This window comes from Streptosporangium sp. NPDC049644 (assembly GCF_040675205.1).
GTDB lineage: Bacteria > Actinomycetota > Actinomycetes > Streptosporangiales > Streptosporangiaceae > Streptosporangium > Streptosporangium fukuiense.
This window is the reverse complement of the sequence record NZ_JBFAOJ010000017.1, coordinates 55,007-111,173: the sequence shown is the minus strand read 5'-3', so window position 1 is coordinate 111,173 and position 56,167 is coordinate 55,007. Positions and strand designations below refer to the sequence as shown.

The 56,167-nt window shown below is 71.3% G+C and carries 52 protein-coding genes (2 of these 52 cut by a window edge); 34 read left to right on the top strand and 18 right to left on the bottom strand.

Going from position 1 to position 56,167, the window contains the following annotated elements; genetic code table 11:
* The 8 genes from AB0J58_RS13245 to AB0J58_RS13210 form a co-directional block, all read left to right on the top strand.
* Positions 1–617 carry the 3' portion of an ABC transporter permease gene (locus AB0J58_RS13245; protein ID WP_364214366.1) on the top strand. Its footprint begins 235 nt before the window's first position, so only the last 617 of its 852 coding nucleotides appear in the window; its start codon lies beyond the left edge, outside the window; the stop codon is at positions 615–617.
* A gap of 31 nt (positions 618–648) precedes the next feature.
* Positions 649–1,839 (top strand): cytochrome P450, encoded by a 1,191-nt coding sequence (locus tag AB0J58_RS13240; RefSeq protein ID WP_364214363.1) that lies wholly within the window; start codon positions 649–651, stop codon positions 1,837–1,839.
* Positions 1,829–3,031, top strand: a complete 1,203-nt coding sequence (locus tag AB0J58_RS13235; protein WP_364214360.1) for an FAD-dependent oxidoreductase — start codon at positions 1,829–1,831, stop codon at positions 3,029–3,031. The genes AB0J58_RS13240 and AB0J58_RS13235 overlap by 11 nt, the downstream gene beginning before the upstream one ends.
* Positions 3,031–3,936 (top strand): Rieske 2Fe-2S domain-containing protein, encoded by a 906-nt coding sequence (locus tag AB0J58_RS13230; protein WP_364214357.1) that lies wholly within the window; start codon positions 3,031–3,033, stop codon positions 3,934–3,936. The genes AB0J58_RS13235 and AB0J58_RS13230 overlap by 1 nt, the downstream gene beginning before the upstream one ends.
* Positions 3,933–4,727 (top strand): alpha/beta hydrolase, encoded by a 795-nt coding sequence (locus AB0J58_RS13225; RefSeq protein WP_364214354.1) that lies wholly within the window; start codon positions 3,933–3,935, stop codon positions 4,725–4,727. Before AB0J58_RS13230 ends, AB0J58_RS13225 begins: the two co-directional genes overlap by 4 nt.
* Positions 4,728–4,802: 75 nt before the next feature.
* Positions 4,803–5,651 (top strand): hypothetical protein, encoded by an 849-nt coding sequence (locus tag AB0J58_RS13220; protein WP_364214351.1) that lies wholly within the window; start codon positions 4,803–4,805, stop codon positions 5,649–5,651.
* Positions 5,585–6,274: a VOC family protein gene (locus AB0J58_RS13215; RefSeq protein ID WP_364214349.1), complete on the top strand. Its 690-nt coding sequence runs from the start codon at positions 5,585–5,587 to the stop codon at positions 6,272–6,274. Before AB0J58_RS13220 ends, AB0J58_RS13215 begins: the two co-directional genes overlap by 67 nt.
* Positions 6,275–6,365: 91 nt before the next feature.
* Complete coding sequence (locus AB0J58_RS13210; RefSeq protein WP_364214346.1) at positions 6,366–7,763, top strand: NAD(P)/FAD-dependent oxidoreductase; 1,398 nt, start codon at positions 6,366–6,368, stop codon at positions 7,761–7,763.
* Positions 7,764–7,785: 22 nt separating this feature from the next.
* On the opposite strand, the gene AB0J58_RS13205 is transcribed toward AB0J58_RS13210, so the two are convergent.
* Positions 7,786–10,227: an AAA family ATPase gene (locus tag AB0J58_RS13205; RefSeq protein WP_364214343.1), complete on the bottom strand. Its 2,442-nt coding sequence runs from the start codon at positions 10,225–10,227 to the stop codon at positions 7,786–7,788.
* Positions 10,228–10,479: 252 nt separating this feature from the next.
* Here AB0J58_RS13205 and AB0J58_RS13200 point away from each other — a divergent pair, with 252 nt between their 5' ends.
* Genes AB0J58_RS13200 through AB0J58_RS13180 form a run of 5 tightly spaced genes read left to right on the top strand, consistent with a single transcriptional unit; the run spans position 10,480 to position 20,054 of the window.
* A complete protein-coding gene (locus AB0J58_RS13200; protein ID WP_364214340.1) occupies positions 10,480–12,729 on the top strand; it encodes a TOMM precursor leader peptide-binding protein in 2,250 nt (749 codons plus the stop codon).
* Between the two features lie 15 nt (positions 12,730–12,744).
* Positions 12,745–14,106: a SagB family peptide dehydrogenase gene (locus AB0J58_RS13195; protein ID WP_364214337.1), complete on the top strand. Its 1,362-nt coding sequence runs from the start codon at positions 12,745–12,747 to the stop codon at positions 14,104–14,106.
* Between the two features lie 6 nt (positions 14,107–14,112).
* Positions 14,113–14,925 carry an HlyD family efflux transporter periplasmic adaptor subunit gene (locus AB0J58_RS13190; RefSeq protein WP_343962782.1) on the top strand — a complete coding sequence of 271 codons (813 nt, stop codon included), beginning with the start codon at positions 14,113–14,115 and terminating at the stop codon, positions 14,923–14,925.
* Between the two features lie 15 nt (positions 14,926–14,940).
* A complete protein-coding gene (locus tag AB0J58_RS13185; RefSeq protein ID WP_343962784.1) occupies positions 14,941–17,175 on the top strand; it encodes an NHLP family bacteriocin export ABC transporter peptidase/permease/ATPase subunit in 2,235 nt (744 codons plus the stop codon).
* Positions 17,172–20,054 (top strand): NHLP bacteriocin export ABC transporter permease/ATPase subunit, encoded by a 2,883-nt coding sequence (locus tag AB0J58_RS13180; protein WP_364214334.1) that lies wholly within the window; start codon positions 17,172–17,174, stop codon positions 20,052–20,054. The genes AB0J58_RS13185 and AB0J58_RS13180 overlap by 4 nt, the downstream gene beginning before the upstream one ends.
* A gap of 100 nt (positions 20,055–20,154) precedes the next feature.
* Here AB0J58_RS13180 and AB0J58_RS13175 read toward each other — a convergent pair whose 3' ends face one another.
* Both AB0J58_RS13175 and AB0J58_RS13170 read right to left on the bottom strand, forming a co-directional pair.
* Entirely contained in the window at positions 20,155–22,584 is a 2,430-nt protein-coding gene (locus tag AB0J58_RS13175; RefSeq protein ID WP_364214331.1) for a DUF4132 domain-containing protein, read from the bottom strand.
* A 3-nt stretch (positions 22,585–22,587) separates the two neighbouring features.
* Complete coding sequence (locus AB0J58_RS13170; protein WP_364214328.1) at positions 22,588–22,980, bottom strand: hypothetical protein; 393 nt, start codon at positions 22,978–22,980, stop codon at positions 22,588–22,590.
* A gap of 342 nt (positions 22,981–23,322) precedes the next feature.
* Here AB0J58_RS13170 and AB0J58_RS13165 point away from each other — a divergent pair, with 342 nt between their 5' ends.
* Positions 23,323–24,468, top strand: coding sequence for a damage-control phosphatase ARMT1 family protein (locus AB0J58_RS13165; protein ID WP_364214325.1), 1,146 nt, complete (start codon positions 23,323–23,325; stop codon positions 24,466–24,468).
* A gap of 100 nt (positions 24,469–24,568) precedes the next feature.
* Here the strand turns inward: AB0J58_RS13165 and AB0J58_RS13160 are convergent, their stop codons facing one another.
* Positions 24,569–25,171, bottom strand: coding sequence for a TetR/AcrR family transcriptional regulator (locus AB0J58_RS13160; protein ID WP_364214322.1), 603 nt, complete (start codon positions 25,169–25,171; stop codon positions 24,569–24,571).
* Positions 25,172–25,340: 169 nt separating this feature from the next.
* On the opposite strand from AB0J58_RS13160, the gene AB0J58_RS13155 reads away from it, so the two are divergent.
* Together AB0J58_RS13155 and AB0J58_RS13150 are read left to right on the top strand one after the other, a co-directional pair.
* Positions 25,341–25,496, top strand: a complete 156-nt coding sequence (locus AB0J58_RS13155; RefSeq protein ID WP_364214447.1) for a hypothetical protein — start codon at positions 25,341–25,343, stop codon at positions 25,494–25,496.
* The gene (locus tag AB0J58_RS13150; RefSeq protein ID WP_364214319.1) at positions 25,490–26,320 is read left to right on the top strand and encodes a virginiamycin B lyase; all 831 of its coding nucleotides are present in this window, start codon (positions 25,490–25,492) and stop codon (positions 26,318–26,320) included. Before AB0J58_RS13155 ends, AB0J58_RS13150 begins: the two co-directional genes overlap by 7 nt.
* A gap of 33 nt (positions 26,321–26,353) precedes the next feature.
* On the opposite strand, the gene AB0J58_RS13145 is transcribed toward AB0J58_RS13150, so the two are convergent.
* The 7 genes from AB0J58_RS13145 to AB0J58_RS13115 form a co-directional block, all read right to left on the bottom strand.
* Positions 26,354–27,598, bottom strand: coding sequence for an MFS transporter (locus AB0J58_RS13145; RefSeq protein WP_364214317.1), 1,245 nt, complete (start codon positions 27,596–27,598; stop codon positions 26,354–26,356).
* Positions 27,595–28,005 (bottom strand): DUF2237 domain-containing protein, encoded by a 411-nt coding sequence (locus AB0J58_RS13140; protein WP_364214314.1) that lies wholly within the window; start codon positions 28,003–28,005, stop codon positions 27,595–27,597. Before AB0J58_RS13140 ends, AB0J58_RS13145 begins: the two co-directional genes overlap by 4 nt.
* The gene (locus AB0J58_RS13135) at positions 28,002–29,555 is read right to left on the bottom strand and encodes an amidase family protein (RefSeq protein WP_364214444.1); all 1,554 of its coding nucleotides are present in this window, start codon (positions 29,553–29,555) and stop codon (positions 28,002–28,004) included. Before AB0J58_RS13135 ends, AB0J58_RS13140 begins: the two co-directional genes overlap by 4 nt.
* Positions 29,556–29,560: 5 nt before the next feature.
* Positions 29,561–30,829, bottom strand: a complete 1,269-nt coding sequence (locus AB0J58_RS13130) for a DUF1116 domain-containing protein (RefSeq protein WP_364214311.1) — start codon at positions 30,827–30,829, stop codon at positions 29,561–29,563.
* 132 nt (positions 30,830–30,961) lie between these two features.
* Positions 30,962–31,657 (bottom strand): GntR family transcriptional regulator, encoded by a 696-nt coding sequence (locus AB0J58_RS13125; protein ID WP_343962803.1) that lies wholly within the window; start codon positions 31,655–31,657, stop codon positions 30,962–30,964.
* On the bottom strand, positions 31,654–32,601 hold the full coding sequence (locus AB0J58_RS13120; RefSeq protein WP_364214308.1) for a polysaccharide deacetylase: 948 nt from the start codon (positions 32,599–32,601) through the stop codon (positions 31,654–31,656). The genes AB0J58_RS13125 and AB0J58_RS13120 overlap by 4 nt, the downstream gene beginning before the upstream one ends.
* Positions 32,602–32,609: 8 nt before the next feature.
* Positions 32,610–33,329, bottom strand: a complete 720-nt coding sequence (locus AB0J58_RS13115; RefSeq protein ID WP_364214305.1) for an aspartate/glutamate racemase family protein — start codon at positions 33,327–33,329, stop codon at positions 32,610–32,612.
* A 419-nt stretch (positions 33,330–33,748) separates the two neighbouring features.
* Between AB0J58_RS13115 and AB0J58_RS13110 the strand changes: the two genes are divergently transcribed.
* The 6 genes from AB0J58_RS13110 to AB0J58_RS13085 all read left to right on the top strand — a co-directional run bounded on the left by AB0J58_RS13110 (position 33,749) and on the right by AB0J58_RS13085 (position 39,121).
* Positions 33,749–35,044 carry a nucleobase:cation symporter-2 family protein gene (locus AB0J58_RS13110; RefSeq protein ID WP_364214303.1) on the top strand — a complete coding sequence of 432 codons (1,296 nt, stop codon included), beginning with the start codon at positions 33,749–33,751 and terminating at the stop codon, positions 35,042–35,044.
* Positions 35,045–35,105: 61 nt separating this feature from the next.
* Positions 35,106–36,323, top strand: coding sequence for an aromatic ring-hydroxylating dioxygenase subunit alpha (locus AB0J58_RS13105; protein ID WP_364214301.1), 1,218 nt, complete (start codon positions 35,106–35,108; stop codon positions 36,321–36,323).
* A 21-nt stretch (positions 36,324–36,344) separates the two neighbouring features.
* Complete coding sequence (locus tag AB0J58_RS13100; protein ID WP_364214299.1) at positions 36,345–36,539, top strand: ferredoxin; 195 nt, start codon at positions 36,345–36,347, stop codon at positions 36,537–36,539.
* Positions 36,540–36,545: 6 nt separating this feature from the next.
* A complete protein-coding gene (locus AB0J58_RS13095; RefSeq protein WP_364214297.1) occupies positions 36,546–37,793 on the top strand; it encodes an FAD-dependent oxidoreductase in 1,248 nt (415 codons plus the stop codon).
* The gene (locus AB0J58_RS13090; protein ID WP_364214294.1) at positions 37,790–38,323 is read left to right on the top strand and encodes a hypothetical protein; all 534 of its coding nucleotides are present in this window, start codon (positions 37,790–37,792) and stop codon (positions 38,321–38,323) included. Before AB0J58_RS13095 ends, AB0J58_RS13090 begins: the two co-directional genes overlap by 4 nt.
* 39 nt (positions 38,324–38,362) lie before the next feature.
* Positions 38,363–39,121 (top strand): enoyl-CoA hydratase-related protein, encoded by a 759-nt coding sequence (locus AB0J58_RS13085; RefSeq protein WP_364214291.1) that lies wholly within the window; start codon positions 38,363–38,365, stop codon positions 39,119–39,121.
* Between the two features lie 69 nt (positions 39,122–39,190).
* Here AB0J58_RS13085 and AB0J58_RS13080 read toward each other — a convergent pair whose 3' ends face one another.
* On the bottom strand, positions 39,191–40,078 hold the full coding sequence (locus tag AB0J58_RS13080; protein ID WP_364214288.1) for an alpha/beta hydrolase: 888 nt from the start codon (positions 40,076–40,078) through the stop codon (positions 39,191–39,193).
* 212 nt (positions 40,079–40,290) lie between these two features.
* Here AB0J58_RS13080 and AB0J58_RS13075 point away from each other — a divergent pair, with 212 nt between their 5' ends.
* The 4 genes from AB0J58_RS13075 (at position 40,291) to AB0J58_RS13060 (ending at position 43,073) form a co-directional block, all read left to right on the top strand.
* A complete protein-coding gene (locus AB0J58_RS13075) occupies positions 40,291–40,713 on the top strand; it encodes an Rrf2 family transcriptional regulator (protein ID WP_364214285.1) in 423 nt (140 codons plus the stop codon).
* Positions 40,714–40,778: 65 nt separating this feature from the next.
* Entirely contained in the window at positions 40,779–41,495 is a 717-nt protein-coding gene (locus tag AB0J58_RS13070; RefSeq protein ID WP_364214282.1) for an NIPSNAP family protein, read from the top strand.
* A 128-nt stretch (positions 41,496–41,623) separates the two neighbouring features.
* A complete protein-coding gene (locus tag AB0J58_RS13065) occupies positions 41,624–42,316 on the top strand; it encodes an SUMF1/EgtB/PvdO family nonheme iron enzyme (protein ID WP_364214279.1) in 693 nt (230 codons plus the stop codon).
* Between the two features lie 337 nt (positions 42,317–42,653).
* Positions 42,654–43,073 carry a PPOX class F420-dependent oxidoreductase gene (locus AB0J58_RS13060; protein ID WP_364214277.1) on the top strand — a complete coding sequence of 140 codons (420 nt, stop codon included), beginning with the start codon at positions 42,654–42,656 and terminating at the stop codon, positions 43,071–43,073.
* Between the two features lie 227 nt (positions 43,074–43,300).
* On the opposite strand, the gene AB0J58_RS13055 is transcribed toward AB0J58_RS13060, so the two are convergent.
* A complete protein-coding gene (locus tag AB0J58_RS13055; RefSeq protein ID WP_364214274.1) occupies positions 43,301–44,899 on the bottom strand; it encodes a TROVE domain-containing protein in 1,599 nt (532 codons plus the stop codon).
* Positions 44,900–45,635: 736 nt separating this feature from the next.
* On the opposite strand from AB0J58_RS13055, the gene AB0J58_RS13050 reads away from it, so the two are divergent.
* Entirely contained in the window at positions 45,636–47,633 is a 1,998-nt protein-coding gene (locus AB0J58_RS13050; protein WP_364214271.1) for a hypothetical protein, read from the top strand.
* Positions 47,634–47,641: 8 nt separating this feature from the next.
* Here the strand turns inward: AB0J58_RS13050 and AB0J58_RS13045 are convergent, their stop codons facing one another.
* On the bottom strand, positions 47,642–48,631 hold the full coding sequence (locus tag AB0J58_RS13045) for a helix-turn-helix domain-containing protein (RefSeq protein WP_364214268.1): 990 nt from the start codon (positions 48,629–48,631) through the stop codon (positions 47,642–47,644).
* Between the two features lie 52 nt (positions 48,632–48,683).
* On the opposite strand from AB0J58_RS13045, the gene AB0J58_RS13040 reads away from it, so the two are divergent.
* Positions 48,684–49,079, top strand: a complete 396-nt coding sequence (locus AB0J58_RS13040) for a cupin domain-containing protein (protein ID WP_364214265.1) — start codon at positions 48,684–48,686, stop codon at positions 49,077–49,079.
* 24 nt (positions 49,080–49,103) lie between these two features.
* Here the strand turns inward: AB0J58_RS13040 and AB0J58_RS13035 are convergent, their stop codons facing one another.
* Positions 49,104–49,739 carry a class I SAM-dependent methyltransferase gene (locus tag AB0J58_RS13035; RefSeq protein WP_364214262.1) on the bottom strand — a complete coding sequence of 212 codons (636 nt, stop codon included), beginning with the start codon at positions 49,737–49,739 and terminating at the stop codon, positions 49,104–49,106.
* A gap of 280 nt (positions 49,740–50,019) precedes the next feature.
* Here AB0J58_RS13035 and AB0J58_RS13030 point away from each other — a divergent pair, with 280 nt between their 5' ends.
* Positions 50,020–51,417, top strand: coding sequence for a S41 family peptidase (locus AB0J58_RS13030; protein WP_364214259.1), 1,398 nt, complete (start codon positions 50,020–50,022; stop codon positions 51,415–51,417).
* Positions 51,418–51,428: 11 nt separating this feature from the next.
* On the opposite strand, the gene AB0J58_RS13025 is transcribed toward AB0J58_RS13030, so the two are convergent.
* Together AB0J58_RS13025 and AB0J58_RS13020 are read right to left on the bottom strand one after the other, a co-directional pair.
* Entirely contained in the window at positions 51,429–52,634 is a 1,206-nt protein-coding gene (locus tag AB0J58_RS13025) for a HAMP domain-containing sensor histidine kinase (RefSeq protein WP_364214256.1), read from the bottom strand.
* A gap of 73 nt (positions 52,635–52,707) precedes the next feature.
* Complete coding sequence (locus tag AB0J58_RS13020) at positions 52,708–53,361, bottom strand: response regulator transcription factor (protein ID WP_364214253.1); 654 nt, start codon at positions 53,359–53,361, stop codon at positions 52,708–52,710.
* A 130-nt stretch (positions 53,362–53,491) separates the two neighbouring features.
* Between AB0J58_RS13020 and fdxA the strand changes: the two genes are divergently transcribed.
* From fdxA to AB0J58_RS13000, 4 genes are all read left to right on the top strand, one after another.
* Entirely contained in the window at positions 53,492–53,836 is a 345-nt protein-coding gene (gene fdxA / locus AB0J58_RS13015) for a ferredoxin (protein ID WP_343962852.1), read from the top strand.
* Between the two features lie 133 nt (positions 53,837–53,969).
* Positions 53,970–54,614, top strand: coding sequence for a helix-turn-helix domain-containing protein (locus AB0J58_RS13010; RefSeq protein WP_364214441.1), 645 nt, complete (start codon positions 53,970–53,972; stop codon positions 54,612–54,614).
* Positions 54,615–54,648: 34 nt separating this feature from the next.
* Positions 54,649–55,074 (top strand): hypothetical protein, encoded by a 426-nt coding sequence (locus AB0J58_RS13005; protein ID WP_364214250.1) that lies wholly within the window; start codon positions 54,649–54,651, stop codon positions 55,072–55,074.
* Positions 55,075–55,100: 26 nt separating this feature from the next.
* On the top strand, positions 55,101–55,472 hold the full coding sequence (locus AB0J58_RS13000) for a cupin domain-containing protein (RefSeq protein WP_364214247.1): 372 nt from the start codon (positions 55,101–55,103) through the stop codon (positions 55,470–55,472).
* A 67-nt stretch (positions 55,473–55,539) separates the two neighbouring features.
* On the opposite strand, the gene AB0J58_RS12995 is transcribed toward AB0J58_RS13000, so the two are convergent.
* A complete protein-coding gene (locus AB0J58_RS12995; protein ID WP_364214245.1) occupies positions 55,540–55,932 on the bottom strand; it encodes a VOC family protein in 393 nt (130 codons plus the stop codon).
* Positions 55,933–56,015: 83 nt separating this feature from the next.
* On the opposite strand from AB0J58_RS12995, the gene AB0J58_RS12990 reads away from it, so the two are divergent.
* Positions 56,016–56,167, top strand: partial view of a helix-turn-helix domain-containing protein gene (locus AB0J58_RS12990; RefSeq protein WP_364214242.1) — the start only. 487 nt of this gene lie beyond the right edge of the window; 152 of the gene's 639 nt are visible here — the first part of the coding sequence; the start codon lies at positions 56,016–56,018; its stop codon lies beyond the right edge, outside the window.

Sequence of the window (56,167 nt, the reverse complement as noted above, 5' to 3'; positions counted from 1 at the left end):
CGGGCATCGTGGCCGCCGGTGTGATGAGCACCGCCTTCTCCGGGCTGGCCATCAACATCGCCATCGAGCGGGACACCGGCCTCATCAGCAGGCTGGCCATGACGCCGATGCCCAAGCCCGCCTACTTCATCGGCAAGCTGGTCAAGGTCGTGGTGACCACCGTGGTGGAGACGGTGCTGCTGCTCGGCATCGCGGTGACCGCGTTCGGGTTGCCCTGGCCGAGCACCGCGCACCGCTGGTTCACCCTCGCCTGGGTGCTGACGCTGGGTACCGTCACCTGCGCGCTGGCCGGGATCGCCTACAGCGCGGCCATCCCGAACAGCCGGTCCGCCGCGGCGATCGTGACGCCGGTGTTCATGGTGCTGCAGTTCATCTCCGGGGTTTTCTACCCCTTTCACCAGCTTCCCGAGTGGATGCAGAACACGGCCGCGCTCTTCCCGGTGAAGTGGATGGCGCAGGGGTTCCGTTCGGTGTTCCTGCCGGACGCTTTCACCGTCGTGGAACCGGCGGGCGGGTGGGAGCTCGGCCGCATCGCGCTGGTCCTCGGACTGTGGGCGGTCGGCGGCCTGCTGCTGACCGCGCTGACGTTCGGCTGGCGCAACGCGCGTGTGCGCTGATCAGGTAAGAGATCGCAAGGGAGACTGACGCGTGACGGTAGGCACCCAGATCCGCTTTCCTGCCCACCTGGCTCACCCCTTCTCCCCCGCGGGACGGGCCGATCCCTATCCGGCCTACGACTGGCTGCGGGCCCGCGCTCCGGTCCACCACGACGCGGCGTCGCGGCTCTGGCTGGTGACCGGGCACGCCGACTGCGCCGCCGTACTGCGTGACCAGGGTTTCTCGGCGAGTGCCGGGCAGCAGGGGCGGGCGCGCGACGAGGAGTTGCCGCCGTCGATGCTCACCACGGACCCCCCCGATCACACCCGGTTGCGCGCCCCGGGGCTGCTGCTGCTCGGACCCGCGGCGATCGGGTCGGTGGCCGAGGCGATCGCCGCCGACGTGGACGGGCTTCTCGACCGGCTGGCGGAGCGGTCCGTGGTCGACGCGGTCGCGGAGATCGGCGGCCCGCTGGCCACCTCGGTCTTCCTGCGGCTGTTCGGGCTGGCGGAGAGCGACCGGAAGGTCTTCGCGCAGCTCGCCCAGGCGGCCTCGATCAATCTGGACCCGCTGGCCGGGCCGCAGGTGGCGGCGCTGGGCAGGTCGGCCATGGGAGAGCTGACCCGGTTCCTGGACGCGCACTGCGCGTCCGCGCCGCCCAGCCCGCTGGCCCGGCTGGCCGCCGACGACCGGCTGAGCAGGCCGGAGATGCTGGGAGTGCTCGGGCTGGCCGTGGTGGGCGGGTGGCAGCCGCTGGCCGAGGCGATCGGCAACGCGCTGTACTGGCTGCTGCCCCGGCCCGAGGCGCTGGCCGCGCTGCGCGAGGGCGGCCGGGAGCCGGCGCGCGTCGCGATGGACGAGTTGCTGCGGCTGGAGGCGCCGATTCCGTTCACCGCCAGGGTCGCGACCCGGAACGTGGCACTGCCCGGGGGGCAGGTGCCCCAGGGGGCCAGGGTGCTGGCGATCGTGGCCGCCGCCAACCGGGACCCGGCCGTTTTCGAAAGGGCCGGGGAGCTGGTGCTCGACCGGACGCCCAACCCGCACCTGGCCTTTGGCGGAGGGCCGCACTTCTGCCTGGCGGCGCAGCTCGTCCGGCAGACCGGGGCGGTGCTGCTGGCCCGGCTGGCCGAGCGGTTCCCCGCCGCGTCGCTGGCCGATCCGGAGCCGGCCTGGGCCGGCACGTTGATCCCCCGGCGGCTGCGCGCCCTCCCGGTGCGGCTGGGAGGCGGGGATGCGTACTGAGGTCCTCGTGATCGGCGCCGGCGTCAGCGGGCTGACCTGTGCCGACCACCTGGCCAGGGCCGGGGTGCGCACCGTGGTCGTCGAGGCCAGGTCACGGGTCGGCGGGCGGATAAGGACCTTCCGGCCCGCGGACGGCGGGCCCCCGCTGGAGCTGGGCGCGCAGGTCGTGCACGGCGACCGCAACCCCGTCCACGGGCTCGTGGAGACCGGGCCGGCGCCGCGACCGACCGCGGCCCGGGTGATCAGCGGGCGGGTGGGCCGTCCCATGGGGGCGCTGGCCCGCACCCCGCATCCGCCCTGGCTGCTGGAGGCCAGGCTGAACGCGGAGGGCGCCGGGGCCGGCGGGTCGGTGAACGGCTGGCTCGGCGACGTCGGCGGGCCCTACCCGGTGGCGAGCGAGTGGTTCCGGCAGATCTGGGCCGCGGACCCGGAGCGGCTCAGCGCCGCCGGGGTGGCCGCGGCCCGGCGGGGGGACGAAGGCGGGCCGGGAGAGTACGTCGTGTCCGGCGGGTTCGACCTGCTGCCGCGCCGGCTGGCGGCGGGGCTGGAGGTGCACACCGGGCGCCCGGTCCAGGTGCTCGGCTGGTCGCCGGGGCGGGTCGCCGCGCTGACGCAGGCCGGGACCGTGGAGGCGGAGCGGGTGGTGGTGACCGTGCCGCCCGCCGTGGTGACCCACGGCACGCTCACCATCAAGGATCTGCCCGAGCACAAGATCGAGGCTGCCCGGGAGCTGGCGGCGGGTGACGGCTGCTGCGTGGTCGCGACCCTGTCGGTGCCCGCGCCGGAGACCGCGTCGGTGTTCGACGCGGACGGCGTCAGCGGCTTCGTGAGCTGCCGCGAGGGGCGCCCCGAGGCGTTGATCGTGGCCAAGGACGCGGCGGCCGCCTGTGTGCGGGCCGCCACCGGCCCCGATCTGTCGGCCATGCTCACGGTGGCGCTGCCCTGGGCGGCGGGGGCCCGGGTGCTGGAGCGGCGGATCGCCGACTGGGGGGCCGACCCGTGGAGCCGGGGCGCGTTCACCGCGCCGCTGCTCGGCGCCGAGCGGGCTCCCGCGCGCTGGGCCGAGCCGGTCGCCGACACACTCTTCTTCGCGGGCGAGGCCACGGTCTCGGGAACGCGACTGCCGTGGGTTCAGGGGGCGATCGCCAGCGGGGTGCTCGCCGCCGACCGGCTCCTGGAGGCGATGGGCTGATGACACCGCAGTTGGAGAAACCGCATTCCGGCTGGTACCTACCGGCCTTCACCTCCGAGCTGACAGCCGAGGTGACCCCCCTGGAGATCGGGACCCGGCGGCTGGTGGCCGTGCGGGACGAGACGGGGATCCGGGTCTTCGACGCCGACTGCCCGCATCGGGGCGCGCATCTCGGCTACGGGGGACGGCTCTCGGGCGACTGCCTGGTCTGCCCGTTCCACGGCCGCCGGATCGCGCTGGGCGACACCACCAGGCGGTGGTCGGTACGCGAGCACCACGTGATCGTCTCCGGCGAGGCCGTGTTCGTCCGGCTCGCGGATACCCCCGACGACGACCGGGGGCTCGCCCGGGCGCTCAAGGAGCTGGGCGGGACCCATCCGCTCACCGCGGCCGTGATCAAGCCGGTGGACGTCGATCCGGCGATGATCGTGGAGAACGCCTTCGACGTCGACCACTTCACCGAGGTGCACAAGGTGCCGCGGCTCCGCGGGATGGCGCACCGGGACGGGGACGAGGGCGAACTGGTCATCGAGGGCGAGTTCGTCATGGGGGCCAAGCCGGGGAGCGCCTCCGGTCCTTCGGTCACCCGGGCGCGCTTCCTGGCGTGCGCCTACAGCCCCGGCGTGGTCGTCACCCGGTTCGGGCCGCCGGGGTGGGAGCAGGTCATCGTCACCGCCGCCGTGCCCCGGGAGGGCGGCGGGTGCGTGGCGCGGGTGGCGATCGGCGTCCGCCCCGAGCAGCGGGGCGAACTGCCGCTGCTCATCAGCGGCAGCGAGCGGGCGCTGGCCGAGGACGCGGTGGTCTGGGAACGGTTGAATCCGCGGGTGGTGCCCCGCTTCGACGGCGGGGACGCGGCCGTGGTGGCCTACCGGAGGTTCTGCGCGGGCTTTCGGGAGCCGGCGTGAACGGGCTGCGCGTGGTCGAGTCGGGGACGGGTCCGGCGGTGCTGTGGGTGCACGGCTACACCATGGACCTCACCCTGTGGGAACCGCTGTGGGGGCTGCTGCCCGGCTGGCGGCACATCGGTGTGGATCTCCCCGGTCACGGCGGCTCCGAGCCGCTGCGGCCCGGTGTGACGCTGCCCGCCCTGGCGGTCCGGCTGGCCGAGATCGCCTCGGCCGAGCGGGCGGACCGGGTCGTGGGACTCTCCTTCGGCTCCTGCGTCGCGCTGCAGATGGCCCTGGAGGCGCCCGAGGTGGTACGTCACCTGGTGCTCGCGGCGCCGACGCTCGGCGGTGCGCCCCCCGACCCCGCGGCCAGGCGGCGTTACCTGGAGCTCATGATGTTGCGCAGGGCGGGCGGCGCGCGGGAGCAGATGGCCGAGCTGTGGATGAGCTCCCCGCCGGACATCTTCCGCGGCACCGAGGCCCATCCGGAACTGCGTGCCCGGCTACGCGAGGTGATCGGCAGGCACTCCTGGGCCGAGCTGGACAGCGGGGCGATGGCGGGTCTCACCGCGCATCGGCACTCGGCCGAGGATCTGGTCCGGATCAGGGCCAGGACCACGGTGATCATCGGAGATTCGGATATGCCTGTCTTCGTGGACAATGCCAAAATGCTAGGAAAAATGGTGGCACAATGCGACATCCGTACGATTCATAACTCCGGACACCTTCCCCTGCTTGAATGTCCGGAGATGTCGGCTAAAGCAGTATTTGCGGGGCTGGCGTTATCTGAGAGAGTAGACACTGCTTGACCTGGTTGTAGAAATGCCTATATTAGGACAACCGTAAGGGGGGGATAGTTGCCCCTGTTATTGAGTTTCTTCGGTATGACCGTCATGGTGCTGACCAAACTCGACCCCACCGACCTGGCGTTCCTGTTCGGCCCCCATCTGGTGGAGGCCGGCGAACCACAACTGGTCGTGAAGCTTCTCACCAACAAGTCCTCAGAGGGAGAACTGCTGGTCCAGCGTCCCGACGGGATGTTGCTACAGCGTCGCGTGTTCCGAGGATGGAGCACCATGCCACCACCGCTCCCTCCGTTCGCCGTACTCGACCATCTCTACCTGGTGATGCGTGCCGTCGTCATGGCCAAGGACGACATGACGGTCGCGCTGATCGGCAGCGCCTGCTCGCCCGGCGCCGGCGTGGCGGCCGCACTGGCCGGCCGGTCCTGGCGGCCGGTGTCGGGGCAGCTCCTCGTGGTCGACCGGACCACCGGGCACACCCTTCCCTTCCACATCCCGCTGGACCTGCGCGGCGGCGCCCTGGAGTCGGCGAGAAGCGGCGGGTTGATCGGCCAGGAGCCGGACCCGGCGATCTGGCGGCAGGCTCATCCCGCACTGGCCGGGGAGTCCGTCCTGGTCCGCCCCGAGCGGCTGGGCCCGCCCGTCCCGATCACCGCCAGGCTGGCCCCGCCCACGCTGGTCAGGCTCTGCCAGGGGGACGACGACCGCTGCAGGCTCGAACCCTGGTCGTTCCAGCCGCACATCTGGCCGCCGGCCGCCACGGAACTGGCCGACGCGCCCCGCTACCGGCTGCTCATGCCGGAGTTCGGCGGCGCGGAGGAGGCCGCGGCACTCATCGACGACAGGATCCAGAAGGAGCCCCCATGCCCCGGCGGACCGCGTACGGCCCGGGAACACCGTGCTGGGTTGATCACATCACTGTCGACCTGACCGGCGCGAAACAGTTCTACGGTGACCTCTTCGGCTGGGAGTTCACCAGGGAGAACAGCCGCGGCTACCACCTGATCACCCTGCGCGGAGAGATCATCGGTGGCCTCGGTCCCAGCCCGATGGGCCCGGCCTTCGGCTCGTCCTGGAACGTCTACCTGGCCGCCAAGGACCTCGGCCACACCCGGACGGAGGTCGGGCGCCTGGGCGGCCGGATCGTGATGGGCCCGGTGCCCGCGGGGGAGAACGGCCGGCTCTGCCTGGCGGTCGACCCCTCGGGTGCGGCGGTCGGCTTCTGGGAGGGCGGCAGGGACGAGGGCGTGGTCCTGGTGGACGAGCCCGGCGCCCTGTGCGCCTGCGAGCTGCACACCTCCGGCCGGGAGACGGCGACGGAGTTCTACCGGGGCCTGTACGGCGACGCGCCCCTGGTGATCCGCCCCTCCGCCAGGACCGGCTGGGTGCCGTTCTTCGGTGCCGGTGCCGGTGCCGGTGACGGCGACGGCGACGGCGACGGCGACGCCGCCGGTGCCGTCGCGGCGGCTCTGGCGGCCGGGGCCCGCCCGCTGGAAGGCGCACTGCTCGCCGACCCGCTGGGCGCGGTCTTCGGCCTCACCACCCTGAATTAATCCATAAATGCGTATAAATACGTATTAACAATATTCACCGCACCTTGCGAGGATTAAACGGTTAGCAGTTTTCCTGCGGGAGGAGTATTCCATGGCGCCTGACGTGGTGGTCATCGGCGGCGGCCCGGCGGGAGCGATCTCCTCGGCGCTGCTGGCCCGAGCCGGCGCCCGGGTGCGCCTGCTGGAACGGGACTTCTTCCCCCGGTACCACATCGGCGAGTCGATCTCCTCTTCCTGCCGGGCCATCATCGACCTGGTCGGCGCGCGGGAGAAGGTCGAGGCCCGCGGCTACCAGGTCAAGGAGGGCCTGCTGCTCCGCTGGGGCGCGGAGCGCGACTGGACGATCAACTGGCCGGACCTCTTCGGCGACCAGGTGCGATCCTGGCAGGTGGACCGCGCCGACTTCGACGACGTCCTGCTCAAGCACGCCGCCGAACAGGGCGTGGAGGTGGTCCACGGGGCCCGCGTGAAGAAGGTCGGCTTCGACGACGGCCGCGCCGTGGGCGTGGAATGGGTACACCAGGGGCATCGCCAGGAGACCGCGGCCGACTTCGTGGTGGACGCCTCCGGCCGCGCCGGCGTGCTCTCCGCGCAGCACTTCCGCGACCGGCGGCCGCACGACGTCTTCCGCAACGTCGCCATCTGGGGCTACTACCGGGGCGGCGCCCTGCTGGCCGGCACTCCCAGGGGCGGCATCAACGTGATCTCCTCCCCCAACGGCTGGTACTGGGTCATCCCGCTCAGCGGCGACGTCTACAGCGTGGGCTTCGTCACCCACAAGGACCAGTTCCTGGCCCGCAGGTCCGCCTTCTCCTCGCCGGACGAGATGTTCCTGACCCTGGTCGCGGAGTCGGAGACGGTGGCGGAACTGGTGGCGGGCGGCGACTTCCAGGGCCAGGTCCGCGTCGAGCAGGACTTCTCCTACTCGGCTGACAGCTTCTGCGGCCCCGGCTACTTCCTGGCGGGCGACTCCGCCTGCTTCCTGGACCCGCTGCTCTCCACCGGCGTGCACCTGGCCATGTACAGCGGCATGCTGGCGGCCGCGACCATCCTGTCCGCGCACGCGGGGGAGGTCACCGAGCGCGAGGCGCTGGGATTCTACGAGTCCCACTACCGCAACGCCTACGGCCGGATGTTCTCCATGGTCGCCGGCTTCTACGAGCAGTACCGGGGGAAGAACAGCTACTTCTGGCTGGCGCAGCGCCTGGCCAGGGGCCAGTATCCGGAGCTGATGAAGAAACGCGTCCGCGGCGCCCAGGCGCCCACCGACGGCGCCTTCGCCTCGATCACCGCGGGCCTGACCGACCTGGACGACGCCACCCGCGTCGGCGGTGCGGTGCCGCTGGACGCGATGGTGCTGGCAGGCGAGCTGACCGCGGGCCAGGACCGCGAGAACACCGCCGATGGCGCCGACACCGCCGGGCTGTACCTGGTCACCGAGCCGAGGCTGGGCATCGGACGGGCCACCGAGCCGGTGTCACCGCACTGATCAGGGGCCGATCAGGGACCGGTCACGGGCCGAGGGCGGCGGCCAGCTGGTGCCGCCCTCGGATACCGAGCTTGCGGTAGATGCGACCCAGGTGAGTGTCGATGGTGCGCTTGCTCAGGCAGAGCCGCTCGGCGACCTCCATGCTGCTCATGCCCTGCCGTACCAGCTCGACGACCCGCTGCTCGGCGGGGGTGAGCAGGATCTGGGCCTGCGCCGGCCGCGCGTCCGGCGCGTGCTCCGGGCTCGCCGGCGGTTCGGCGGCGATCGTCCGGGCCGCGGTGTGCTCGCCCAGCGCGTTGTACGCCTTGGCGGCGTGCGCGCGCCAGGGCAGGCAGGCGGGATTGGTGATGCCGCGGGCGGAGAGCCGGTGCCCGCAGTCGAGGAACAGGCTCAGCGCGGTGACGTGGTCGCCCGCCGCCGCCGCGATCAGTCCCTGGACCTCCAGGATCAGGCTCTTGATCAGGGGATGGGCGTCCGCGGGCATCGTCATCTCACGTACCAGCTCCGCGGCGTCCCGGGTGCGGCCCATCCGGATCAGGGCCCGCGCGCCACAGGCGCGCGCCGCCGTGGTCAGCACCCGCGCGCCGATCCGCTCGGCCCCCTCCCGCGCGTCGAGCGCGTCCCGCAGGCTGTCGTCCGAGTCGCCCCGCCGGTGGCCGATGTCGGCCCGCAGCAGCAGCCCGAGCGCGTGCAGATCCGGCTGGTCCCAGGTGCGGGCGTCCTGCAGGATCCTGCCGCACACGGCCAGCGCCTCCTCCGGACGCCCCGTCCAGCCGAACGCCAGCGCGGCGCCCACCAGCCCGGTCCCCGCGGGCCGATCCCGGCGGGAGCGCTCCCGGCAGGCCCGCGCCGCCAGCCGCCTGGCGGTGCCCGGATGTCGTCCGCTCGCCGCGACCATCGCCGCCAGCGCGCCGGCCAGCTCCTTGGCGGCCGAGTCCGGCATGCCCGACGAGGCCATCCGCACCGACCTGCGCAGCCCGGCGCGGTACCCGGACAGCACTCCCTGCGCGGTCAGCCGGAGCAGCGGCTCCCTCGGCGGGTCCGCCATGCCCGCCAGCTCGTGGGCCACGGTGACGAACGGCCGGACCCCCACCGTGCTGGCGACCAGCGCGGGGCTGGCCAGGTTCAGCAGCGACCTGGCCCGCCTGACGGGGTCGGGCGCGGTGCTGACCAGCGTCTCCGCGTGCCGGACGCAGGCGTCCAGGTCGTGGCGGAGCTCGACCGTGCCGAGCTGCAGGGTCAGCTCGTGAATGGTGGCCGGATCGTCGGAGCAGGCCAGCGCGCGGCGCAGGTAACGGGTCGCGTCGTCGTACTCGCGGGCCGCGACCGCCTCGGTGGCCGCCCTGCGCAGCACCGGAACGCCCCAGTCGGAATCGGTGAGCATCAGGTGCTCGGCGGTCTGGGCGGCCGGCGCGCCCAGCCTGGCCAGCAGCGCGGCCCCGCGTTCGTGCAGGCCGAGCCGGGTCTGGTTGTCGATGCGCGACAGTACGGCCGTGCGGATCAGGGGGTTGTGGAACCGCACGGGCGGCCCCGCCGTGATCAGCCCCGCCTGGGCGAGGGCCCGGCGGGCCTGCCGGATCTGCGGCTCGCCCTGACTCAGCAGGATCGCCGCCACGGTGACGTCGGTGTCCGGGCCCATGACGGCGAGCTGGGTGAGCAGTTCGTAGGCCACCGGGTCGTGGTCGTGCAGCCATTCGAGCACGGTGGCGGACAAGGCCGCCGTGCCGACCTCCAGCACCTGGTCGGGGTCGGGCTCGCCCGGGCTGATCCTGGCCTGCCGCATCCGGCTGGTCAGCTGGCGCAGCACCAGCGGGTTCCCCTGCGAGAGCGTGTGGCAGAGCGCGGCCAGCTCCACATCGGGCGGCGCCCCCAGCGCCTCGGCGACGAAGTCGGCCGTACAGGTGGCACAGAACGGTCTGAGCTGGACGAACCGCGCGTACGGCAGCTTGGCCAGATCCGTGCCCAGCCCGGCCGGGGGGCTGCCGGGCAGCGTGGCGATCATCATCACCGGCAGGTCGTCCAGGCGGCGCGCGATGTAGGAGAACCAGCGCAGCGACGGCGTGTCGGCGAAGGACAGGTCGTCGATCGCGATGACCACCGGCTGCTCCGCGACCAGGTCGCGGGTCATGTGGAACAGGCTGATCAGCAGGTCCTGGGTGGCGGCGCCGTCATCGTCGGCGGCGGCGTGGTCGAACCGCCCGCGGGGCCGCTCGCCGGCGGACATCACCGGGTCGAAGAGCTGGCGGACCATGCCGTAGGCGAAATGGCTCTCGCTCGGGTGACAGCGCGCCCGCAGCACCAGACTGCGCGGGGGAAGCATTTCGGTCATGGCTCCGAGCAGGGAACTCTTGCCCATTCCGTTTCCGCCCAGGATCGCCGCGACGGTAGGGCGGCCGGCCCGTAGTTCGTCGAGAGCCTCTCGGAAGACAGCCAGTTCTCTGTCTCTGTGAAGAAGCGGTGCCATGCCTCATCGTCCCATTCTCCCGATACGGATCTCAACGGGTTCGGTGCCCGTCTTTCTCGGCGATACCGGTTCAGGACCGGGCCACCGGCGCCGATCCCGGGCGTCCAATGCGGTGATACCGAGGCGAATACGTCGGCGCCCTAAGTATCGGCCGCGCGATGCGTACGATTTTTTGCGCATTCACCATCCGGGTCCCTCCGTGTTTAAATCCGCACTGAAGAGGGTTGTCGAGAGCTTGATATAAAAAGGCGGATGCTGATGGAGAGTCCACGACTAAAAGCCCATTTCCATGTCGAGGTCGTGGACGGATCCCGGGTCTTCCTGTTCGCCGAGGGGAAGGACTTCCTGGTGCCGGGGAAGGCCGCCGCGGCGGTGCTCCCCTACCTGGACGGCCGCAGGACGGTGAGCGAGATCGTCCAGGAGCTGGCCGGGAGCGTTCCATTCACCACGGTGCTGACCACGCTGCGCCGCTACGAGGCGGCGGGGCACCTCGCGGAGGGCAGGCCGGACCTGCCGGAGAAGGTGCTGGCCTACTGGGACGCGCTGGGCATCGACCCGGCGGCCGTCACGAAGGGCACGCCGGTCACCGTCGCGGCCGCCGAGGGGGTGGACGCCGCCCCGGTCACGGCCGCCCTGACCGAGCTGGGGCTGAAGGTGCTCACCGGCGCGATCGACGAGGTGCCCGCCGAGGGGGTCTCGGTCGTGCTCGTGGACGACTACCTCGACCCGGCCCTGGAGCGGCGCAACGCCTCGCAGCTGGCGTCCGGGCTCCCCTGGCTGCTGGCCAAGCCGGGCGGCGTCAGCCCGTGGCTCGGCCCCTTCCTCGATCCCGACCACACCGGCTGCTGGTCGTGCCTGGCGCAGCGGCTCAGCGGCAACCGCCAGCTGGAGCGCTACCTGGCGGGGAAGCGGGGCGAGCGGACGCCGTTCCACCCGGTGCGCGCGCAGATCCCGGCCGGACCGCTGGCGCTGGCCGGGATGCTGGCGGCCGAGGTCGCCAGGATCGTGGCGACCGGCGAGCCGGGCGCGCTCTGCGGCCAGATGGTCGCCCTCGACCTGGCGACCATGGAGACCAGCAGGCACATACTGATCCGCCAGCCGCAGTGCCCCTCGTGCGGCACGCCACCCGACGGCGACCCCAAGATCGTGCTCGCCCCGCGGCAGGCCAACCACGTCACCGACGGCGGTTACCGGGTCGACCAGCCGCAGGACACGTTCGCGCGGCTGGAGCGGCACATCAGCCCGCACCTGGGCGCGATCACCAAGCTGGTCTCGATCGGTACCGACCCCAGCGGCCTGACCTACAGCTACGCCGCCGGCCACAACTTCGCCATGGTCAACGACAGCATGGACCTGCTCCGCCGCAACCTGCGCGGGCAGAGCGGCGGCAAGGGGCGCTCGGAGATCCAGGCGAAGGTCAGCGCGGTCTGCGAGGCGATCGAACGGTACTCGGGGGTCTGGCGGGGGGACGAGCCCGTCATCCGGGCCGCCTACGCCGACCTGGATCCGGCGACGGCGGTGCACCCGGACCGGTTGCTGCTCTTCTCCGACGAGCAGCGGGCCGGGCGCAAGGAGTGGAACGCCGACCCGGCGCACCGGCTGCAGCAGGTGCCCGACCCGTTCAAGGAGGACGTGCCGTTCGACTGGTCGCGGGCCTGGTCGCTGACCCACGACGAGGAACGGCTGGTCCCCGCCGCCTACGGCTGGTACGGCCACCCCGACCTCTACCAGCACTTCTTCTGCATCGCCGACTCCAACGGCAGCGCGGCGGGCAACACCCTGGAGGAGGCCATCCTGCAGGGCATCTGCGAGCTGGTCGAGCGCGACTCCGTGGCGCTGTGGTGGTACAACCGGCTGCGCCGCCCCGCCTTCGACCTCGACTCGCTGGACGACCCCTACGTGGGCGAGCTGCGGGACTTCTACGGGGCCATGGACCGGGACCTGTGGATGCTCGACCTCACCACCGACGTGGGCATCCCGGTGTACGCCGCGGTCTCCCGGCGCCGCCACGAGGTGGAGGACGTCATGGTCGGCTTCGGCTGCCACCCCGACCCGCGCATCGCGGCGTTCCGCGCGCTCACCGAGCTCAACCAGTTCCTGCCGACCGTGGACCGGCGTGACGAGCAGGGCAACACGCTCTACCGGGTGGACGACCCGGAGATGCTGGCCTGGTGCAAGGAGGCCAAGGTCGAGCGGGAGCCCTGGCTGCTGCCGGATCCCGGTCTCCCGCCGGTCACCGTCGGCCCGCCCGCCCCCACCGACCTGGCCGTGTGCGTGCGCCGGTGCGTGGACTCGATCGAGGCGGCCGGATCCGAAGTGATCGTCCTCGACCAGACCCGTCCCGACCTGGAGCTGAACGTCGTCAAGGTGATGGCGCCCGGCCTGCGGCACTTCTGGCGCCGCCTGGCACCCGGCCGCCTCTACGACGCGCCGGTACGGCTCGGCTGGCTCGACCGGCCGACCCCCCAGGACGAGATCAACTCCTGGAACGTGTTCTTCTAAGCGAACGGTCCTCCCATGAACCCCATCATCGTCTCCCGGCTGCGCCGGGACGCGTCGTTCTCCGGTGAGCGCATCCAACTGACCACCACGGCTCTCGAACTGAGGAACCTGTCGCCGGGACAGGGCACGGCCCTGAAACTGCTGGCCGAGGGCGACCACGATGACGCCGCCCTGGCGGGCGCGGTCACCACGGCGGACGGCGAGGCGGGGCTGCTCCGCTGGCACGTGCTGTTCCGCGGGCTGAACACCTCCGGGCTGCTCGAACACGCCGCGGCGGTGGACGGCACCGCGGTGGCCAGGCTCTTCTCCGTCGGCCGGGGTCCGACGCTGCTGGCGGCGGCCCCCGCCGGCCCGGTACGGCTGTCGCGCTTCGCCGAGGCGCGGGTGGTGGACGGCACGCTGACCCTGCAGACCCCCGGCCGCCACCTGGCCGTCGAACTGATGCCGCAGGCCGCCGGGCTGCTCGGCGAGCTGGCGACCTGGAGCACCTCCGTACCCGCCCCGGTGCTGCGGCTGCTGGCCACGGCCGGCCTGCTGGCGCCGGGCGGTCCCGATGGGGACGTGGAGGTGGCCGAGCGCCCCTACGCGCAGTGGCACCCCGCCGACCTGGCCTTCCACTCCCGTACCCGCTTCCCCGCCTCGGTCGGCGGATACGGCGGGACCTATCCCATCAGGGACCGCTTCGCACCGGAGCCGGTCTCCCCGCCGCCCGCCGGCACCCGGACCGTCGCGCTGCCGGTGCCCGACCTGGACGAGATCGCGGCCGGGGACCCGTCGCTCACCGAGGTGCTCGAACGGCGCCGCTCGATCCGCGCCCACGACCAGGAGAGACCGATCACCCTCGCCCAGCTCGGCGAGCTGCTCTACCGGAGCCTGCGCAGACGGGGCACCATGACCGGCGGCGACGGCCAGGAACTGGCCGACCGGCCGTACCCGAGCGGCGGTGCCGTACACGAGCTGGAGGTCTACCCGCTGGTGACGGCGTGCGAGGGACTGGCACCCGGGCTGTGGCACTACGCGACCGACCGGCACGAGCTGGAACTCGTCGCCGAGCCGGGCAAGGCCACCGAGGCGCTGGTCGGCCAGGCTCGGGGCGCCGCCATGCTGGAGGCGGATCCACAGGTGGTGCTGCTGGTGGCGGCCCGGTTCGGCCGGGTGATGTGGAAGTACGAGACCGTCGCCTACCCGCTGGTCCTCAAGCACGTGGGCGTGCTCTACCAGACCCTCTACCTGGTGGCCACCGCGATGGACCTGGCCGTGTGCGGCCTGGGCGGCGGGGACGCCGCGGCCTTCGCCACCGCCTCGGGACGCGACCCGCTCCTTGAGGGCACGGTCGGGGAACTCGTACTCGGCTCCCGGCCCCGGACGGAGGAGTAGACCGCGATGAGATTCCGCTACCAGGCGCTGCAACGGATGCGCGAGCCCGACGAGCTGGACTCCCCCACCCTGCTGGCCACCCCCCGGGGCTGGATCGCGGTCTTCGTCGTGATGATCGTGATGGCGGGCGGGCTGGTCTGGGCGTTCGTCGGCGAGTTGCGCATCTCGGTCGCCGCCCCGGGCGTGCTCACCCACCCGGGCGGTACGGCCCGCATCCAGAGTCACTACTCGGGGCTGGCCCGCCGCGTGCTGGTCCGGCCGGGCGACCGGGTGATCGTCGGTCAGTCCGTCGCCGAGCTGCAGGACGCCGACGGCAAGACCCAGGAGGTGGCCAGCCCGTTCACCGGCCAGGTGGTCGGCACCACGGTCAGCGACGGCCAGGTGGTCGCCGTCGGCACCACGGTCGCCACGGTCGAGCGGACCGACCTGCCCGACGACCGCCTGGTCGCCATGGTGTTCGTACCCGCCGACCGGGCGGCCTGGATCGCCCCCGGCCGCCCGGTCGACCTGGAGGTGTCCACCGCGCCCGCCGCGGCCTTCGGGCTGCTGCGCGGCCGGGTCACCTCGGTCAGCCGCTACCCCCTGACCGGTGAGGCGCTGGCCGGGCTGGTGGGCGGCGAGCTGGCCGCCAAGAGATACGCGGCGGTCCAGGCCCCCCTGATGATCATCGTGGACCTGATCCCCGACCAGGACTCGCATTCGGGATACACCTGGTCGACCGCGCAGGGACCGCCCGTGCAGCTCGACTCCCAGGTGACCGTGTCGGCCTCCATCCACCTGGGCGAGCAGACGCCGTTCAACCTGGTGCTCGGGCGCTGAGCGGAGGAGGCACCGATGACGAACACGACATTGAAACCCGCGAAACCCGCGCCCAGGAAGCAGCCGCAGCCCCCGCGTCCCCGCAGGAAGAACCGCCACCAGGTGCCGACCGTGATCCAGATGGAGTCGGTCGAGTGCGGCGCGGCCGCGCTGGCGATGGTCCTGGGCCACTACGGCAAGCACGTGCCGCTTGAGGAACTGCGGGGCCGGTGCGGGGTGTCCAGGGACGGGTCCAAGGCGTCCTCGATGCTCGCCGCGGCCCGCTCCTACGGAATGATCGCCAAAGGATTCCAGGTCGAGGCCGAACTGCTCCGCGACCAGAGCGGGCCGGTGATCATTTTCTGGGCGTTCCAGCACTTCATCGTGGTCGAGGGACTGGTGACCCGGTTCGGCCGCACCATGGTCGCGATCAACGACCCGTCGTCGGGTCCGCGGCTGATGGAGTGGTCGGAGTTCGACTCCGGCTTCACCGGGATCATGCTGACCTTCGAACCCGGCCCCGATTTCAAGCCGGGTGGGGAGCGCGCCAAGCTCAGCAAGGCGCTGCTCCAGTGGCGGCTGCCGTCCGGACGCGCCCTGCCGCTGGTGCTGCTGGCCAGCGCGCTGCTGCTGCTGCCCGGCATCGCCGGGCCCGCCTACTACCGGGTGTTCATCGACCGGGTGCTGAGCGGCAACTCCCCTGACATCCTGCCGCCGCTGCTGATCGTCATGGTCTTCACCGCGGCGGCCATCTTCGTGCTGACCTCGGTGCAGCAGTACTACCTCCTGCGGCTGGAGATCAGGGTCGGGCTGGTCGGCTCCGCCCGCTTCTTCCGTCACCTGCTCCGGCTGCCCATCGAGTTCTTCCTGCAACGCCGGCCGGCCGAGGTCGCCAAGCGGATCTCCACCAACGACACGGTGGCCGAGATCCTCTCCCGCGACCTCGCGCTGACAGTGATCAACATGGTCCTGGTGACGTTCTACGCCGCCCTGCTGGTCCGCTACGACGTGCTGCTCGGCGTCATCGGCGTCGGCATGGCGGCGCTGAACATCCTGGTGCTGCGCTGGGTCGCCCGGGCCCGCAAGGACGCGGTCACCGCACTGCGCACCGACCGCGGCAACCTCACCGGCACCACCTTCGCCACGCTCAGCATGATCGAGACGGTCAAGGCCACCGGCTCGGAGCCCGACGCCTTCACCCGCTGGGCGGGTTTCCTGGCCAAGGTCGTCTCCGCCCAGCAGCGGCTCGGCGTGCCCACCGCGGTGCTGGTCGTCGTCCCGCCCCTGCTGGCCACGGTGAACACCGGCCTGATGCTGCTGATCGGCGGGCTGCGGGTGGTGGAAGGCGTGCTCAGCATCGGCATCCTGATCTCCTTCCAGACCCTGCTGGCCGCGCTGAGCAGGCCGGTCACCCAGCTCACCAACCTCGGCGGCCGCCTGCAGGACCTCAGCGCCGACGCCAAGCGCATCCACGACGTGGAACGGCACCCGATCGCCCGCTGCTTCGAGCGCACCGGCGGCGAGACGGAACTCGGCGCCCGCCTGGAGGGCCGCCTGGAGTTGCGGGAGGTCACCTTCGGGTACGGCCCGCTGAGCGATCCGGTCATCAAGAACCTCTCGCTGAGCATGACACCGGGCAGCCGGGTCGCGATCGTGGGCGGTTCCGGCAGCGGAAAGTCCACCCTGGGCCGCCTGCTGACCGGCCTGTACGAGCCCCGCGCCGGCCAGATCCTGCTCGACGGCCACCCGCTGGACGAGATCCCGCGCACCGTGCTCGCCGGCTCGATGGCCTACGTCGACCAGGACATCGTGCTGTTCGCCGGGACCGTACGCGACAACCTGACCCTGTGGGACGAGGCGGTCCCCGACGAGGTGGTGCTCGACGCGCTCCGCGACGCCGCCGTCTACGACGCCGTGCTGGCCCGTCCCGGCGGGATCAACTCGTTCGTCCGCGAGGACGGCCGCAACTTCAGCGGCGGCCAGCGGCAGCGACTCGAACTGGCCCGCGCCCTGGCCGCCGAGCCGACCCTGCTGATCCTCGACGAGGCCACCAGCGCCCTGGACCCAGAGACGGAGCACGTCATCATGGACAACCTGCGCCGCCGCGGCTGCGCCTGCCTGCTGATGGCCCATCGGCTGTCCACCATCCGCGACGCCGACGAGATCATCGTCCTGGACCGCGGCGAGGTCGCCGAGCGCGGCATCCACGAGGAGCTGCTCGCCGCCGACGGCATCTACACGCGGCTGTTCAACACCGGAGGGGGACTGTGAGCCCCGCCGCTCTCGCCGGGGTCGCCATCCCGCTGGACCTCGGCACCGAGCGGTTCATGATCCTCGACAACCCCGGGCGGATGCTGCTGGTCGAGTCGGGCCTGGTGGACCTGTTCGCGGTCCGGACCGCCGACGGCGAGCTGGACGGCCGCTGGAACTTCCTGGGCCGGGCCGAGGCGGGCACGGTGCTGGCCTGCGGGGTGCGGTCGGGTCCGCGCCACGTGATCGTGGCCCGCCCGGTGCCCGGCGCCGTACTCGCCGACGTCCCGGTCGCGGTTCTGCACGAGCTGCCCGCCGAGGCCGCCGCCTGGCTGGTGAAGGGACTCAGCGGCGGCATCGAACTGCTGTCCCGGGCGCTGCCCGCTCCCCTGCCGCCCCGCCAGTTCGTCCCACTGCCCGTCAACGGGACGGCCGAGCTGGACGCGGGCCGCGCCGTGCGATCGGTCGACGGCGTGCGCTGCGTGCGCGTCGAGGCGGGTGACGTGGAGGTCGGCGACGGCAACGATCTGGTGCTCGGCGCGGGCAGCGACATCTGCCTGACCGAAAGGGACTGGCTGGTCGCCCGCACCAGGACCCGGCTGCGGACCCGCTCGCTGCACTCGGTCTTCGACGAGGGCCTGCTCTGCGAGTTCCTCGCCGCCCATGCCGCCCGCCTGCTGGCCACCGTCGACGAACGCATCGAACGGCGACGCGAGGAGGAGCGCGCCGCCCTGGCCGGCCTGCGTGAACGCGAGAGCACCGTGCTGACGCAGGCCGTACGGAGCTTCGACGCCGTGCTGCGGGACACCGAGGTCCAGGTGAAACTGGCCGACGTGGCCAACGATCCGCCCGCGCTGGCCGCGGCCCGGCTGGTGGCGGCGCACCAGGGGTTCGAGGTCCGGCCGCCGGTGCGGCGCGGCAGCCAGGACCGCCCGGTGGGCGACCTGCAGGCGATAGCGCTGGCCTCCGGCGTCAGGACCCGGCTCGTACGGCTGGACGGCCCGTGGTGGACGCAGGACCTGGGGCCCATGGTGGGCAGCAACTCCGCGGGCCGTCCGGTGGCGCTGCTGACCATGGGCCGCGGCTACGTCATGGTGGACGACGGCGTGCTCACCCCGGTCACCGCGGCCGTCGCCCGCGGTCTGGAGAAGCGGGCGCACGTGCTGTACCGGCCGCTGCCCGCCTCGATCAAGTCCGTCGGCGCGCTGCTGCGCCTGGGGTTCCTGGACAGCGGCAACTACCGTGACCTGCTGCGGTTCGCCGCCATGGGGGTGCTGGTCGCGCTGCTCGGGCTGCTCGTCCCGATCATGACGGGCAAGGTGCTCGGCGTGTTCACGGTCCGGGCCGAACTCGACCTCATCGTGCAGGGCTCCCTGGTGGTGATCGGCTCCGGGTTCGTGGTCGCGGCCCTGTCGGTGGTGCAGAACATCGCGGTGCTGCGGGTCGAGAGCCGCACCACCTCGGCCCTGCAGTCGGGCCTGTGGACCCGGCTGCTCTCGCTGCCCGCCGGGTTCTTCGCCCGCTACTCCACCGGTGAGCTGGGCACCACGGTGCTGGGCATCAGCTCGGCGCAGGAGATGCTCTCCGGGATGCTGACCACGGCCACGCTGGGGCTGCTCACCGGGTCGGCCAATCTGGTCCTGGTCTACTTCTACGACGTGCGCCTGGCCCTGGTCGCCACCGGGCTCATGCTGTTCGGGCTCGGGTTCGCCATCATCGCGGGGCGGATGCAGCTCCGCTGGCAGCGGCAGTCCTACGAGCACGAGCGGACCATGTCGGCCCGGGTCTTCCAGATGCTCACCGCGATGCCGAAGCTGCGGGCCGCCGCCGCCGAGGAACGGGCGTTCGCCGAGTGGACCCGCGAGGCCACCAGGGGCCGTTCGCTGACCGCCTCGGCCCGTCGCATCCAGAACGCGGTGACCACGTTCAACGCCGGATTCCCGCTGGTCTGCACCGGGGTCGTGTTCGCGGTGGTGGCGGGACCGATGGCGGGCCAGATCTCGGTCGCCACCTTCCTGCCGTTCTTCACCGCGCTCAGCCTGCTGCTGGCCTCCAGCCTCCAGTTCACCGCCGCCGCCGTCAGCGCGATGGGCGTCGTGCCGATGATGGAGAACATCAAGCCGATCCTGGAGGCCCGGCCGGAGACCGACGGCACCAAGGCCGACCCCGGCGACCTGTCCGGGCGGCTCGCGCTCAGCCAGGTGTCGTTCCGCTACGGCCAGGACGGTCCGCTGACCCTGGACGGGGTCGCCCTGTCGATCGAACCCGGCGAGTTCGTGGCCCTGGTCGGCCCCTCGGGCAGCGGCAAGTCCACGGTGCTGCGGCTGCTGCTCGGCTTCGAGATCCCACTGTCGGGCACCGTGCTCTACGACGGCCAGGACCTCGCCGAACTCGACGTCTCCGCCGTCCGCCGCCAGTGCGGGGTGGTGCTCCAGAACGGCGCGCTGCAGGCGGGCAGCATCCAGGCCAACATCGTCGGCAGCAGCATCCACACGGTGGACGACGCCTGGGCGGCGGCCGAGATGGCCGGGCTCGCCGACGACATCAGGGCCATGCCGATGGGCATGCACACCGTGCTCTCCGAGGGCACCAGCACGCTGTCGGGCGGCCAGCGGCAGCGCCTCATGATCGCTCGGGCGCTGGTCGCCCGGCCCCGCATCGTCTTCTTCGACGAGGCCACCAGCGCGCTGGACAACCCCTCCCAGAGCCGGGTCGCCGAGAGCACCCGCCGGCTCAACGCCACCCGGGTGGTGATCGCCCACCGGCTCTCCACGGTGGTGGCCGCCGACCGCATCGTGGTCATGGACGAGGGACGGATCGTCCAGCAGGGCACCTACGAGGAACTACTGGCCGTGAAGGACGGCCTGTTCGCCCAGCTGGCCACCCGCCAGCTCTCCTGAGTGCGACTCGGCGAGCCGCCGTGATCTCACCGATGGGTGGCCGGATCCTCCCCCGGCGCGGTCGTCCGCGTCCGGGGGCGTCTCGTCCTCCGGGCGACTCTCAGGTGCCGAGCTGGCGGGTGATCGACGGGTCGGTGATGGCCGTGTCGTCGGCGAGCAGGAACGCCTTGGACAGGATGACCGACAGCATGCCGCCGTTCTCCTCGAAGGGCAGGAAGACGGAGGCGGCGTCGCGGTCGTGGCCGGGGACGATGCACAGGTAGGCGTCGTTGGGTTCCATCAGGATGTTGCCCGAACCCAGGTGGATCCGGTAGGTCCGCCGGTCTCCGCGTACCCGCAGGAACCGGTCGGTCAGCTCCGTCCGGTCGGCGATCCTCAACCGGGGCAGCAGCCGGGCGAGCGCGTCGCGCCGGGTGCCGGCGGTCTCGGTGAGTTCGCCGAACCCGTAGGAGTTCCAGTACTCCTCGTGCCCGGCGACGGCCTGCCGGTCGAGGCCGATCGAGGTGACCCCCACCGCCAGGTCGGCGTCGCGGAGCACCTCCGACAGCACCAGCGGCGGCACCTCGGTCAGCGGGACCCCCTCGTCGCCGCCGGGGCCGCCGGGGCCGTCGGCCCGGTGGAAGCGGATCCGCTCACTGGCGCAGAAGGACGCGGTCCCCCACCCGTCGGCCTCCGCGTCCCCCGTCACGTGCATGCCCCAGCGGGCCCGCCAGCCGGACAGCTCCTTGACGGCCTCACCCTGGTCGCCGCCGCACTCGTAGTCCCAGTGGCCGATCGCCAGGCCGGTCCAGCCCCGCTGGTTCAGCAACGCCTTGGCCTGGCCGTAGCGGAGCGTGTGCCCGGCGAACCGGTTGGAGTACGTGCGGGTCCGTTCCTCGGCCGGGGTCAGCAGGTAGACCTCGCGGAACGCCTGCTTGTACGGCTGGCGGACGCCGTGCTCCAGCAGGTGGTCGCGCCATGCCCGCACCTCCTCGGCCGCCTCGCGGATCGGGTGCCAGAGCTGGAGCGGAGTGTCCGGCTCCGGCTGGATCCGGCGGCCTCGCGGATCGGTGAGTTCCCAGCCGGTGTCGGTTCCTACCGGGAGCCCGGCCGGGCCCTGGAGGACCTGCCAGATGAGATTCCTGGCGTACAGGCCGGTGAGAGGGTGGTCCAGGAAGAGCTCCGTCACCTCCTTCCAGCGCCAGAGCCGTTCCTCGATCAGCGCCCGCTCCAGCCGGAACCGCTCGGCGGGCAGCGCCTGCTTGAGGTCCTTCAGGGTGGTCTTGAGTGCGGCCAGTTCGGGGGCCTGGCGGATCGCCTGCGGCGCCGACTTGACCGTTTTCCCGGCCGCGTTGACGAACTGGAGGACGGGACCGTCCGCGCGGAGCCGCACCAGGCAGTCGCCGATCCTCTCCTCCCGCACCCCGTCCGGGCCGAGCCCGAAGGCCGGCACGGTGCGGTCCAGCAACTGCTCGCGGCCCAGCCCCGCCTCGGCGGCCACCGCGTCCAGGGTGCGTGCCACGTTGCCCAGCACGCTCTTCTTGCGGACCTTGACCTGGACCCTGGCCAGGGCCGCGACCACCTCCAGCCCGCCCCGGCGGGCCAGCGTGTTCACCGCGGCGTTGGCGAGCAGCTCGCTGCGGCAGTTGGCGCCCGACCCGCCGATCCCGGTCCCGCAGGTCAGCGCGACGTCGCCGAGGAGCGAGGCCACCCACGGCTCGTCGATCAGCTCGCACGTCCACACCATGCCGCGGACCGGCACGGCGGTGCGCTCGTGCAGGAAGACGGTCTCCCGCCACTCGTGAACGTCCTCCTCCGGCCTCTCCCGGTGAGCCGCCACCAGGGCGAGGAGCTCGCGGACGAGGCCGGCGGCTTCGGGAGTCAGCAGCGCTTTCGCGGTCCTGAGCCATCTCTCACTCGGCGTGGAGGACCGCGCGGTGTTCCAGTGCAGAAGCAGAGGCAGAACCTCGGGGGCGGCCAGGCGCGAGCCGTACTCCTCGGCCAGCCTGCGCGCGACGACGTCGCAGTCCCAGATGACGTTCCGCACCACACCGGCCGGGCCGTGCTCGGCGGGCTCGGTCAGCAGAACCTCCATCTGGTCGTGCAGGGCGTCCCAGACCGGCCGGTGGTACTTCCGGAACCACCCCAGCGTCCCCTCCAGGATCTGGCGGCGTCCCCGGTAGTCCAGCCGCCGGATCGCGGCGAGCGGGAGCCGGTACAGCTCCGGGTAGTCGGTGTGCCTCCAGGTCATCAAAGCGTTGGCGGCCATCCAGAGAAAACGGACGTCCTCGAAGGTCCACGGGGTGTCGCCGTCGGCGGCCGACCGGGTCACGCGCAGCACGCGCTCGTCGTAGTGGTCGACCCCGTGGTGCCCGTTACCGAGCCGCAACTGCGCCCAGCGACCGAACATCCTCGGGTCGCCCTCCGCGCCGGGCGGTTCCAGCCCCGCCTCGAAGGCCGCGTCGAAGCGGGCGAGGGCGTCGCGGGCCGGCGCGTCCAGGTGGCGCAGGACATAGTCGTGAGAGCTGGGGAAGTCGTCGATGACGCCCACTCCTCAGCCTCCGACCAGCGGGACGAGCTTGATGAAGGACACCACCGGATCGACGGTCAGGTCGATCAGCTCGGACAGGTCGTCGATCTGACGCTCCCCGACGAGCAGCAGGAACCCGTTGCGGCCGAACGCCCGCTCGGCGGCGTCCGCCTGGCGTTCCCAGTCGATCCGCCGCTTCGCGCCCATCCGGTAGCCGTTCAGCTCCACCTCGGCGTCCTCGGGACGGACCAGGCCGTTGAACCGGGCGGCGGGGGCCGCGTTGTACCGGGCGACCTCCTCCCGGACCCGGAGCCGGACCAGTTCCCGCGCCGAGATGCTCTCCGGCAGGTCGGGGAGGGTGAACTCCTCTATCGGCTTTCCCGCCGCGGTCTCATCCCTGAAGGTGACCGTCGCCATCTGGCAGCTCCACAAGTCATCGGAATCACTGTGATCGCAATCAGTAGCATTTCGATCCGACAGAAACCGATGTCGCCGAATCACCGAGCCTCCCCGGAGAATCCCGGCGGGCCGCCCGGTCGGCCGCGTCCAGCCTGAGCACCTCGTGGATGTCGCGCGTGTCATTCGCCGCGCAAAGCGGCAGAGATCTAAAATTCAGCGCGGATAACGGGTGACCGAAAAACCGGAGCTCGGCGTGCCGATGGGACAGGGGAAAGGCCACGGGTGGTGGTCGGATTTCGCGACCTCGACGCGTACGGTTGTCATACGGACGCCCGCCGACAAGGAGCGAGAGAAATTCCGGTGAATGACGAGCCACCGCCCGAGTTGCTGAACAGCGATCCGAAGGGCTACGCCTGGCAGGTCTGGCACGACCGCACTCCGAAACTGGTAGCGAAGATCAAGGACGTGAATTCGTACGGTCCGAAAGAATGCGACGCGCTGGACGCCCTGCTCGCCGAGATCTTCTCCGGGGTGATGGAGCCACTCGGCACGCACGCCCATGATCGGGAGGCGTGGGCGGGCTGGGGAGCGGACCACTTCGGAAAACCCTGGCTGGACGCCCCGTTCCTCTGGTCGGAGTCGTACTTCTACCGGCGGGTGCTTGACGCGGTCGCGTTCTTCGAGCCGGGGCGGTGGCGGGGAGTGGACCCGTTCGCCCCTCTCAAGCGGGCCGAACTGTCGCCCCCCGACGACCTTGAGCCGTCGGCGGCCGGCGCGTCCGGCCAGGCGAAGCTGCTGGCCGCGCTCTGGGGCAACCACGCCGACCTGAGTTTCAGGATGGGCACCCTCGTCGAGTCGTCGAGTACCGAGCTGGTCTGCGACGACAGCGCGAAGGTGTGGGACGCGCTCTCCCCCGGGGCCGAGGTCGTGGTGGTGGCCGACAACGCCGGGCGCGAACTGCTCGCGGACCTGATCCTCATCGACCATCTCCTGGAGCACGGGCACGCCTCCTCGGTCGCCCTCCATCTGAAGCCGTACCCCTACTACGTCTCCGACGCGACCACCGCCGACCTCGCCGACACGCTGGACCACCTGGCCGAAACCGACGGCACGTCCTGCCGCCGACTCCGGAAGGCGATCGCGGACGGGAGGCTCTCACCGTACGTCCACGACTTCTACTGCGCGCCCTGGTCCTTCCGTCGTCTCCCCACCGACCTCACGGTCCTGTTCGAGCGGGCGTCGCTGACCGTCATGAAGGGCGATCTCAACTACCGGCGGCTGGTGGGCGACCGGGCCTGGCCGGCCACCACCCCGTTCGCCGACACGGTCGCGTACTTCCCCGGCCCGGTCGCCGCGCTCCGCACCCTCAAGTCCGACGTGGCCGTCGGCATCCCCCCGGCGACCCTGAAAACCCTCGACGCGGACACCCCGGACTGGCGGGTCAGCGGCGGCTACGGGCTCCTCCAGGCCGACCTCCGGGAAAGGGCGCCCGGGAGCGGTTCCTGAGGTGGTTCCGGGCCGCTGGGGTACCGCAGGAGCGGGCATTCGCCACCAAGCCCGTGCCCGGGGCGGCCATTACCGGCGACAGGCCGTTCACGAGACATGATCAGGGTCTACGGCCGGAGCACTGGACGACGCCCGCGCGGGCGGCGGCGGCAGCGGCGTCGGCCGCGCGTACCGCGTCGCGTTCGGTGACCGGCTCGTGGGTGACGAACAGCCGGTAGTAGACCGGGGCGACGGCCATCCTGATCACGTCGGCGCCGTCCGTGTCCGCCGGCACCTCGCCCCGCTCGACGGCTCGCCGCACCACTTCGGCCGCCTGCTCGTGGCGGGCCATGAAGAAGTCGTGCAGAGATCGCGCGGCGTCGCCGTTCTGTACGGCCGCCGTCACGAACGCGGCGGAGATCGGCCCGGCGACGGGATCGGCGAACCCGCCCTGCACCAGCCGGACGATCTCCCTCAGATCATCCTGGAAGGAGCCGGTGTCGGGTATCGGCCACGGCTCCTCACGCGCGAGCTCCAGCGCGTCCGCGATCAGCCCCTCCACGCTCCCCCAGCGGCGATACACGGTCGTCTTGTGGACGCCTGAGCGGATCGCCACGTTCTCCACCGTCAGTCCGCTGTAGCCGTGTTCGGCCAGTTCGGTGAGGGTCGCCTGCCGTACGGCGTCGCGCACGCGAGCGCTGCGACCACCGGGACGCTGCTCCAAAGTCTACTCCAGTTGCGTTAAGCCTCGTGTTCCATTAGCTTAATGCTACAAAAGTTGCGATTGGAGCTCTTTTCTGACCACACAGCTCTCCCTCGGGGGAGTCTCGAAGTCGTACGGCGAGCTGCTCACCGCGTTCGAGGCCAGGGGCGGATACGAGGCCGGCGCCCGCGTGGACAGGGCGATGCACGGGCTGGGCCTGGTCGAGGAACCCGAAGAGGCGTTCGACGGCTACGGCGGCGCGCTCGTGGTGGTCACGCACGACCGGGCGCCGCGGCGCCGTTTCACTGGCACGGAGATCTCACTTTCCGGGGGCTACATATGTTGATCAATGGTTCTCCTTACGGCGTCGTCACCGGTTCCGACGGCGCGCTGTGGTTCACGCTCGTCCACCAGGGACAGATCGGGCGGGTCGTGCCGGGCGAGGACCCCACGATCTTCCAGCTCGATCCTGCCGACGGCCGACCCACGGTGATCACCGTGGGACACGACGGATCGCTGTGGTACACGGAGTTCGTCGGTGACCGGATCGGGCGGATCACCCTGGACGGCACGATCACCGCCTTCGAGGTGAAGTCGTCGTACGGCATCGTCGCCGGTCCCGACGGGGCCATGTGGTTCACCCAGCTCCAGGGTGACCGGATCGGACGCATCACCGCGGCGGGCGAGGTCACCCTCCACCCGCTGCCCACCGAAGGCGCGATGCCGTCGGCGATCGCGGCAGGGCCTGACGGCGCGCTCTGGTTCACCCTCAACCAGGGCAACGCGATCGGCCGCATCACCGTCGACGGCGAGGCGACGCAGTACGCGCTGCCCACGCCGGGCGCCGCTCCGGTGGGCATCTGCGCCGGGCCGGATGAGGCGCTGTGGTTCGTGGAGATCGGCGCGGGCCAGGTGGGCCGGATCGACACCTCCGGTGCGATCAGCGAGTTCCCGCTGCCTGACCGCGCCGCCAGGCCGCACGCCATCGTGACCGGCCCGGACGGCGCCCTCTGGTTCACCGAGTGGGGCATCGGCAGGCTGGGCCGCATCACCACCGAGGGCGAGATCGAGGAGTATCCGCTGGAGGGCGCCGAACCCCACGGGCTCACGGTCGGACCCGACGGCGCGATCTGGGTCGCGATGGAGTCCGGGGCCCTGGTGCGAAGCTAGGCGGTCGACCTGGCCGCTGATGGGCGGCGTGTGCTACGTCGAAGGGAGTCCGGGGCGCAGCGCTGCCAGGTGGCGCCGGCCGAGGGTGCTGGCCGTGGCGCCGACGCCGGCCGCGGAGAGCGCGATCAGGAAGGCGGCGAGCGGGCCGTAGCGGTCGGCGAGGGTGCCCGACAGCAGCGCGCCGACGGCGTAGCCGACGACGACGGAGGAGGTGAGCAGGGTCATGACCCACGAGATCCTCTCCACCGGGACCGTCATCTCCCCCTGGGTGTAGGCGGTGACGAGAATCGGTGCGATGGTGACACCGGGCAGCACGATCAGCAGGCCCAGTGGCCAGAGGCCGCCGATCTGCAGCCCGCCGACGATCGCGAGGGGCAGGGTGAGAACGGCCAGCAGGACGAAGCCGGTCTGGAGCCGGCGGGCCGGTGTGAAGGACGCGGGCAGCATCGGGACGAGCACGCCGGCGAGGGCACTGCTCAGCCCGAGTACCGCGTAGATCAGCCCAGCCGCCCCGTCGGCGCCGGCGTCGACCGCGCGCCAGGTGACGCCGGCCTGCACCGAGCCGAAGTAGCAGCCGAGGCCGGTCAGCCCGGTGGCGAGGAGGAACACGGGGCCGCGCAGCACCGGGGCCGCGGTGCCCCCGTCCCGGCGCTCGTCCCTGGTGACCGCGGCGGCCGTGGGGTGCAGGGCGAACGCCACGCACATCGTAGCGGTGAGCCCGGCCGCCACGAGCACCGCCGTAGGGGGCGAGGTCGCCGTCGCGATGACACCGACCAGTGCGGGCCCGAGGACGAACGCGAACTCGTCGCCCGTTCCCTCGAAGCTCATCGCCGCGGGGAAGCGATTCATGGGCAGCCGTCCCCGGTGGGCCAGCGCGGTCCAGCGGGCCCGGGACAGCGGGCCGACCTGCGGCACCGAGAAGCCCGCGACCACCGACGACACCAGCGCCGCCCACGTGGGCATGCCCCGCACCACGCACACCACCAGCAGGACGAGGGCCGCCGTGTGCAGCAGCGCCGCCGCCAGCCCGGCCGGCCGGTGCCCGTACCGGTCCGCGGCCCGCCCGACGAGCGGCCCGCCGGCCGCCTGCCCCGCGGCGAAGGCGGAGGCCGTGACGCCGCCGAGCGCGAGGGAGCCCGTGGCCCCGCTGACCAGCAGCAGCGAGCCCAACTGCCCCATGGTCGCGGGGATACGACCGATCAGCGTGACCGCCAGGAACCAGGATCCGGTGGTGGCGGGCAGGGCGGTGTAGGCGCGCAGCGCGTTCCAGCGGCTCACGGTGAGGTGTCCCGGCCGCCGTCCGGGGCCGTGGTGCGCGGGTCCACCCCGTACTCCAGCAGCGCCGCACGCGGAATCACCTCCAGTGCCCGGATGTTGGTCGCCGCGAGGTTCACCGGGCAGGCGCAGCCGGCCAGATACGCCTCGTACCACTTCGACGCGATGACACACCAGTGGTCACCCGGCTTCAGCCCGGGGAAGGCGAGGTCGGGCCGGGGAGTCGCGATGTCGTTGTCGACCGTGGTCTGGAAAGCGATGAAGCGTTCGTCGACGATCGCGCAGACGGTGTGCCCCTTGGGGTTGTCGGGACCGGTGTAGCAGTAGCCGTCGCGGCGGTACCCGGTGATCGGGTCGAAGCCGCAGGATTCGAGGGGCTCGCCGAAGAAGTTCAGCGCCGGCTCGGTCATCGTCCGCTCCTCGCGGTAGGAAGGCCCGCGTCCTGGGTGTGACGCGGGGGTGGGGGGCAGCGGAAGACGCGCTCCTCGAACTCGGCCGCGACGCGGGCCAGCCGCGCGTCCGTACCGGGTCGTCCGACGAGGAGCATGCCGACCGGCAGTCCGTCCACGAATCCGCACGGGACGCTGAGCGCCGGGTGCCCGGTGAGGTTGAACACGCAGTTGTTGTCGTGCATCTCGAAGGGGAGGTCGGTGCCGATCACCGCCTCGCGCGGGTCGGCCGGGAGCGGGTGGGGCGGCATCGGGACGCTCGGCAGGACGAGCAGGTCCACCTCGCGCAGCGCGCGATCGACCTGTTCGCGCAGCCGCACCCGCAGTTGCTGCGCGTACGCCATGACCTTGCCGTGGGTGGCGTCCCGCAGCAGCGTGGCGCCGACGAGCGCCAGCACTCCTCCGACCGGTATGTCCTCGGGGCGGCGGGCGACCGCCTCGCCGAAGGTCTCCCCGAAGTTCGGGTGGTAGGGCCCGAAGTGGTTGTTGCCCTGGAGACGGGACTCGAAGACGGTGGTGAGCCCGCCCTCGATCGAGATGGGCAGATGGATGTCCCTGCCGTACCGGTGCAGCGGCACCGACACCTCCGACACGGTCAGCCCCAGCCGTTCCAGCGCCCGCGCGGACTCGCGGACCTGGTCGTCGAGACGCGGGTCGGAGCGGCCGGGCCAGCCGAATCCCTCGGCGAGGATTCCGGCGCGCAGCCCGGTGATCTCGCGGGCGTACCGGCCGGCGTACGACTCGTGCGCCCCGCCCGGGTGCGGCGCCGCGGTCGCCTCCAGGAAGGCGACCAGGTCGGCGGCGTTCCGGGTGAGCACGCCGATGTGGTCCAGCGTGCGCTCGGTCGGCATCGCGCCGTCGTACTCGACGATCCCGTACGTCGGTTTGAGGCCGAAGACGCCGCACCAGGCGGCGGGGTTGCGGACCGAGCCGCCGTGGTCGGTGCCGATGCCGTAGTCGGCCTGCCCGGTCGCCACCAGGACCGCGGCGCCGCTGGAGGAGCCGCCGGCCGAGCGGCGCGGATCCCAGGGGTTGCCGACGGGGCCGTGCGTGCTGGTGAAGCTCGACCCGGAGTAGCACAGGTCCTCACAGACCGACGTGCCGACGATGATCCCTCCGGCGTCCCGCACCCGGCCGACGACCGCCGAGTCGGACCCTGGGACGAAGCCGGCCATCAGGCGGCTGCCCAGGGTCATCGGCACTCCGCGTACCGCGATCGACTCCTTGACGGTCACCGTCCGCCCGGCGAGCGGCCCGTTTCCCGTCCGCCCGGGGTCGTCGATCCGGTAGAGCCAGGCGCCGTACGGATCCTCCGGGCCGCGCGGGACCCGGGTGACCGCGATGGGCGGCGGCTCGGGGGGACGTCCCTCGGCGGCCAGTTCCCGCACGCGACCGTAGGTGTCGCGCATCCGGTCGATCGCGGGGCCGAGCCGGTCCACCAGGCCGGGGTCGAGGCCCCATCGGCCGGCGACGGCGGCGAGATCGGCGGGGGTGAAGGCGGGAATGCTCATATCGCTCACGCGTGGCGCCCCGGTTCGCCCGCCGCGCCGACCCGTTCGGGAGCGGTCTCCTCCAGCGCCCGGCTCGCCGCGGCGAACGGCTCCACCGGAACAGGGGTGATCCCGGCGCCGACCCGCCCGCGTCCCGGCTCCCGGTGCGCGAGCCCGTTGTTGATGACGGGCTCGATGCCGGTGGCGCGCACCCTGTGCACGTCGATGCCGAGCGGCGTTCCCCGGAAGTCCTCGGCGGGGATGAGGAAACGCCCGCTGGTCCCGGCGCACACGTCCCGCATGCTCCGGGTGATCTCCTGAGCCCTGGCCGTGTCGCCGCCGACGAAGGACATGATCGCCGGCGCCGCGGTCATCGCGAAGGCGCCGAAGCCCGCGGTCTCGGAGATCATCGAGTCGCCCATGGTCGGGGTGACGTCGTCGAGGGTCGCCCCCTCCAGCAGGACCGGGTCGCCGATCGGGGCGGGCACGGTGAACCAGCGGTCGCCGAGCCCGCTGACGCGGATGCCGAACTCCCGTCCGTTGCTCGCCATGGCCGTCACGATCGGGCTGCCGGGAATCCCGCCGGCGGCCAGCGTGACCGCCTTGGCGGCGGAGATCGCGAAGGGCAGCGCGAAGTGCCCGTTGCCGGCGATGAACGAGACCACCTTCGCGATGTCCTCGCGGCCGAAGGGGGCGTGCAGCAGTCCCGGGGTGAGCGTCACCAGCAGGGCCGCGCTGGTCGCGACCAGCCGGTTGTGGCAGTCGTCGCCGCGCCGCAGCCCTTCGGCCACCAGGGCGAGCAGGTCGAGGGGGTCGGAGCGCCGGAGGGCCGCGTCGAGGGCCGGGGCGAGCACGTCGCCGAGCCACCGCAGCCGTGCCAGGGTCACCTCGTCGTACGACCCGTAGCGCATGGCCCCGCCGACGCCCTCGTTCAGGGGGGAGAACGTTCTGATGCCACCCGTGGTCTCGGCCACCACGACGGGGGTGTTCGGCGTGATGATCCCGGCCATCGCCCCGACGGCGTTCGCGTCGTGGCAGGGGCTGATGCTCACCTCGCCGCAATCGATGATCGCCTCGGCCTCGGCGGCCGACCCGGCCTCCCGTTCCAGCAGCAGGCCCGCGATGATCGCGCCCCGCATGGGCCCGGGTATGTCGGCGAGTTCGATCGGCGGCCCGGCGTGCAGGAATCGCCTCGGCCCGACCTGGTCGGTGGCGTCGCGTGCCTTGCAGACGTGACGTAGCCGGACGTCGGTGCCGTTCAGGGCGTCGAGGGTCGCCCGCGTGGGATCGGACATGGTGCTGCTCCTGGTCGGTGGGAATGCGAAAAAGAGATCACGGCATCGCGGAGCGACGTGTGGGGTGAGGGCGCGACGAGGATCCGCGCTACGCGGCGAGGCCCAGGTGGCGCCGCGGAAGTCGTGGGGGCTTCAGGCCGACGGAGCCTGGTGCTGCCGCTCGGCCAGGAGCGTCCGTACGATCTCGCGGTTCAGCCGGGCGTGCCTGCGCGCATGCTCGGCGGCGAGATCGGCCGAGCCCGAGGCGATCGCCTCGAACCACGCGGAATGCTCCTCGAACAGGTCGTGCGGGTCGCCGGTCTGCCGCAGCAGCCAGTGCAGGCGCCCCTGCAAGGGCTCCAGCACGGTCTGGAGCAGGCTGTTGTGCGACAGTTTCAGGATCTCGTCGTGAAACGCCTCGTTGGCCTTGCCGAGCGCGACCCGGTCCCCGGCGTCGAGCGCCTTGCGGCCACGGGCGAGTATGCCCCTTACCCGCCGCAGCTCGGCCTTGGTGGCCTGGGTCGCGGCCTGCTGGCTGGCCAGGACCTCCAGTGCCTCGCGCACGTCGAACAACTCCTCGACGTCCTGCGCCGAAAGCTCCACGACGACCGCGCCGCGGCGGGGAATCGTCCTGACGAACCCTTCGCTTTCCAGCGCCCGGATCGCCTCGCGCACCGGCAGCCGGGAGACCCCGAGCTGGGCCGCGATCTCGGTCTCGACGAGCCGCGTGCCGGCCGGGTACACGTCGTCGATGATGCGCTGGCGCAGCTCGTCGCGGACGCGGTCCCTGAGCGGCTTGTAGTCGGCGTCGATGTCGAACGAGCCCGACGCGTCCGCCTGCCTGCTCACAGGGCCGTCCCCCCGGTCTTCCGTCTCGGTCCCGGACCACCGCCGACCGGTGCCGGCCGCTCGGTGCCCTGGAAAGGATAGCGTCGCCGGAAGTCGTCGGCCGCCGCGTCGAAGGTGGTGAACTCGACCCCGGGCAGGTCGAGCCAGCTCTCGAAGAGCCGTTCCAGCATCAGCAACACCTGGGGCCGCCCGGACACGTCGGGGTGCAGCGTCACGGGGAACACCCCGTAGTCGAACTCGCGGTAGACCCAGTCGAACTGGTCGCGCCACAGCTGTTCGACATCGCGGGGGCTGACGAAGCCGTGGCTGTTGGGGGACTTCTTGACGAACATCATCGGCGGCAGGTCGTCGACGTACCAGTTGCCGCAGAACTCCACGAGGTCCACCTCGGTGCCGTGCTGGAGGGGCTTCATCCAGTCCGCTGCCCGGCGGCTGTAGTCGATCTTCGTCCATTCGTCGCCCACCCGGGCGTAGAAGGGGTGGAAGTCGTTGTAGTTCTGCGAGTGACCGTAGGAGAAGCCGTACTCCTTGAGGAGAGCCGGGGTGTCGCGGCTCATCTCCCACCAGGGGGCGACGTAACCGCGCGGCGGGCGTCCCCACAGGCGCCGGATCAGCTCGACGCAGCGGCCGAGCACGTCCCGTTCCTGCTCCGGGGACATGTCGATGGGGTTCTCGTGGGAGTAGCCGTGCGCCCCGATCTCGTGTCCCGCGTCGGCGACGGCCGCCATCTCGACGGGGAAGGTCTCGATGGAGTGGCCCGGGATGAACCAGGTCGTCCGCAGGTCGTACCGCTCGAAGAGCTGGAGCAGACGCGGGGTGCCGACCTCGCCGGCGAACACCCCGCGCTGGATGTCGTTCGGCGAGTCCTCGCCGCCGTAGGAGCCGAGCCAGCCGGCGACGGCGTCGACGTCGACCCCGATAAGGATCTTGATTTCCTTGGCCATGGCGTTCCTCATCTCTGCCTGGAGGCTGCGGGCGGGCCGGCGAGCAGCCGGCCGTACCCGGTGATCGGTGTCGTGTCCCCGGCCAGTCCGAGGGTCTGCCACAGCGTCGCCGCGACACTGTCGACCACCAGGACGCCGGTCCGGTTCTCCCAGCCCGCGGCGAGGTGGGCGGCGCGCAGGTTGGTGCACACCACCGCGACGGCGTCACAGTCCGCGGCGGCGAGTTCGTCGAAGGCTCCGTCCAGTTCCGCGCTCGTGGTCAGCGCGAAGTCGTAGTTGGTGGTGCGGCCGAAGTGGCGGGCCGCGTGCACGGGGAAGCCGTGGTCCGCGTAGTGCGCGGCGATGGCGTCGCCGACGTCCCGGGTGTACGGCGTGAGCAGGCCCACGCGCCGGACCTCGAAGGTCCGCAGCGCCTCCAGGACGGCCAGCGTCGAGGTCGTCGCGGGAGTGTCCGTGACCTGCTCCATGGCCCGGCACAGGTGTTCGTCCCGGTCGGGGCCGAGCCACGAGCCCGAGGTGCCGTTCCAGGCGACGACGTCGACGCGGGCGTCGCCGAGGAGGCGTGAGGCGTCGGTGAAGGAGTCCTGGCCGAACTGGCCGGTGTCGGCGGGATCGAGGCTGATGCTCGTCACCCGGAGCCGGGTGAAGTGGACCGAGACGTCCTGCCGAGAGGTCAGCAGTTCGCCGGTCACGGGCTCCACAACGGTGTTGGAAGACGGGGTGATCATGCCTATCCGCCGGGCGGTCGGCTGCACTATGTCTCCGCTCAGAGGATCGAATTGGGGATACGGTATACAGGATCCTAAGAAACGGTTCGCAGGAAAACAAGTCGTTGACAGTGATATGGGTCGCCCTTAATCTCCATATACCGCACTACCGGATACCCACTGAACCGGCTCTTCGACGGGTGACCTCGATCGTCGGAGCAGCGAGGATTCCTGCTCATGCAGGTATTGCACACGCCTGCCCATAGCTCCGGATCTTGGCCTTGTCGACGCCGCCGGAGGGACCAGGGCTCGTTCCACTCAGTGCCCAGGAGACCGCCGTGTCACCTACCGTCCGCGCACCCCAGCCAGCGGCTTCGAATCGCCACCCGGTAGACGAAGTCCTGCCCGTCCCCCAGCTGTTCTTCTTCGGCCTGCAACACATGTTGATCATGTACGCGGGCTGCGTGGCCGTTCCGCTCGTACTCGGCGCGGTGCTGAAACTCGACACGCACACCATCGCATTGATCGTCAACGCCGACCTGCTGGTGGCCGGAATCGCCACCATCATCCAAAGCGTCGGCCTGACCCGCTTCTTCGGCATCCGGATGCCGGTGGTCGCGGGCGCCTCGTTCACCTTCCTCACCCCGATGATCCTGATCGGCTCCGAGTACGGCCTGCCGACCATGTACGGCTCGATGATCGTGGCAGGCGTCTTCGGGATCCTGGTCGCCCGGCCGTTCTCCAAGGTGCTGAGGTTCTTCCCGAGCCTGGTCACCGGCTGTGTGATCACGATCATCGGACTCTCGTTGATCAAGGTCAGCGCCGATCTGATCATCGGCTCCGATCCGGCCGCGGCGGACTACGCGAGCGTGCGGTACATCCTGCTGGCCTTCACCGTCGTGGTGATCATCGTGCTGGTGAACCGTCTGTTCAAGGGGTTCGCCCGCAACGTCTCGGTGCTCTTCGGCCTCGTCATCGGGGCGGTGATCGCCTGGCTCATGGGCCTCGGCGACTTCTCGTCCGTGGCCGGCGCCAAGTGGTTCGGCTTCTCCACGCCACTGCATTTCGGCGCACCGGAATTCCGGGTCGTCCCGATCATCGCGATGTGCGTGGCCATGATCGTGGTCTTCAGCGAGATGACCGCGTGCGTTCTCGCCATCGGCGACGCCGTCGGCAAGAAGGTCACCGACAGGGACATGGCCCGGGGCCTGGCCACCGACGGCCTCGCCGCGGTGCTCGCCGGATTCATGAACTCCGTACCGGACTCCACGTTCGGGCAGAACGTCGGGCTGATCAGCCTGACCAAGGTCAAAAGCCGTTACGTCATCACGGTCACCGGCATTCTGCTGCTGATCATGGGAGCCATTCCCAAACTCGGTGAGGTCGTCGCCAGCCTGCCCGGGCCCGTGATCGGCGGCGCCGGCCTGGTGATGTTCGCGATGACCGCGGCCGTGGGCATCCAGATGCTGCAGAAGGTCGACTTCGAGGGGAACCAGAACCTGCTCATCGTCGCCGTCGCCCTCGGCGTCGGCATGCTGCCGGTCGTGGTGCCCGCCATCTACCAGAACTTCCACCAGGACGCGCAGTTCATCCTCGGCAGCGCCATCACGGCCACCGTGCTGGTGGCGCTGCTGCTCAACCTGCTCTTCAACCACCTGCTGGTCCGCGGGAGCGCACCGGCCACCGACGCCACCGAAAGCCCCGGCGCCCAGGAGAGCACCAACAACACGGTGTGACTCCCACGCCCCCGGCGTCATCTCACACCTATCGCAGAAAGCCCTAAGGAGCACCATCATCATGGGTCAGGCGCCCGTTTCAACACACCTCCGGCGGATCCTCAAGGTCATCGAAGAGGGCTCCCGCGACATGGCCACCGGATGGAACCTTCCCCGCGAGTGCTATGTCGATCCGGAGTTCTACGCCTTCGAGCAGGAGGCCATCTTCATGCGGCAGTGGCTGTGCCTCGGCCGCGTCGACGAGATCCCGAAGCCCGGCGACTTCGTGCGCGTCGACATGGGCGACGAACCCCTGATGATGGTCCGCGGCAAGAACATGGAGATCCGGGTGCTCAGTCCGATCTGCGCGCACCGGGCCCACCTGGTGTGCGAGGGGTCGGGGAACACCGGCAAACTCTTCCGCTGCCCCTTCCACGCCTGGACCTACGGGCTGGACGGCAACCTCATCGCGGCGCCGTCCATGAACGACACCATCGGCCTCAAGAACCTGAAGGGAGAGGCCTACCTGCCCTCGCACCGGGTCGAGATCTGGAACGGCTTCGTCTTCACCAACCTCGACCCGGACGCGAAGCCGCTCGCGCCCACGCTCACCAAGCTGACCGCCGAGCTGGAGAACTACCACATCGGCGAGATGGTGAGCATGCCGGTGGCCGAACTGCGCGGCAACAACTGGAACTGGAAGTCCCAACTGGAGAACGGCATCGAGCCGTACCACAGCGCCTACCTCCACGGCATGCTGCACGACTTCGCGCACGTCAGGCTGACCAGCTTCGTCGACATCAGCCCCGACGAGGGCGCGATCTACCACCCGACCGGCTTCTACCACGCCGACGCCGGCTTCAACCCGACCACCAAGGCCCTGCTCCCGGTGATCCCGACACTCACCGAGAAGGAACGCAACCAGGTCATGTTCGCCTCGATCCCGCCGAACCTGGGTTTCGGGGCGGTGCCGGAGGGCCTGTTCTACTACCTCGTCCTGCCGGACGGGCCCGAGCACATGAACCTGCGCATCGGCCACCTGTATCCGGAGGAGTCCACCAAACACCCCCGCTTCGAGCAGCTCTACAAGATCGCCCAGGATGGTCTCGTCCTCTTCCACCAGCAGGACGCCAGCTCGGACGCCTCCCTGCAGAAGGGCATGCGCTCCCGCTTCCGCCGCCCCGGCCGCTACTCCTACCAGGAGGAGTCGCTCCTCCAGTTCAACCAGTGGCTGCTGAAGCGCTACCAGGACTACGTGGACCTGGCCGACAGCGCCCTCAACCCCTCGGCCGCCTCCTGAACGCCTGTACGAGGACACGATATGAAACTCACTGTTGACCGCAACCTGTGCGACGGCAACGGCGTGTGCATGGGCATCGCCCCCGAGGTCTTCGACATCGACGACGACCTGACCTTGCACATCGCGGACGAGATCCCCGACGACCCGGCCGTCCACGCCCGGGTCCGGCAGTCGATCACCTCCTGCCCGGTCCTCGCCCTGACCCTGGAGGAATGAGCGACCGTGGTGGGCAACACCTCGAAGACCATCGTGGTGGCCGGCGGCTCGCTCGCCGGCCACACCGTGGTCACCGAACTCGACCGGCGCGGCTTCACCGGCGAAGTCGTCTGGGTACGGGGCCCCGAAGGTACGGCCCCGTACTCCAGGCCCGCCCTGTCCAAGGAACTCATCCAGGGCAAGGTCACCCTCGACGAGATCCGCCTGCCGGCCCCCAAGGAGTACGGCCTGCGGCTGCGGATCGCGGACCGCGCGGTGTGCGCGCGGCTCGACCCGGACGCGGACCGGGTGCTGGTCACCCGTGAGACGGAGGCGGGAGAGGAGCCGTCCGACGGCGAATGGATCCCCTTCGACGCCCTGTTCGTCTGCACCGGGATGCGCGCCCGCGTACCGCAGGGGTTCGCGGGGCTGCCGGGGGTCCACTGCCTGCGAACCCTCGCCGACGCCGAGCGGATCAGGGAGCGGCTGGCCGGGCGGCCCCGCACGGTGGTCGTCGGCGCGGGCCTGGTCGGCAGTGAGATGGCCGCGTCGCTGCGGTCCTGCGGACTGCCGGTGGAACTGGTCGTGCAGGGGCGGCTGCCGATGGAGCCCGTGTTCGACGCCGAGCTGGGGCGGTTCTGCCTGGACCAGCACCGCGCCCACGGTGTCACGACCCGGCTGCTGACGACCGTCACCGGCCTGTCGGCGGCGGGGCCGGACGGCCCGGTCGTCCTGACCTTCGACGACGGCGGGGAGACCACGGCCGACCTGGTCGTCCTCGGGCTCGGCGCGGTGACCGCCTGCGACTGGCTGAAGGGCGGCGGGCTCGACCTCTCCGACGGTCTCGGCTGCGACGAGGCCCTGCGCACCGCGCGGCCGAACATCTTCGCGGCCGGGGACGTCGCCAACTGGAGGCACCCCCTGTTCGGGCGGCGGATGCGGGTCGAGCACTGGAGCAACGCGTCGGCCCAGGCGCGGCACGCCGTGGAGAGCTGGCAGGCCGGGCAGGAGGGCCGGGAACCTTCGGCGTTCGCGGACGTGCCGTACTTCTGGTCCGACCAGTACGGGCTCAAGTACCAGATGGTCGGCCACGCGCGCGGCCACGACGAGGTCCATGTCGAGACGGCCGGGGCGGCCGGGTACCCGTTCGCGACCTACTTCCGGGAAGGCCGGGTCGTCGCCGCGGCCGGGGTCAACGCGCCGCGTGCGGTGATGCGGATGAAGGCGCGTATCCAGTCCGAAGGAATGACGAGCCAGGGAGCGTACGCAACGTGAACGGCAATCCCGCCGGGGACGGCACGACGCACGCGCATGACGGCGGCCGGGCCGAGGACACCGCGCTGTTCGGGGTGATCCGGGACAACATGTGGTCGCTGCTGAGCGACCGCTACCGCACCAACCGCCGTACCTCGAACCCGCCGACCGAGGACGAGTACCTCCACGACCGGCCCTTCTGGCCCGCGTTCACCTTCGAGGGGGTGACCTACGCGAAGGAGGAGGGCAAGGACCGGCTCCTGGTGACCTTCCACGACACGGACATCCCCGACACCACGCTGGGCTTCCGGATCGACCTGGACACGGCCATGACCGAGTGGACCCGGCGGGTCGGCGGGCGGATCCCGCGCGAGCACCCGGAGATGTTCGCGGCGGAACTGATCTGGTTCATGATCTGCTTCCTCGGCGTCGCCGATTTCGACGGCGCGACCGGCACGCCCGAGTCCCCGCACTGGATCAACAACGGCTCCGAGATCTTCGGAAAGCTTAGGAACAACCCGAACATGGACACCTTCGGGTCCCACCACTGACACCCCTCCGCCCGTGATCGGGCCATCAGAAAGGCCACCATGGCAGTCGTCGAGATCGAAAAGCCCCGCGACGGTGTCGCGATCGTCCGGCTCAACCGGCCGGAGGTGCGCAACGCGCTCAACACCGAGGTACGTGAGCTGCTCGCCGCCGCCGTCGACACCCTCAACAAGGACGACGACATCGGCGCGATCGTCCTGACCGGCGGCGACACCGTCTTCGCCGTCGGCGCCGACCTGAACGAACAGGCCGGCCGCGACGTGGTGGGCGCGATCCGCGCCTACACCCACCAGGCGTTCTGGTACAGCGGCAAGCCGGTGATCGCCGCCGTGAACGGAGACGCGTTCGGCGGTGGCAACGAGTTCATCCTGCAGTGTGACTTCGTCATCGCGGCGGAGAACGCGCGCTTCGCGCAGACCGAGGTCACCATCGGCCTGGTACCCGGCGGCGGCGCGACCCAGCGCCTGCCCCGCGCCATCGGACGGCAGAACGCGATGTACGCCCTCCTCACCGGAGCCCCCCTGAGCGCGGCCGACGCCTACCGGCTCGGCTACGTCTCCGAGGTGGTGGCAGGAAACGCCATCGACCGGGCCGTGGAACTGGCCGCGCTGATCGCCTCCCGCCCACGCCTGGCCGTACGGCAGATCAAGGAGGTGGTACGCCTCGGCCTGGACACCTCCTTCGAGGCCGGCATCGCCCTGGAACGCCGGGGCTACCAACTGATGTTCGGCACCCAGGACCTCCGCGAAGGCTTCGCCTCGATCCAGGAAGGACGCCTGCCCAACTTCACCGGCGAGTGAATCCGCGGGCCGACCCGCCCCCGGCCCGGAGGTGACGTCGGCGCGGGAGGGGTACGCCTTGTCGGCCTGTCAGCGGCCACCGCGTCCGGGCGGGTGCGCGGCCCCGACAAGGGAGCGGAGGATCGGCTCGGCGTGGGTCCAGAGCACCGCGCCGCCGATCTCCGGCACCAGGTGCCGCACCGCGCCGGGGATCCGGGCGGCGAGCGTCGCTCCCCGGTCCGGGGAGTGGCCGGTGTCCTGCTCGCCGTACCAGACGTCGACCGGAACGGTGATCCTCCCCAGGTCGAACGGCCATCGCCCCATGGCCAGGACGGTGTCACGGGCGTAACCGGCCGCTCCCTGGGCGAACCCCTCGTCCAGCGCCCTGCGGTAGGCGGCCCCGAACCCGGGATCCCGGTACACCGCCAGGTCGGAGGCCGGGCTCCCGGCCATGACCATGTCCCACATCGCGTCCGCGCCGAAGCCGGCGAAGAACTCCTCCGCCCCGTCCGGATCGTGCACGGCCCGGTCGACCAGCCCGCGCAGCTCCGCGGGCAGCGCCTCGGCGAACTCCGGCGCGGCGACCTCGTCCGCGCCGGACACGATGGCCAGCGCCGCAGCGATCCCCTCGACGGCGCACGCGAGCGCGAACGGCGCGCCCTGCGAGCTGCCGACCACCGCCGGGGATCCCAGCCCGCGCAGCTCGGCGAGACGGCGGACGTCCTCGGCGAAGCCGGCGAACGTCCGGCCGGGTGCGGGGGTCGAGGCGCCGAGTCCCGGACGGTCCACGGAGACGAGACGCACTCCGAGCTCGTCGACGGCATCCGTGCCGAAACCGAGCCACCGGCTGGTGGCCGCCCCGGGACAGAGCAGCACCGGGATGCCGTCCGGTGTGCCCCACTCGGCCCAGCCGAGCAGCCGGCCGTCGGGGAGCCGGCTCTCACCGAGCCGGACAGGATCGTCGATACGCGCACTCATAGGCCCCATGTTTTCCGCAAGCACCCCCTGTCCGCACCCGATTTTCGTCCCCCGGCGGGGCCGCCCCGGTCTCGGACCGTGAGCCCCCTCCCGGACTCTGCGAGCGCGGTCGCCGGCACCGCCGCGCCTGCCCGCGCCCGGCTCCTTCACCCGGCGTCCGGTTCGGCGTCGGCCGTTTGGATGTAACATAACTTATTACAACAAGGAGGACGATGGCTGCGAACAGCCGGCTGACGATCGCCGTACACGCTCTGACCTGGATCGCGCTCGCCCAGCGGCGCGGGCAGGAGTGGCTGACCTCGGAGCAGGTCGCCGCCAGCGTCAATACGAATGCGGTGATCATCCGGCGCAGCCTCGGCGATCTGCGCCGGGCGGGCCTGGTGGAGGTCCGTCACGGGGCCGGGGCCGGCTGGAGCATGGCCCGCACGCCCGAGGACATCACCCTGCTCCAGGTGTACGACGCCGTGGAGCGAGAACCGCTCTTCGCCATGCACCACACCGAGCCCAACCTGGAGTGCCCGATCGGCCGGGGTATCCGGCCCGTGCTGGGCGTGGTCTACGAGCGGGCCGACCAGAGCCTGCGCCGCGAACTCGGTCGCGCCTCGATCGCCGATGTGCTGCGGGACTGCCTGTAGGCGCGATGGCGCATGCCCTCAGTAGTAACAATGTTTGTTCCAGCGACACGGAAGGATCTTCGCCGGTGCAGGACAACCGATACCCGATCGTCGAGCTCAGGCAGTACACCCTGCACGAGGGGGGACGCGATGTGCTGATCGACCTCTTCGAGAGGGAGTTCATCGAGTCCCAGGAGGCGGCGGGGATGACCGTCATCGGCCAGTTCCGCGACCTCGACGCCCCGAACCGATTCGTCTGGCTGCGCGGATTCCCCGGCATGGAACGTCGGGCCGGGGCACTGCGCTCCTTCTACGGCGGTCCGGTCTGGAAGGCGAACCGGGACCGGGCCAACGCGACGATGATCGACTCCGATGACGTGCTGCTGTTGCGCGCGGGAGCGGACTTTCCGGCATCGGCGCGGCCTCCGGTCGGCGGTGCCGCGCCGCCGTCGATCGTCACCGCGACGATCTACCACCGCGACCGGCCGTTCGACGACGCCTTCGTGGACTTCTTCGACCGCTCCGTACGACCGGTGATGGCCGAGACCGGAGCACGACCGCTGGCCTGCCTGCGGACCGAGTACGCCGAGAACACCTTCCCCGCCCTGCCGGTCCGCACCGGGGAGAACGTCTTCGTGTGGTTCTCCCGGTTCACCGGTCCTGACCATCTCGCCGATCATCAGGACCGGCTGGCCCGCTCGCGCACCTGGCACGATCGGGTGCTCCCGGAACTGTCGGAAACGCTCACCGGCGCCCCTCGGCGACTCCGGCTGGCACCCACCGCGCGATCACTGCTGCGCTGAGACGCGGTCGCCCTCGGGTGAGGCCCAAGGACGACGGCCATCGCACCCCGGTCCCACCTGCTAGCGTTCCCGGGCAGGTGTGTCCACATGTCGTTCACACGAACCGATCGGGTGGGGCAGGATCTGCGATGAACCCCGAGTCGACGCCGCGCCGGGCGGTCGCCGAGCACATGGTCGAAATCCCCGCCGGGAACATCTTCCTGCGGGACGAGGGCACGAAGGCGATCTGGAAGGTCGAGGTCGGGGCCTTCGAACTGGCGCCGCATCCGGTGACCCGCGAGCTGTACCGCGCCGTCCGAGGCGAGGCGCCCGCGAGTCCGGCGGGGCCGCGGACGCCGGTGACCGAGGTCTCCTGGATGGACGCCGTCCGGTTCTGCAACCTGCTTTCCCGAGCGACGGGGCTCGGCCCCTGCTACTCGATGGGCGACGACCCCGACGGCCAGGACGTGGTCCGCGACCGGGAGGCCGACGGCTACCGCCTTCCGACCGAGGCGGAGTGGGAGTACGCGTGCCGGGCCGGAACCTCCGGCGTGCGCTACGGGGAACTGGACGAGATCGCCTGGCACCGCGGGAACTCCGGCGGCGAGGTGCACGATGTCGGGACCAGGGCACCGAACGCGTGGGGGCTGTACGACATGATCGGCAACGTGTGGGAGTGGTGCTGGGACGTCTACGATCCCGAGGTCTACGGCCCGTACCGGGTGTTCCGGGGCGGAGGTCTGTACGACCACCCCCGGGGATGCCGGGCGTCGTGCCGCCGCAAGAGTCACCCGACCTTCCGCATCGACGACCTGGGGTTCCGGCTCGCCCGATCGCGGTGAGCGAGGCCCCGCTCACCGTCCATATCCTGAGGCATTCGTAACGCCGCGGCGGCTTGACGAGAAGCCGCTCCCTTCGGGGAGCGGAGAGGTCACGAAGGACAGGTATTGCCCTTGATGAGCCCCGCACCGGCCTTGGCCTGGGAAAAGTCCCAAGGTCGAGGGTTTGCGGCTCAGCCTGAGATGGGCACTCTCATTCCTGCGGCCGGATGTGCGGGGCCGGGGATTCCGGCCTCGACAGGCGTTCCCTCGGCGCTCCACCACGGGACGGACCGCGTACGGAAGGTCGCGTGACCGTCACCGTCCGGGACGTGAGACGCCGACGCGAAGAGGAGAGGTCATGTCGAACCCGCCGCTTCCCGAGGAAGCAGTCGCCATGCTGAAGAGGCCGAATCCGGCCGTCATCACCACGCTTCAGCCCGACGGCCGGCCGGTGTCCACCGCCACCTGGTATCTCTGGGACAACGGCCGGATCCTGGTCAACATGGACGAGGGCCGCAAGCGGCTGAGCCACCTACGCGACGACCCCCGGGTCGCCCTCACCGTGCTCGAAGAGAACAACTGGTACACGCACGTCAGCATCATCGGGCACGTCGCCGAGATGCACGACGACAGGGATCTGACCGACATCGACCGGCTGGCCCAGCAGTACCTCGGGAAGAAGTACCCGCAGCGGGACCGCGGCCGGGTCAGCGCCTGGATCGAGATCGACCGCTGGCACGGCTGGGGCGAACACAAGGACAGCAGCCAGCCCGGCTGACACCCGCAATCGACCCGGAGTCCGGCGGCACCTCCGTGCCAGTGAATGTCCAGATGGACGGCCTTGCACTTAGTCGGTTGTGCCCACGAACAGGTTCTCCTCGATCAGGAGGAGGACGGCTCGCTCTCGACCACCCGGTCCTCGGCACGGGTGAGTGCGTGATCGTAGGGACCGGAGCCGCCCCATCGCCAGGTGGCCCCTCAGCGGATCACGGCATCGCGCCCCGTTCAGAAAGGCCAGTCCGCGTTGCGGCCGGACTCCAGGAGGGGGATCATCCGGAAGGCCGCGTCGGTCAGGCCGCCGAAGGTGTGCCGGTTCTCCTTTCCCGAGGGGGTGGCACCGTGCTTGTAGCCGCCGAAGTTCCACATGTACAGCGGTACGTCCCGCGGGACCAGGTCGTCGATCCGCCGCTCCGGTCCGCCTCCGTAGGAGGCGCCGTTGGAGGGCAGCCAGCCGGGGCGGGTCTGCTCGTCGGTGACGATGACGATCCGGTCGTGACCGCGGAAGTGGCGCTGCACCGCCGAGGGGATGTCGGTCCCGTCGAGCTGGCTGAACCGGTCCAGGATCTTCAGCAGCGACTCGCCACGCCGGAACTTCACCTGTGCGTTCCGGATGCCGAACTCCACCAGGTCGGCCTGCTCGGCGCGGAGCGCGACCGCCGTGCCGAAGACGGCGGCGGCGTCCGCCCAGGGCATCGTGGAGTGCGCGCTGAACCTCTGCATCCACATCGACGGCGACCGGTCGACCAGCACCAGCGTGCGGCCGTCGAGTGCGGGCACGCCGGCCAGCGAGTGCGCCAGTGCCCGCTCCAGCGGGTAGGCCCAGCGCAGCGAGGGCGCGGCCCGGTAGGCGGCCAGGAACCGGAAGGGGAACTGGCGCGAGCGGGCGACCTGCTCGGGATCCGCCAGCTGGGCGGCGACGCGTGCGGCCGACTCGTCGGAGACACCCACCTGGTCGAAGTTGCGCAGGTTGCGCAACCGCGCCATGTAGCCCATCGAGTCGAGAACGGCCTCCCAGGCGGCGGCGTCCATCGGGCCCTGCAACCAGCCCGCCAGCGACTCCCAGGTCATTCCGGCGGCCCTGAGCCGGCCGGGGTCGCCGAGCGCGGCACGCCGCCGGCCGACCGGCAGGGCCATCAGCTCGGCACGGGCGGTCAGCATGCCGAGGGCTGCGGGGATCCGCTCGTCACGGTGGTGCCTGCGGTTCAGCGCGTGCCTGAACAGCTCACCCTGCCAGGGGCACGCGGGGTCCGGTGTGGGATGGACCAGGTCGATGACGTCGCCGAACCGCCAGCCGTGCGCGTCGGTGTCGTACTTGAGCAGACTACGCTCGGTGTAGAGGCGGGCCACCGCGTCGGCCACGCCGCGCTTGACCGGCTTCGGGATGGAACGGCCGTAGCGGGAGGTCCAGTAGGCCAGCGCCTCACCGGGCTCGTCGGGACGCCGCAGCACGCTGTCGACCAGTCGGCGGCCGCCTCCCTCGAGGCCGGCGTCCCGCCGTGCCTTGACGGCCTCCAGCGCGGCGACGATCGGAGCCGAGCGCATGTCGGCCTCGCGGCGCAGCCAGGGCAGGAACCGGGCCAGCCAGTCGACGTCCTGGACCGCGACCTGGTGGACCAGGTCCCGGAAGCGCTGGTCGCGCTCGGTCCCGGCCTCGTAGAAGCCGTCCTCACCGACCATGTTCGAGACCGCGAGCAGGAACAGCTCGCTCCTGGCGTCCCGGGCATACCCCGGCGCGCCCTCGAAGGTCCGCCCGGAGGGCGCGGATTCGGAGACGACCAGGCTGGAGGTCGCGGTACGGGTCGACGGCTTGTTGAACTTGGACATGTGACGGGACCTCCTTCCGCACCGGGAGGGAGCCGCGTCCAGAGGTCGTGCCCGAGATCAAGTCGGTGACGGTACGTAGGTGCTCTGCCCACTGAGCTACACCGGCTCGCACCGATGGCGGGATTCGAACCCGCGACCGCCCCATTAGAAGTGGAAGTAACCGTTACCTGCGCACCGGGCACGACACCCTGAAGTTGTGTCCCTCCCGAGATCAGGTCGGCGACGGTGTTCGCGGGACTCGAACCCGCATGCCCGAGGGCGTTTCACCAAGAAGTAACCGTCACCTGCGCACCGGGAGGTGCATGCACGACATTACGGGTGATCAAATCCGCACGCATCCCATTTTCCGGTCATACTCGCCGCCATATTCAACCCCGCCCAGGAAAAGGAAGACCGCACCACCGCGGGATCGGATCCGGCGACCGGCGGGGCCTTCGCCGGGGCGGCGCCGACCTCGGCTTCGAGGGCCGCGGCGAGGACGTGCCCCGCCCGGCTCGCTCGGAGCCGGCCCTGGCGGTGCGGGTACGTCGGGTCACCCTCGCCCTATCGCGAAAGCACCTGATACCACCCTATTAACCACCGATATTGCGGAACCCCCTCCCAAATAAGCGTTCATGCCGCATTATGCGCACCTGCGGGAATCTTCGTGCCCCGCTGACATCCAACCTCGTACGCGCCCGACGTCCATTCACCGGACGCGAGCCGTACCCCCGATGTTGACGAAGGTGTCGTGATCATGACGTCGAATGCGACGCGGTTATATCAGGCGGTGCTGCGCGATCCCACCCCTCCGATCTCGATCCGGCTGCGCCGCGGCTTCTCCGACTGGGTCGTACGGAAGGGGTTCCCGCCGCCGAGCGCCGCGGTGGTGAAGGACGAGGCCGAGGCCGGCGGGGCCCGGCTGGTGATGGAGCGACGCGGCGACTGCGGCCGCTACACGCTGGACGAGCCGTACGAGCAGGGACGCCTGCGGACCCGGGTGACCTACGCGGAATCGGTGCCGGGCATGACCGGATGGGTGGTCGTCACCGTGGAGCAGCACGGAGGATCTGACCCGGCCGCGAGGCGGGAACCGGAGCCGACCGGGAGACGGGGCGCGAAGCAGCGCGGGAGACAGCGCGGGAAACAGGGAGCCGAGCAGCAGCCGGAACCGGCGATGGTGAAGGCGCCGGGTTTCCTCCCCGCGTACTTGAACACCGCGCGAATCAGCGACGGCGCCGTCCAGGTGGAGGGCGCCGCAGTGCTCCTCACCGAGGACGACGTGCGGCGGTTCGTCTCCGTGATGACCGAGCCCCGGCGCCGGGTACCGATACTGGTCGTCTCCCCAGACCTCCGTGACCCCGAGGTGGCGCGGGAGCGCGCCGATCACCTGGCCGACGGCGTCGCCGGGGCGGGCCTGGTCGTACGGCTGGCCGACCTGCGCGCCCAGGACCGGTTCAACGAGGCGATGGGGCCGGAGCTGGGCGTGTTCGGCGCGGCGGTCCGCACCTACTTCGCCCCCTTCGATCCCGCCGGGGAGCAGTACCCCCGCCGGCACCCGCCCATGGGCGACGCCGCGATCCGCGGCCGAGGCGCCGCCGCCCTCGACCGGATCGTCGACGGGGCGATCGGTGAGACCGCACACCGTAAGCTCCCCGACGACGTGCGGCGGACGCTCGACGTGGTGCACCGCGTACTCGCCGGACGGGCCGAACCTGGCGAGATCGCCGACGCCGCCGCGCCCCGGCCCTCGAAGGTCGATTTCGCCCGTGAGGAGATGCGGCGGCGGATGATGGCCATGACCAGGCGCCCCACCGCGCCGAAGGCCGAAGCCGTCACCCCCGCGAAGTCCGCCGTGCAGGCCACCGCCGAGACCACCGCCGAGACCACCGCGGAGACCGCTCGGAGTGTCGCGGACATGGTGGTCAAAGAACTGCGCGGGGAGTTGGAGGCGGCGCTCGGGCTCGCCACGTCGTCGCAGGTCCCGGGCGACTCCGGCCAGGTGCTCCGCGAGATCCGCGTGCTCGGCGGGCACCTTTCCGGCCTGCGTGACATCGTCGCGGAACGGCGCGGCGACGGGCCTGCCACCGAGGCGGAGAGGAACCTCCGCGACGAGCACCGGCTGCTCAGCGAGGAGTACGCCGAGGCCGTCACGAGCGCCAGGAAGCTCGCCGAGCGGGTCCGCCGGCTGGAGCGCAGGCTCGCCGAGGCGGGCCGGCCGGTGTACGGGGTGACCGAGGACGATCCGGTGTTCGAGCCCGGCGGCCTGGTCGAGGTGCTGGCCGAGGCCCGCGAGAGCCTGCGGCACATCGGGGTCGGCGATACCTACGGCGCCGCCGCCCGGCTGGACCTGGAGCATCACATCCAGTGCCGTACCTGGGCGGCGAAGGCCTGGGACGCGCTGCGCGCCCTGGACGACTTCGCGGGGGCACGGTCCGGCGGGAGGTTCGCGGGCGGCTTCTACGACTGGTGCGCCGGTGACTCCCCCGGCCGCCGCACCATCCCCACCGGAATGCTCTCCATGCGCGAGTCGAAGAGCGTGGTCACCCGTGCCAAGTTCAGCGCCCCCCGCAGGTTCGCCGTCCCGCCCGAGGTGCATCCGAGCGGGCGGATTCTGATGGAGTCGCACATCAAGCTCCGGCCCGTCGGGTACCCGGCCCCTCGGATGTACTTCCACGACGACTCCGCCGGCAGCACCGGCAGGATCTGGATCGGCTACCTGGGCGATCATCTTCCCAACACCCGTACCAACTGACCGGGGGCTCAGCCCGCCGGGGCCGGCTCGGCGCCCGTCCCGAACCGCCGCCGGTAGGCCAGCGGGCTGAGCCCGGTCTGCCTCCGCATCCGGGCCCGCAGGTTCGACGCGGTTCCGAGCCCGCTGAGCCGGGCCACCATGTCGAACCGGAGCTCGCCTCGCTCGATCAGCCGGCAGGCCAGCGCCACCCGTTCGGCCGTGAGCCAGGCCAGGGGGGTGACGCCGAGCTGGGCGGTGAACCGCCGGTGCAGGGTGGCGGGGCTGACCGCCGCTCGGGCCGCCAGGTCCGCGACGGTCAGCGGCCGGTCCAGCCGCTCCTGCGCCCAGGCGAGCACGGAGCCGAGGGAGGCGTCGGGCACGGCGGGAACCGGCCGTTCGACGAACTGCTGCTGACCGCCGTCCCGGTGCGCCGCGAACACCAGGCGGCGGCTCACCGTGTTGGCCACCTCCGCGCCGTGGTCGCGGCGAATCAGGTGCAGGCCGAGGTCCAGCGCCGCCGCGCTGCCCGCCGCGGTCAGCACGTCGCCGTCGTCGACGAACAGCACGTCGGGCTGGAGCCGGACCTCGGGGTGGCGGGCGGTGAACGCCTTCGCCCAGCGCCAGTGCGTGGTGGCCCTGCGACCGTCGAGGACGCCCGCCGCGGCCAGGGTGAACGTACCGGTGCAGAAGCTCACCAGCCGGGCGCCCCGCCCGGCGGCACGCCGGATGGCCTCCAGCACCTCCGGGGCCGGCTCCACCAGCGGATCCGGCCGGTTGGGCACGATCACGGTGTCGGCCGCGTCGACCGCGTCAAGCCCGGCCACGTCCGACAGGGTGAACATTCCGGCGTGCATGCGGACGGCGGGCAGCGCGGCGCTGAGCGTGAAGTCGTACCACGGCACGTCGATCTCGGGGCGGCGCAGCCCGAACAGCTCGGTCGCCACGCCCAGCTCGAACGGGTTCGAGCCGTTGTCGACGATCACGGTCACCCGGTGCCCCTGCGAGGATCCATGCGACATGTGCGATTCCTAGCACTCGCACCGCCCGGACGCCACCCGCCACGATGGCCCCATGAACGGTGAACCAATCCTCCTGCGAACCGCGCTGGCCGGCTTCGACAGGCTGTGGAGCCCGCGGATCGTCACCCGGGTGAACGACTACGAGGTCCGGATCGCGAAGGTGTCCGGCGAGCACATCTGGCACGTCCACGAGAACACCGACGAGTTCTTCATGGTGCTCGACGGCGAGTTGTCCATCGCCCTGCGCGATGCCGACACCGGCGAACGCGTCGTCACGCTGCCACAGGGCGCGGTGTTCGTCGTACCTCGCGGTGTCGAGCACCGGCCGTCGTCGGCCAGGGGCGCCTCGATCCTGATGTTCGAACCGACCGGCACCTCGTCGGTCGGCGACCGGCACGACCCGGTTCCCGGCCACATCGACGCCACCGTCGGCCACGCCCTCGGCTGAGCCGGCGCGGCCGGGCGGAGGCCGCTACCCGGCGGCCGGCTTCCTGGCCGCGATCCGCTCGATGACGTCGAGTTTGAAACGCTCGTGCCGCTCCACCGCGAATCCCATCTCGCGCACCCCGATCAGAGGCCGGCGGCAGTAGTGCTCGCCGGCCGTCGGCACGCTGAAGAGGTCGACCAGCCGCTGCCCCATTCGCAACGGCCAGGACGACGAGGCCACATGGTCGGCCAGGAGCAGCAGGCCGCCCGGTCTGAGCACCCGGGCCATCTCCTCCAGCGCCGCCCGCTCGTCGGAGATGCCGCAGAGTGAGAACGTGCAGACGACCGTGTCGAAGCTCTCGTCGGGAAAGGTCAGTGCGCGCGCGTCGCCCTGCCGCAGGTCGGCCGCCCGGCCGAGAGTCTCGGCCCGGCGCCGGGCCACCGCGAGCATGGCGGCGCTCCACTCCACCCCGGTCAGCCGGACGCCCTCCGGGTAGTGGGCGAGGTTCATGCCGGTGCCGACCGCCACCTCCAGGGTGTCGCCGGACGCCTGCCCGCACAACCACGGACGGCTGCCGGCGAAGAACCGGCGCTCGACGAGCGCCATCCGCCGGTCGTACGCGTCGGCCTGTCTGTCCCAGTACCGACGCCACCGTATGTCGTTGACCGAGGAGTTCATCATGATTTCAAGGTAGTTCTCCGGTGGCCACCGCGCGGCTGAGCCGTCATGCGGCGGCCGCGGTCCACACCAGGCCATGATCGACAGTCGCCGTCCGGCGCGTTTCCCGCCCCTCCACGGGAACCGGGCACAGCCGCCCCGCTCCGGACGGCGAGCTCGCGGAACGCACGTCGGATCCGGCCGCCGGCCGGGAGCGCCGTTCTCCCTACCAGGTGGATCGCTACAGCGGTGTTAACGTTCGCGTTCACCCCCCGGCAACAGCATGATCGCGATGCTCGGTGGCATGAGGAACAGAAAATCGTTCGTCGTCGCGGTCGCGCTGGCCGCTCTCATCGGTTCCGGGACCGCCGGCGCGAGCGCCGACCGCGCGGCCGGCGACCGGCCGCCGGCGTGCACCCCCCCGTCCGGCCCGTCCGGACCTCCGGCACTGAAGCCGACCACCGTCACCACCATCGAGCAGGCGTACCGCTGCGTCTTCGCCAACTACTACAGCGGCCCGGTCCTGGACTCCCGCACGCTGCTGGTGCCCGCGTTCGCCGCGCTCACCCAGGAACTGCAGCGCCGCGGGCTGGACCGGCCGAACGCCACCCTGCCGGCACTCACCGGCCGCAGGGACGCCGACTGGGCCGCGTTCCGCTCCGTCTACCAGAAGGTCGCCGACACGTTGCCCGCCGCTCCCGAGGTACGGCAGGCGGTCGCGGAGGCGACGATGCGGGGCATGGTGAAGAGCCTCGACGACAACCACGCGAACTGGAATCGTCCGACTCCCGATGGGATGTCGCTCGGCGCCCGCCTCTCCGGCCTCCGTCCTCCGGGAGTGGCCGATCCGGCGGCCACCCCGCCGTTCTTCATCACCGACGTCCTTCCGGAAGGGCCGGCCGCCAAGGCGGGGATCCGGCCGGGCGACGAGCTCGTCTCGGTCGACGGGGTGCCGCTCGTCGTCAACGGGGTGCTCTCCCAGGGGGTTCTTGACGGATTGGCCGGGCCCCCGGCGGGGAAGGCGATCCGGCTCACCCTGCGCCGCCCCTCCACCGGCGGCACCGTCACCGCCTCGGTGACGCCCGCGCCCGTCTCCGGATCGGAGCCGAAGGTCTCCTCCAGGCTGCTGTCCGGCTCCGTCGCCTACGTCAAGCTGCCGGCCTTCTTCCCCGGCGCGGCGGACAAGGTCCTTGCGGCCATCGCCTCCCTGCGGGAGAAGGCGACCCTGCGCGGGGTCGTGCTGGACCTGCGCGGCAACGGCGGCGGCAGCCCGCAGGAGGTCGCCAGGCTGCTCGGCGCCTGGACGCACGGGAAGACCACCAGCCACTGGTGCGACGTGCGCGACCACTGCACCGCCAACCGGAGCGACGACACCGTGCCGCTGCTGGGCCTGCCCCTGGTCGCGCTCACCGACCGCGGCTGCGCCTCGGCGTGCGACTCCTTCACCAGTACGGTCAAGGATCTCCGGCTCGGCACCCTGGTCGGCACCCGTACCGCCGGCGCGGTGTCGGGTCCCGGAGCCGGCTACCTGCTCGACGACGGCAGCGTCCTCATCCTGCCCAAGCTCCATGAGATCGGGGCGAACCGGGAGGTCGTCAACACCATCGGTGTCGTCCCCGACCACCAGGCCCCGATGACCTCCGCGGACCTGTCCGCCGGACGCGACCCGGGCGTCGCGAAGGCCCTGACCCTGCTGAAGTAGGCCCGCACCGATCACGGAGCCCGGCGGTCGCCGGGCTCCGCACCGGTGCGGACGGGGAACCGTACGGTCAGCTCGAGGCCGCCCCCCGGGTTGGGGCGGGCGGTGAGGTCGGCACGGTGGGCTCGGGCTATCGAGAGCACGATGGACAGGCCGAGACCGGCGCCGTCGGCGGTCCTGGTCCGGGAGTGCAGCCTGCGGAACGGCTGGAACAGCTCGGCGATCCGTTCGGCGGGTACCTCCGGGCCGGTGTTGCGGACGGTCAGTACGCCCGTCGCGGTGAGGCCGGCGTGCACGGTCCCGCCGGGACGGTTGTAGCGGACCGCGTTCTGCAGCAGGTTGGTCAGCAGCCTGCCGAGCAGCACCGGGTCGCCCGCGACGACGACCGGCCGGGTGTCCGCGGTGACGACGACACCCATGACGACACCGTCGGCGGCCGTCTCCTCGACCGTCTGGTGGACCAGCGAGTCCAGGGCCACCGGCTCCATGCCGGCTGGACCGTGTTCCGCCTGGGCGAGCAGGAGCAGCGAGTCGATCAGCCGCTCGGTCCGCCGGTTGGCGGTCAGCAGTTTCTCCCGCACCGGGATCAGGCGGTCCGGCAGCGGGTCGTCCAGCCCGATCTGGATCGCGGCCCGCTGGACGGAGAGCGGGGTCCGCAGTTCGTGGGCGGCGTTGGCGATGAAACGGCGCTGGCTGTCCACCGACCGTTCCAGCCGTTCCAGCATCGCGTCGAAGGTGTCGGCGAGGTCCGTGAGCTCGTCGCGGGGACCGGCCAGCGCGATCCGCTCGTGCAGGTTGGACAGGGAGAGCCGGTGCGCGGTGGCGGTGATGTGCCGCAGCGGGCTCAGCACCCGTCCGGCCAGCCACCAGCCCGCGACCACCGAGACGACGGTGAGCAGGGCGATCACGATCGCGCTGACCGTCCACTGGTAGCGCAGCACGGCGCCGGGCAGACCGCTCATGGCGTCCACGACCTCGGGCCGCACCAGCCGGTCAGGCGCCCCGGGTGCCCTCGGCGCGGGCCCTGCTCTCGGGGGGAGTTCGCCAAAGGGCGGGAAGTCCTCCGTGATGGAGCTGACCCGGCTCTCCAGCGCGCTCGTGAGCAGCAGGTTCACCACGGTGAGCAGGATCGTCGAGGTGACCAGGAACAGGCCGGTGTACAGCAGGGTGAGGCGCGTCCGTACCGTGCCGGAAGGGTTCCAGGCCGCGTGCCGGGTCACCGCGGACCTCCGGCGCCGCACGTTCCCCGACCGCGTGCCGGGTGCGCCGCGGGTCTCCTCGTCGTATCCCGGATCACAGCAGGTACCCGGCGCCCGGCACGGTCCTGACGCACGGCGGGTCGCCGAGCTTGGCGCGCAACCGGCTGATGACGACGCGCACCACGGTGGTGAACGGGTCGACGTGCTCGTCCCACGCCGACTCCAGCAGCGTCTCGGCGCTCACCACGGTCCCGTTCGCCCGCATCAGCACCTCCAGCACCGCGTACTCCTTCAGCGACAGCCTCAGGAAGCGGCCGTCGCGGGAGACCTGCATCCGCTGGGGGTCCAGCACGATCCCGTGCCGTTCCAGCACCGGTGGCAGCGGCGGCTGGTTACGCCGGCCCAGGGCCCGCACCCGCGCCACCAGCTCGGCGTAGTCGAAGGGTTTGGGCAGGTAGTCGTCTGCCCCCAGCCCCAGCCCGGCGACCCGTTCGGGCACCGACGCGGCCGCGGTCAGCATCAGGACGCGGGTACGCGCCCCGGCCCGCACCAGGTCCCGGCAGATCACGTCGCCGGATATCCCGGGCAGGTCCCGATCCAGCACCAGCACGTCGTAGTCATTGACGGCCAGCCGTTCCGCCGCGGCCTCGCCGTCGTAGGCCACGTCGACCGCCATCGCGTGCCGCCGCAGCCCCATCGCCACCAGGTCGGCCAGATCCCGCTCGTCCTCCACCACCAGTATTCGCATGATCGAAGTCGTATCCGACCACCGGTAACAGCGGCGTTAACGCCCGCGCCGGGCCTTTGCCGTGCGGTCGGGCATCGCGTTCCTCCCGTCGGGTCTATTTATACAATTTTCTTTTGTGTAAACTCGGGGCATGACCTACGTGATAGGGCTCCCCTGCGTGGACGAGAAGGATCTGGCCTGCGTGGAGGAGTGTCCGGTCGACTGCATCTACGAGGGCGGCCGGAGCCTCTACATCAACCCGGACGAGTGCATCGACTGCGGTGCGTGCGAGCCGGTCTGCCCGGTCGAGGCGATCTACTACGAGGACGATCTCCCCGCCCCGCTGGGCGTCTACCTGGCCGACAACGAGCGGTTCTTCACCGAGCCGCTGCCCGGCAGGGACGCTCCCCTGGGGTCGCCCGGCGGTGCGGCCAGGATCGGCGCGCTGGGCGTCGACACCGCGATGGTCACGGCGCTGCCGCCGCAGGGGGCGTGAGCCGGACATGACCGGGCGAAGGAAACCTCGCGGGACCGATGACACCGACGGCTCGGGCGGCGCGACACCCGAAGGGGCGCCCGCGCGGGGCGTCCGGCGTCCCGAGAGGCCGGCGTGGACCGCCGAACGCCCCGTGGCACCGGCGACCGGCCGTCGAGGGCTCATCCTGACGATGCTCCGCGAATCCACCTCGCCGCTCGGCATCGGCGACATCGCCGCGCGACTCGACGTTCATCCCAACACGGTGCGGTTCCATCTCGACGCCCTGGCGGAAACGGGCCAGGTCGAGCGGGTCCACGCCGCGCCCACCGGCCCCGGCCGGCCGCCACTGGTGTTCCGGGCGCGGCCCGGGATGGATCTCGGCGGGCCGCGCAACTACCGCCTGCTCGCCGAGATCCTGGCCGGCAACCTGGCCGCGGACCCGGACCCCGCCGCCAGGGCCACCGAGGCCGGGCGCGCCTGGGGCGGTTTCCTGGTCGACCGGCCCGCCGCTCCTTCCCGCGAGGAGGCGGTGCGCGAGCTGGTACGGCTGCTCGACGACCTCGGGTTCGCGCCGGAGGAACGGCCGGCGGGCGATCCCCGGCAGATCGGGTTGCGGCACTGCCCGTTCGTCGAACTGGTCGAGACCCAGGCCGCGGTGATCTGCCCGCTGCACCTCGGGCTGATGCGGGGGGCGATGGCGGCGCTCGGCGCCCAGGTGACCGTGGACCGGCTCGTCCCGTTCGCCGAACCCGACCTGTGCCTCGCACACCTCACGACAGCGGGCGGCACCCGGTGACCGGCGACGCCCGCGATGGAGAAAGGAACCACGGATGACCCCGGCATCGGCCGTCGCCACCGGCGTGACGTTCGTCTGGCTCGGGATGGTGCTGGCCATCTCGTTCCTGGAGGCACCACTGAAGTTCCGCGCGCCCGGGGTGGACCTGCGCCTCGGGCTCGGGATCGGCCGGCTGGTCTTCCGTGCCCTCAACGCCGTCGAGGCCGTCCTCGCCGTGGCGCTCATCGTCATGATCTTCATTGCCGGCCCGCCGACCGGGACGGTGGTCGCCGCCGTCGTCACCGTCGCGGTCCTGGCGGTGCAGCTCGGTCTGGTCCGGCCACGGCTGACCCGGCGCACCGACCGTGTCCTCGCCGGTGAGGACGCCCCACGCTCAAAAAGCCACCATGTTTACGTCGTCCTTGAGACCGCCAAGGTCGCCGCCCTGCTCGTCACCGGCATCCTGCTGCTGACGGCGTGAACCGGCCGGGACGGAAGGGAACCACCATGCTGACGACCTCTCTGACCACCCTGACGAACGAGCACCTGGCCGCGGCGCGAAAAGCCGCGAGTGGGCGCAGCGCCCACACCGTCCACGGCGGACGCCGGAACTCCCTGCGTCAGACGCTGCTCGCGCTCGCCGCCGGACGGGGCCTCGACGAGCACGAGAGCCCCGGCGAGGCCACCCTGCAGGTGCTGCACGGACGCGTACGCCTGTCGACCCGCCAGGACAGCTGGGAGGGGGCGGCAGGTGACCAGGTCGCCGTCCCGGCGGAGCGACACAGCCTGACCGCGCTCGACGACTCCGCCGTCCTGCTCACCGTGGTGATGCGTCCCGCCCCGGCGCCCGGAGAGGACGCGCGCCCTCCGGCCGGCTGAGCACCGAGGCGCCGAGCACCCGCCGGCGGACCCGCGTCGTCCTGGCCGCCGGTGGTCGACGGCGGGTTCATCCGCGTTTCTGCAGGGTGTAGAGGCGGATCTCGATGCCGTCGGGGTCGGTCACCCCGCTGATCAGCCATCCGATGCTGGCCTCGGCGATCCCGGAGTGGGCCGTGCCGGCGGCGTCGAGGTGATCCGACCACTCCACCAGCGCGTCGTAGGTCGGCACGCCGAGCGCGACGGGATCGAAGCCCCGCAGTTCTCGGGCCAGCCGGGGCTCCTCGCGCAGCGCCAGCATGAGGGTGCCGTCCCGGTCCCGCAGCGCCACGCCGCGCAGCACTCCCGCCTCGACGAACTCGATCGCCACTTCGAGGCCGAGCACCCGCCCGTACCACTCGACGCTCTTGCGCACGTCAGAGACCGGCAGTTTGACGTGGTGGAATCCGCCCAGGGCCGTCATCGGTCACCCCTTCCCGGCCGGCGGGGACGCCGGCACGGATATGAAGTTATTAAAGTCACACTTTAAAGTGTTACTATAGTTTGGTGTCAGAGGTCAACGGCCGGAACCGAAGGTCCGCGCAGACCAGGCTCCGCATCGTCGAAGCCGCACACGGGCTGTTCGTCACCCACGGTTACACCGGGACGACCTTCCAGGAGATCGCGGACGCCGCCGGGGTGTCGGCCCCGACCGTCTA

Excerpts from the sequence above, each read along its gene's own strand:
- AB0J58_RS13200 (WP_364214340.1), top strand. The coding sequence starts at position 10,480 with ATGCTGATGGAGAGTCCACGACTAAAAGCCCATTTCCATGTCGAGGTC.
- AB0J58_RS13135 (WP_364214444.1), bottom strand. The coding sequence starts at position 29,555 with ATGAGCATTCCCGCCTTCACCCCCGCCGATCTCGCCGCCGTCGCCGGC.
- AB0J58_RS13130 (WP_364214311.1), bottom strand. The coding sequence starts at position 30,829 with ATGTCCGATCCCACGCGGGCGACCCTCGACGCCCTGAACGGCACCGAC.
- AB0J58_RS13045 (WP_364214268.1), bottom strand. The coding sequence starts at position 48,631 with ATGTCGCATGGATCCTCGCAGGGGCACCGGGTGACCGTGATCGTCGAC.
- AB0J58_RS13005 (WP_364214250.1), top strand. The coding sequence starts at position 54,649 with ATGACCCCGGCATCGGCCGTCGCCACCGGCGTGACGTTCGTCTGGCTC.
- AB0J58_RS13150 (WP_364214319.1), top strand. The coding sequence starts at position 25,490 with ATGTTGATCAATGGTTCTCCTTACGGCGTCGTCACCGGTTCCGACGGC.
- AB0J58_RS13205 (WP_364214343.1), bottom strand. The coding sequence starts at position 10,227 with ATGGCACCGCTTCTTCACAGAGACAGAGAACTGGCTGTCTTCCGAGAG.
- AB0J58_RS13060 (WP_364214277.1), top strand. The coding sequence starts at position 42,654 with ATGTCGAACCCGCCGCTTCCCGAGGAAGCAGTCGCCATGCTGAAGAGG.
- AB0J58_RS13215 (WP_364214349.1), top strand. The coding sequence starts at position 5,585 with ATGCCCCGGCGGACCGCGTACGGCCCGGGAACACCGTGCTGGGTTGAT.
- AB0J58_RS13100 (WP_364214299.1), top strand. The coding sequence starts at position 36,345 with ATGAAACTCACTGTTGACCGCAACCTGTGCGACGGCAACGGCGTGTGC.
- AB0J58_RS13185 (WP_343962784.1), top strand. The coding sequence starts at position 14,941 with ATGACGAACACGACATTGAAACCCGCGAAACCCGCGCCCAGGAAGCAG.
- AB0J58_RS13115 (WP_364214305.1), bottom strand. The coding sequence starts at position 33,329 with ATGATCACCCCGTCTTCCAACACCGTTGTGGAGCCCGTGACCGGCGAA.
- AB0J58_RS13085 (WP_364214291.1), top strand. The coding sequence starts at position 38,363 with ATGGCAGTCGTCGAGATCGAAAAGCCCCGCGACGGTGTCGCGATCGTC.
- AB0J58_RS13020 (WP_364214253.1), bottom strand. The coding sequence starts at position 53,361 with ATGCGAATACTGGTGGTGGAGGACGAGCGGGATCTGGCCGACCTGGTG.
- AB0J58_RS13075 (WP_364214285.1), top strand. The coding sequence starts at position 40,291 with ATGGCTGCGAACAGCCGGCTGACGATCGCCGTACACGCTCTGACCTGG.
- AB0J58_RS13000 (WP_364214247.1), top strand. The coding sequence starts at position 55,101 with ATGCTGACGACCTCTCTGACCACCCTGACGAACGAGCACCTGGCCGCG.
- AB0J58_RS13210 (WP_364214346.1), top strand. The coding sequence starts at position 6,366 with ATGGCGCCTGACGTGGTGGTCATCGGCGGCGGCCCGGCGGGAGCGATC.
- AB0J58_RS13055 (WP_364214274.1), bottom strand. The coding sequence starts at position 44,899 with ATGTCCAAGTTCAACAAGCCGTCGACCCGTACCGCGACCTCCAGCCTG.
- AB0J58_RS13065 (WP_364214279.1), top strand. The coding sequence starts at position 41,624 with ATGAACCCCGAGTCGACGCCGCGCCGGGCGGTCGCCGAGCACATGGTC.
- AB0J58_RS13110 (WP_364214303.1), top strand. The coding sequence starts at position 33,749 with ATGTTGATCATGTACGCGGGCTGCGTGGCCGTTCCGCTCGTACTCGGC.
- AB0J58_RS13170 (WP_364214328.1), bottom strand. The coding sequence starts at position 22,980 with ATGGCGACGGTCACCTTCAGGGATGAGACCGCGGCGGGAAAGCCGATA.
- AB0J58_RS13035 (WP_364214262.1), bottom strand. The coding sequence starts at position 49,739 with ATGATGAACTCCTCGGTCAACGACATACGGTGGCGTCGGTACTGGGAC.
- AB0J58_RS13030 (WP_364214259.1), top strand. The coding sequence starts at position 50,020 with ATGAGGAACAGAAAATCGTTCGTCGTCGCGGTCGCGCTGGCCGCTCTC.
- AB0J58_RS13040 (WP_364214265.1), top strand. The coding sequence starts at position 48,684 with ATGAACGGTGAACCAATCCTCCTGCGAACCGCGCTGGCCGGCTTCGAC.
- AB0J58_RS13190 (WP_343962782.1), top strand. The coding sequence starts at position 14,113 with ATGAGATTCCGCTACCAGGCGCTGCAACGGATGCGCGAGCCCGACGAG.
- fdxA (WP_343962852.1), top strand. The coding sequence starts at position 53,492 with ATGACCTACGTGATAGGGCTCCCCTGCGTGGACGAGAAGGATCTGGCC.
- AB0J58_RS13230 (WP_364214357.1), top strand. The coding sequence starts at position 3,031 with ATGACACCGCAGTTGGAGAAACCGCATTCCGGCTGGTACCTACCGGCC.
- AB0J58_RS13105 (WP_364214301.1), top strand. The coding sequence starts at position 35,106 with ATGGGTCAGGCGCCCGTTTCAACACACCTCCGGCGGATCCTCAAGGTC.
- AB0J58_RS13120 (WP_364214308.1), bottom strand. The coding sequence starts at position 32,601 with ATGGCCAAGGAAATCAAGATCCTTATCGGGGTCGACGTCGACGCCGTC.
- AB0J58_RS13220 (WP_364214351.1), top strand. The coding sequence starts at position 4,803 with ATGACCGTCATGGTGCTGACCAAACTCGACCCCACCGACCTGGCGTTC.
- AB0J58_RS13080 (WP_364214288.1), bottom strand. The coding sequence starts at position 40,078 with ATGAGTGCGCGTATCGACGATCCTGTCCGGCTCGGTGAGAGCCGGCTC.
- AB0J58_RS13140 (WP_364214314.1), bottom strand. The coding sequence starts at position 28,005 with ATGACCGAGCCGGCGCTGAACTTCTTCGGCGAGCCCCTCGAATCCTGC.
- AB0J58_RS13195 (WP_364214337.1), top strand. The coding sequence starts at position 12,745 with ATGAACCCCATCATCGTCTCCCGGCTGCGCCGGGACGCGTCGTTCTCC.
- AB0J58_RS12995 (WP_364214245.1), bottom strand. The coding sequence starts at position 55,932 with ATGACGGCCCTGGGCGGATTCCACCACGTCAAACTGCCGGTCTCTGAC.
- AB0J58_RS13235 (WP_364214360.1), top strand. The coding sequence starts at position 1,829 with ATGCGTACTGAGGTCCTCGTGATCGGCGCCGGCGTCAGCGGGCTGACC.
- AB0J58_RS13050 (WP_364214271.1), top strand. The coding sequence starts at position 45,636 with ATGACGTCGAATGCGACGCGGTTATATCAGGCGGTGCTGCGCGATCCC.